Source organism: Aedoeadaptatus nemausensis, assembly GCF_903819165.1.
In the GTDB taxonomy this organism is placed as follows: Bacteria; Bacillota; Clostridia; order Tissierellales; family Peptoniphilaceae; genus Aedoeadaptatus; species Aedoeadaptatus nemausensis.
Window position 1 is genome coordinate 1 of sequence record NZ_CAIJCS010000028.1, and the last position, 57671, is coordinate 57671.

Below are 57671 nucleotides of genomic sequence, written 5' to 3' on the forward strand. Positions count from 1 at the left end.
GTGAGCCTGTTTTTCTTGCTTTTGGGGATTTTGATCTGGTTCGGGTTTTGGATGCTGTTGGGGTTTGTGATTGGGGTGAGGGTTGGGATCCGGTTTCGGATGCGTTTTCGGATTGGGATCCGGGTTCGGGTTGGGATCCGGATTCGGGTTGGGATTGGGACCTACCGGCGGGATTTCACAGACGTTTTTAGTACCGACTTTTATAATCTTCTTGACCGGATCTTTTATGGTCTTTTCTTCCCTGGAAACTTCTTTACTATTTTTTATAGTAATAGTAGCTTCTTTCTCCCCTAGTTCACCCTCTTGAACAACTTCAGTATTTCCGGCTTCCATTTCGGGGTCTTCTACAATTTCCACTTCATAGGGAGTATTATACTTAATTTTTAGTGTTCCTTCAGTCTTAGAACCATACTCTACGACCTTGTTTTTAGGCTCAACTCTTTCTTCGGTTACTTCAAGCTTACCCGTTTCCTTGTTGAAAGTAGTTGTGTATTTCACATATCCCTTAGAACCTTCTTCGGTGACCTTTGTTTCGCCTTCTTTAAGTTCCGGATTGTGTCTGTATTCAGTATCGTGACCTAATTCAACTTCTTTTACAACAGGTTTTACACCGACTCTAACGACCCTATCTTCTTTTTCTGTGATAGTTTTAGTAGTTTCTGTCGGATCGCCAACCGGCTTAGAGTCCTTAATCTTTTGGGTAATTGTAACTTCTTCCTTGCCCGGTTTTCCTTCATTTTCAATTTCTTGGAAGCCGGCTTCTAAAGTTTCATCATAGATTACCTTCGTTTCGTAAGGAATTTCTCTGTCGAAGGTCTTGGTTACTTCCCCATCAGTAGACTTTCTACCAATCTTGATTAGTCTTTCTTGAGGCTCTTTAGTTGTCTTGAATTCGCCTTCCTTGACTTCAACTACCTTGCCATCCTTTATAACAAGAGTATTTGTTCTTTCTTTTTCTCCTGGAGAACCTGGAGTAACAACTTTTTCTTCGCCCGGTTCTAGAGAGTCGTCATACTCATATCTAGTTTCAAAAGGTAATTCTTTCTTTTCGACAATTTCATGAGTTCCATCATTAGTTCCCTTACCTACCTGGATAAGAGCATCTTCTGCTTCTACAATTTTTTCTGTAGGCTCACCAACAACTTGTGAATCCTTGATAGTCCATGTAGTAGTTTTGCTTCCAACCTTACCAGGCTTTACAATTCTGTATTCACCTTTCTTAAGGTCTTCCACTTCTTCTACTTTGTATCCAAATGGTAGTTCTTCAGTGTGTTTTACTTCACCTTCGAATTCTTGGCTACCAACTTCGATGATTTCTTTCTTGGCTTCTTTGGTTACCACCGGGTCCGAAGTCTTTGTTACCTTAGAGTTCTCTATGGTAACTGTATATTCCTCTTCCCCAACTTCACCCTTTTGGATAACCTTGCTTTCGCCTTTTTTAAGATTCGGGTTCACCCTTACTTCCACATCAAAAGGAATCTTGTTGGTATAGGTGTGGGTGCCGTCAGTTGCTCCGGGGCCAACTTCAACAATTCTCTTAACCGGAGCTTTGGTTTGTGTTGGTGTACCTTCTTCTGACTTAGTAACTTTCCCATTTACAATGGTATGAGTCACTGTAGTTTCTTCTTCACCAAGTTCGCCTTTTTGTATTTCTTTTACTTCTCCAGGCTTTAATTCATTATTAACTCTGTATTCCGTTTCGAATTCAATAGCCTTGGTCTTCTTGGTTTCGAGAGTACCCGTATAGTCTTCTTCTCCAACTAGGATCACTGCCTTTTGGGCCTCTTTTGTAACTCTCGGATCGGATGTTTTGGTAACCTTGGAGTTTTCTATGGTAAGCGTTCTTTCTTGCTCTCCTACAACTCCTCTAAGTTCGTTGCCGTTTTCATCCGTAGCGTATTTCCATTCGCCCTTTTTGAGGGACGGATCTTTTCTAACTTCAACTTCAAAGGGAATTTCTTCCTTAACAATTTCAGTTCCGCTGCTCTTTCCACCGACTCTTACAACTCTGTTTTGACCTGTTTCTTCTGTTTCACTTGTTTCAAGCTTTCCGGTTTCTTGGTTGTAAGTTGTTGTAATGGTTACCTTGCCATTTACACCCGGCGTTACTTCTTCAGTTTTCCCGGCCTCAAGGTTTTCGTCGTAGACATATTCTGTATTAAACGGTTTTTCTACTACTTTTGTCGTCGGTTTAGTACCGATTTCAATAATTTCATTTCGAGCGGCTACTTCGTCCGTCTTGCTTGTAGTAGGATCACCATCCGCTTGGCCATTTTTTATGTTTTGCGAGTAGTTTAGGGTGTAGGTTCCATCCTTACCTTCTTGAACTCGCTTGGTTTGGCCTGCTTCAAGATCAGGATTGTATCTGTACTCTACCTTAAAGGGTGTTTCAACCTTTTCTGTGTGGGTGATGGTGCCTGTGTAGTCCTTTTGACCTACTTTGATGACAGCATTAACCGGGTCTTTTGTTTCGACCTTAGGTTCTCCAACAATTTGAGAATCCTTGATGGTCCAGGTGGTTGTCTTTTCTCCCGGAACACCTTCTGTGACGACTTTGTAATTATCTTTGGCGTCCGGATAGTTTTTGTAGAAGTCCGGATCGTATTGGATGTCGTATTCAAACGGAATCTTTTCTGTGTGAGTCTTTGTGCCATCGGTACCGGAAGCCACAAATTGAACTTCAGTTTGTTTCGTTCCGGCCTCGACGATATTGCCCTCTGAATCTTCGTCATAGTAATGGGCAGTTACCGGCACATTTAACAGGGCTCCGTCAATGGACTTGCCTACTGCGGCATTTGGTACTGTAGCAGTTACCTGACCTGTCTTTTCATTTATAGATACATTCCAAGTATTGCCCTTATCATCTGTATAGGTATCTGATTCAAGAGTGTATTTGCCCGGTCTTCTGTTGTATTTATCTTCTGTATTTAGGATGACATCTGAAGAAAGTTTATCTCCTGATTTACCTGCCTTGGCATTATATCGAGCAGTCATATTAGCCTTTTCTTCGATTACGAAGTAGGCATTTACTTCTTCTTTTATATCTTCGCCCGGTTTTTGTTCGTCTACATAGTGAGCCACGACCGGAACAGTCAGCTTTTCACCACCATCAAAGTCTTCAGGGTTTACCGGCCTAGCGGAAACCTTACCTGTTTTTTCATCAATTTTTACAGTCCACTTATTTCCCTTATCATCTTTAGCTATTTTATTGCCAGCCTCATCAGCTTCCAGAGTATCCGGAAGCGTATAGTGGTCCGGCGCTATTCTCTTGGTATCTTGTGCTACTGTGGCCTCTGATGTCTGTTCATTAACCGGGTAGTTGACTTGGGCGTCGTATTCCGGCTTGATATAGGTTGATTCTTGGACTACAAAGTGGAACCAGTGGACGTCCTTTGACCCGTTGGTATAGGTGTACTCGAGCGGAATTGCAATAAAGTCACCGGCCTTGGCTGATTTTGGCGGTGTTATGGTGAAGTTTGAAATGTCGTTAGGATTAACATCTACCTTCCATTGGTCTTCCGGTTTCTTGCCCTTATTTTCACGATTGATAAAGTCCATGATAAGCTTACCGGAAGCTTCTCCTCTGTCTTGGGCGCCATTCATTTCAGCAGCAGACTTGTCAGTTTCACCTGGGTTTTCCGGCTCTACTATTCCAACTTTAAAGGGCTCGCCCGGTTTTACTGCTGATGATGTCACCTTAGATGTGTCATCGCCATTGCCATCTTCAAACTTTTGGTCGTAATAGCGTGTATCATCGAGGTTAAGTTTAAAGCTGCCAATTAGGTTGTAGTGGTCGTAGCGGTCGATGCCTTGGTTAGCGACTTCTATATCTTCACCATTATGTTTAATAATTCTTGTACCTGCACCTGTTTCTGTGTAGGTTCCTGTTTCACCAAATTCGTCTGGTGTTTCTGCTATGGTTTTAAATTCTTCTGCTGTTCTTGGGCGGGCGAAGAATCTTACATCCAGATTTTGAAGGGCCTTAAAGTCAGGCGTATTGAAGATAGAATCTTCATTGATGACAGTCTTGCCGGATTCATCCTTCTTTAGGGCGCCTTCCGGCATCTTAATGTGGATATTTCCATTATCTCCAATATAGGCACTTGCTCCCGGAACAATTTTCCCGGTAATCGGGTTATAAACTTGGCCGACTAGTCTTTCTTTGGCATTTTCGTCCACATTGTCCACCTTGATACCAGTGTCTATGTCTTGGCCTTGGACAAAGAATTTCTTTTTAGGATCATAGTTATTTGTATTTAGCTTTAATTCTTCAAGCTTATCATTTTCATTTGGCCATGGGTTTACCTTGTAACCTAAGATGAAGCTATTTCCAAAAAACTTAACTCTAGGATTATCTGCTGTGTAATTATCTTTAAATCCAAGAGAAGTGAAGTCATTATCCTTATTATTAAGGTGCTTTAAGGTTTCTTCACTTGCTTCATAGTTAAGGTTCCTTTGCTTTCCAGCACCATCAATTATAGCGTTTTCGCCTGGCTTATAGGTTACATCAGGAGATTCAGGTGTTAACTTTTCACCCTGACCCATCATTGGTTTTTCGCCTTCATCAACAGGTATAAGACCGGAATCCGTAACATAAACCTTAGTATAGGTTCTTTGGCCGGTCTTCTTGTCTATGGTAATTTGGTAACCATATTCAGTCTTACTTGGCGAAGTTGCAGATGGGTTCTTAATATTGAATTCTAAACCATCTTTTGCTTCTCCTTGGTCAGTTATATCACTTTCTTGATTTACATTTCCCGGTTGTAAATTCGTTTCCCTATAACGTTCAGATCCATTGTAGTCTTTGATTTCTTTTTCATCTTCACCATAATTTGGGTCATCTGCTTTTTGAAGATTTTTATCTTCTTCAGTAGCAGTTTCCCCTGCTCCTTGAGCTTTCGGCGTTTTTTCTTCGCCAAATTCTAAGCCGGTTTCCGATGTGCTCAAAGGTTGAGCCGCTGCCGTTACGGTAGGTTTGGCCGCTTCGCGGGCAGCTTCTTCCGATGCAACGGTAGCTTCTGCAGCTTCCACGCCTGCTTCTTTAGCGATCGCTTCTTTAGTAACTGCTTCTGCGCTTCTTGCTTTTGCAGGTGCAGCTTCCACAGCTTCTTCTTCCGACGGAGCTTCGACGGCCTCTTCTGCCGGAGTTTCCGTTGCGACTTCTTCGGCATTTTGCGCTTCCTCATTTAAAGTTTCCTCATTTAAAGCTTCGTCGACTTGGGTCGTTTCAGCTTCTACGGCATCTTGTTTGTCTTCTTCCTCTTCGTCGAGGACGGCATTATCCGATGCCTGTTCTGTGGGAGCGGTATTTGTATTCGCTCCCGTGTCTTCTTGAGGCGCCACGATGGCCGCCGGTTGCTCTGCCACTTCTTGAGCAAAGGCGTTTTGGGGCGCCATAATTAAGCCCGTAGCCAGTACAGAGACTCCTACCACAGACTTAAGTAAGTTGTTTCTCTTTGTTATTGCTATTTCATTGGATATGGGAAGCGCGACGTTTTCATTCGCTATATTTCTCTCTTTACGATCTTTTACCAAATGAGCTCCTCCTTCAATATATGCAAAACCCAAGGGTTTCCTTGGGCTTCTCGTCGAATACCTGATGCTTGCTAAGCATATGTAAATAATAATATACCCTATAAAGGTACTTTTCAATTGAAACCCTGACATTTCACACAAATTTAATGTTTTTAATTGATCCATACTCGTTATCTTTCAATATTCATAATTTTACCCGTCTCCATTCGTGTATAATCGATTTAGGTTTTATGAAAGGAGATTGTCATGTCATTTGAAGAACGTGCATTGAAGGCTGTGGAGTTTAAGGAAAGCGGCCGGTTTAATTGCACTCAGGCGGTGTTAAAGGCTTTTGAGGATCGGATGGGCGTGGACATGGATTCGGCGCTTTTGCTCTCCACAGGTTTTGCCGCAGGCATGGGGGCTATGGAGGCTACTTGCGGCGCTCTTGTCGGCGCGGTCATGGTGGCCGGGGCTCTTACAAACGGGATCGCCACCCCTCGGGCGGCCGCTCAAATTTTAAGGGCTTTTGACCTTCGCTCCGGCGCTACTGTCTGCAAGGATTTAAAGGGGAAGGATACGGGGGTCGTGCTCTGTTCCTGTAGCGACTGCGTTAAAAACGCCGTCCTCGCCCTGGGCGATGTGTTGGATTAGTGTGTTTTTTAGGAGGTTTTTATGCTGTTTGTTCATTATCCCAAATGTTCTACCTGTAAAAAGGCAAAAGCTTTTTTAGACGATCGTGGCGTCGCATACGACGAGCGCCATATTGTAGAGGAAAATCCCACATTCGACGAGCTGAAAAAGTGGTACGAGATGAGCGATTATCCTCTGAAGCGTTTTTTTAACACGAGCGGCATGCGCTATCGGGAGATGGGTCTGAAAGATAAACTTGCCCATATGAGCGAGGAGGAGCAGCTGGAGCTTCTCTCTACCGACGGCATGCTCGTAAAGCGGCCCATCCTCGTCGACGGTGAGCGAGTGCGCGTCGGGTTTAAAGAGAAGGAATGGGAAGAAATGGTTTAAATCCTGCGGGCCCCTACACGTAAACTTGCCTTGCGCACCCGTAGGGGCGAGCCTGCTCGCCCGCCGTATGTGTGCGACGATAATAATCCAATTTAGAAAATATCTTCCGCGACACAGCCCAATAGGAATCGAAGCCCGTTAGGGCTTCGCACATTTAGAAACCGTTAGGGTGGAAAGGATTGGGGTTTCAGGGGAAAGGAAAGAGGGCGAATCGGAACGCCCTATTCCTTTCCCCTGAAAAAAGATTATTGGATGAATGCTTTCCTTTTTCAAGAAAAAATCTTCCGTAACAACCTATTATAATTTCCTTTAACGGAGAAAGATGCAAATCCGGACGCTCTATTCCTTTTCTCCGAAAAAGTTTATGAATGAATAATGTACCTATAAAAAAGAAAATCTTTCTAAACAAAAACTCCATTTTTGAAATAAAACTTTTTATATGAAACAAAAAAGATCGGCAACGACCCATCCTTCCCGGGAAAGAGCGGTCGCCCCGTCGAATCCCTTCGCGGGCGTCGCCGCCGACCACGCCCGAAACCCGCAAACCTCCCCATTTCTCCCGTGTCACTAAACTGTAATTTTACGATAACGGGGATTCGTGTATAATGGGCTTATCATAGAAGATACCGACACAAGACAGTCGGAGAAAAAATCTTCTCATGACATCGCAACGAAAACCTTACTTTACTTGAAGGCAATACGTTGCAATGGTATAATGTAGTAAGATTCACAGGAATATGCCTGGAAGAATCTGAAAAATCATAAGGAGGTCGTAAGACAAGATGAACAAGAAATTTCTTAGCCTTGTACTAGCACTAGTCATGGTACTCGGCACATTCGGAAATGTCTTTGCGGCTGCAGCTCCGGCTAAAGAAGAAGCTAAAAAGGAAGCTCCTAAGCTTACTTCTACCGAAGCAAAAACACAATGGTTGATCGACAACAAGATCGTCATTGGTAATGCAGACGCAGACGGCAAAGCAAACGGAAACATGGCCTTAACTGACCCGATCCGTAGAGACCACGTAGCAAAAATGCTTGTATTCGCACTTGGCGAACAAGACTTTGCTGCAAAACTTCAAGGCGTATACCGCCCCTTCCCCGATGTGGAACTTACAAGTATTGTAAACGGCTTTATTTCTGTAGCCGCTTCCAAAACTTCCGTTAACGGTGTTCCGATCATCGCTGGTTACAAAGACGGTACCTTCCGCCCCACCAGAGAAGTAACTTACGCAGAACTTGCTAAGATGCTCGTAGTTGCCATTGACAAAGACCTTACTCCTGCAAAAGTAAGCAACATGAAATGGCACCAAGACTGGATGAGACGTGCAGTTGAACTCGGCATCCTCGACGGCGTAAAAGTCGACAACCCCGACGCTAAGGCTGTTCGTAGAGATGCTTTCGCAATGATCTACAACGCATTCTTCCAACTTAAAGAAGTAAAAGCAGTTCCTGCTAACGAAATGCGCGGTGTCATCAGCGAACGTTCTAACGGCGAAAAACTCGTCTTAAACCAAGACAAAGCAAAAGTTGAATACAAAGTTAACGATCAAACCATCTTCGTTAACCAAAAAGGCGTCGCTCAAAAATGGTTAGCAAACCGCAACGAACAAAACAACTACTATGTAGGTTCTGTCGTTCGCGTACTTGCTGACAAAGACGGCGTTGCTACTCACGTTATTGAAATGGGTAACCCTGTAGTTGGTATTCAAAATAGAGCTACCGCTTGGGTAGACCTTGGTAACAAAACTTTGAATATGATTCAAAGTGCATGGAACCCCTCTGTTAAGGATGTCAAGCTTAACAAAGACAGCCTTGATGTTAAAAAAGTTAACTACGAAGTAAACAGCAAGACCGAATTCTACGTTGCTGATTACGACAACAACATTCTTACCAAAGTTGCTGACTACGCAACCGCTAAGAAATTAGTTGCTGACAAGAACAACATGACCTACAACGTATACCTTGCATACGAAAAACTTCCCGCTTCCGGCGTACGTGAAGCTAGAGTAGTCGTATTCAACAAGGCTAACGTTGAAGCTAACACTCGTCTTGTACGTGTAGCTAAAGCTGTTTCCAGCCCCGATTACTTGTTACAAGTAAACGCTCCGGGCGAACAAGAAACTGCTCTTGAACAATTCAGCACACGCAACAACGACAAGGTATGGCCCTACAACTACAACTACAACGCATATGACGTTGTTAAACTTGCTTACAACGGCAACAATGTAAAGGGCTCCCCTGTAAAAGTTATCGATTACCAAAAAGACAACATCTACAAGATCGTTGACTTCAAATTAATCGAAGGCGCTAACGAAAAATCTGTTGAACGTGCAAAAGCAAATGCTATCGTATTAGCTGACAGAGAAGGCTTCGAAGCAACCTACGACTTAGCTAAAGACTACGATAAGTTCTTCGGTTTCCAACTTACCAAGGGTGCACATGTACAAATCGCTACTCGCGGTGCAGCTAATAACATCATCGATGTTATCTCTGTAGTACAACACGATCTTCGTGGTCACATCCCCAACGGTGTAGACACCAAGATTATCAAGGGTGTTGTAGCTAACTTCTTACCTGCTAATAACAATAACGAACTTAACCGTGTTGAAATTATCGAAGAAGGTAATAAGAGACCGACAACATTCGTTACAACCCTTGATGATAAAGATTTTGCTAAGGGTAACTATGTTGAAGTTAGAGTTGGCGAAGTTAACAAAACCTATAACTATCGCGAAATTCTCGAAGTGAAAAAACTTCATGCAAGTGAAGCTGATAAAAAAGTAGCTGAAAAATTAGATAAAGTTGTATTGGATAAAGGTGTTGTCAAAGCTGACGATGCTAACAAAACAGCTTTAGAAGCAGTAATCGCAGAGTACAATGCGCAATTTGGCGAAGCACCTAAATCTGCAGATGTTAATAACATCAAGGCTTTAGTTAACTACTTCATTGCAAACTATAACAAAGCTCAAACTGATAAATCTAAACACTTAGAATTAATCAAATAAGCTTATCTAGCTACTAAAAACACGCGTGGAAACACGCGTGTTTTTTTGTACCTATTTATAAAATTCTATCTCAACCATAAGGGAGCCCGGCGAAAATCGGACTCCCTTTTATATCCTCCGGATCGTCAAAATCAATCCACCTGCCCCCACAGGGGCTCGCCCGCCAAACGATAGCGACGATGTATGCCCGTCACACGACAATCCATCCGCAAAAAACACATTACCAAACATTCAAATAACCTCGCACACCCCATTCGGGCGGGCGGCCGTAGAATCTACCCAATCAGCCGTCCTACGCTTGGCTTCTTGGAGATTCATGAATACTCACCGGGCACAGGTGAGACCTGCCACGCCCCTACAAAGAACATGGCGTAGATATCGTTCGTAGGGGCAGGCCCGTTAGACAAGAGCGACGATGTTTGCCCGACACACAACAATCCATTCGAAAAAACATACCATCAAACATTCCATTAACTTCGCACACCCCATTCGGGCGGGCGTCCGTCGAATCTACCCAATCAGCCGTCGCTACGCTCGGCTTCTTGGGGATTCTTGACATACCCACAGGGCACAGGTACCCACAGGGCACAGGTGAGACCTGCCACGCCCCTACAAAGAACATGGCGTGGGTATCGTTCGTAGGGGCAGGCCCGTCAAACGAGAGCGACGATAAAAAACCAATTTAGAGAATATCTTCCGCGACACAGCCCAACAGGAATCAAATGGCGTTAGCCATTTGGACATCTTGGAAGCGTTAGGGTGGAAGGGATTGGGGCCCGGGGAAAGGGAAGAGGGCGAATCGCAACGCCCTATTCCTTTCCCCGGAAAAGATTTCAAAAAGAATAATTTATTTTCATAAGAATGTATCTTCTGAACAAAGAATCTAGTACATGAATCAAACTAAAAAACTCCGAAAATATTTTTTTCTCCTTTCATAGGTAAAAAATCTCTCCCCATTCTATTACTTAAGTGAGAGGCGATGGTGGCGGACCGGTGGCCCGATCGTTTCTTACTATTTATTTTAAGGAGGATATGATGGCTCAAAGAAAATCGCTGAGAATGAAGTATGAAGGTGAAATGCAGAGCAATGGTAAAAAGGCTATTCGCACCCGCACCTATGGGGATATTGTTCCGGAGACGGATCAGGCGACTCTCAAAAAGGTGGTCGATGCGCTGGACGGTTTGTCGGCAAACCCCGCAGTGGTGGCGGAAGTGATCGAAGTTACGGAATTAGTGTAAGGAGGTAAGGGATGAAGAAGTATTTAAATATGGCCTTTGAAGATGAACTGGGCAAATCGTTCACTATGCGTGTCGACGATCCCGTAGATGACGTGAATGCCGATGCCGTAGACGGCGCCGCAAAGGTAATTGTAGAATCGGGCGCTTTTCGCGTGAAGGGTCATTTAAAGGAATTCGTGTCGGCAGACCTGTTGACGATCAACTCTCAGCGCATTGTGGATCACAGGGCATAATGGGCATGGACGAGATTTTGACCATGATCGCCAATACGGGTTTTCCCATCGTGGTGGCCAGTTATTTTATTCTCCGCATGGAGGAGAAGTTGGACAGGCTGAACGAGACGATTGGAGATCTGGCATCGATTATTGAAGGTCATTGCAAGTAGAGGAGGGGCACCTTTTCCGGTGCCTTTTTCTTCTATCTTTATTGAACATATGTTCGTATTTTGTTATAATATACCCACATAAGGGAAAGGGGGAGACGGTATGGAACCGGAATTAATTCGGCGGGCGAAGGCTCGCGACGGCGAGGCTATGGCGACGATCGCTACGGAGCTGGAGGGAATGATCAAGAGTACGGTGCAGAGGATTCAGCCTTTCAGCCACGATCGGGAGAATTTATTCGGCGAGGGTTTTCTGATTTTAATGGAATGTATCGATGATTTCGACGAGGATCGAGGCGTGCCTTTTCCGTTTTATTTTCGGAAGCGGTTTCGTTATTTTTTAATGGACGATTTAAAGCGCACGCTGCGTTATGATTTCCGGCCCATAGACGATGGGGAGGATTTCCCCTCGGATGACGATGTGGCGGAGGAGGCTCTCGGCGAGGAGCGTGCCCGGGAGCTCGCCGCCATGCTCGGCACCCTGAGTCCCAAGGAGGAGCAGGTGATTCGCTTGTTTTATTACGGTTCTCTTTCCCTTTCCGAAATTGCGGGTTTTATGGGGCTGTCTTATCAGACGGTGGCCAATACGAAGTCGAGGGCTTTAAAGAAGTTAAGGGGTGTTTATGAAGCTGGACAAACGATTGATTCATTTTAACAAGTCATCCAGGCAGGGCACGAGGATCCGCTATATTGTAATCCACGATACGGGCAATAGGAGCCCGGGGGCCGATGCCTTGGCCCATTTCCGCTATTTCGGCGGGGGCAATCGCCGGGCGAGTGCCCATTATTTTATCGACGACAAGGGTGTGGTGCAGATTATTGAAGACGCCGAATCGGCGTGGCATTGCGGCGACGGCAAGGGTCGCTACGGGATTACCAACTCCAATTCCATCGGCATCGAGCTCTGTATTAATGCAGGGAATGATCGCCGGGCCACTCTCGGTTATGCTCGGGAGCTTATTCGGGAGCTCATGGCGTTTTATAGGATTCCCAAATCTCACGTGGTGCGCCATTACGATGCGTCGCGGAAGATTTGCCCCGGCTCTATGTCGGCCAATCATTGGGGCGAATGGTGGGGTTTTTGGGAAAGTTTATAGTGATTCTCTCCCCGAAAGAAGACAGGTGCATGCCTGTCTTTTTTTGTTGGGGTTTTTGCTTTTTTCTGACTCCCGCGGTTTTGCTATAATGGTTGTTACTTAGTATCTTGAAGGAGGGTGCGTGATGAAGATCGGCGTAAGCGCCTGTTTACTCGGCGTGAACTGCAAGTATAGTGGGGGAAATAATTTTTCGGCGAAGCTGGAGGAGTATCTCGAGGGCCACGAGGTGGTGCCCCTTTGCCCGGAGGTCATGGGCGGCCTTCCTACGCCTCGTGTTCCGGCGGAACTGGTGGAAGGTGAGGTTATGAATCGGGAGGGCCGCTCCGTAGACGAGGCCTTTCGAAAGGGTGCGGAGATCGCCCTTCGGCGGGTGCTCGAGGAGGGAGCGGAGCTCGTGATTTTGCAGTCCCGGAGTCCTTCCTGCGGCGTGAAGGAAGTGTACGACGGCTCCTTTTCCGGCAAGCTGATTCCCGGGAAGGGGATCTTCGCCGCTCGGCTCGATGAGGCGGGGATTTCCGCCATTGATGTAGAGGATGTTGACGAGTTTACGCTGAAAGGGGGAAGGTGATGAGAATTTTTTTAATTCTTTCCCCCAGCAAGGAAATGGATTGGTCGCCGGGAACCGGGCGCGTGGCTTTGGATCCCGTGGCGGAAATGATTTTAGCCGAGCTCCGCAAAATGGACGTAGAATCTTTGGCGAAGTTTTTTGCCATTAAGGAGGATCTCGCGGAAAAGCTCGCCCTCTCTTACGAGCATATGGAGGAGCCCACGGCAAAGGCCGCCAAGGATACTTACCGGGGGATCGCCTTTCGCCAAATGGATCCGGAGGTTTTCGGGAGCGACTTCGCCCGGGAGCATCTCGTGATTTTGTCCGCCCTCTACGGGCCCGTGGCCCCGGATTTTATGATGCAGCCCTATCGCCTGGATTTTACGAAGTCTTTAAAGATCGAGGGGCAATCTCTTAAATCGCTACAGAGGAAGCATTATTCGGATTTCTTTGCCGGGTGCCGGGTCTTCGATTTGGCTTCAGGAGAGTTTTCTTCCCTTATCGACAAAAAGAAAGTGGGCCGATGGGTCTCCATAGATTTCTACATCGGGAAGAAGAAGGCTCCTTCCGCCACGGCAAAAAAGCTGCGGGGTATGCTCGCGAGTCACGTTCTCTCGGCGGAATCTTTCGTGCGGGAAGTGTTCGAATCTTTCTCGGGAGAGGACTTTTCTTTCAGCCCCGAGAGCGACGAAGAGCATTTTATTTACAGAAAAAATTAGAGCGGACGACGCTCTTTTTTTATTGGGAGAATTGACTTCTTTTCTATATAGTCGTATACTTTTAGAAAAGTGACACAGTGTCATTTTGTGAAAAGGAGGTCGTCGTGCCCAAGAGTACTTTTTTTGGTTTGAAAGATGAAAAGCGGGAGCGTATCGAAAAGGCGCTGGTGTCTGAATTTGAAAATTGCAGTGTGAGCGATGCCAAGGTGAAGCATGTGGTGGAGCGTCTCGGGATTTCTCGCGGCAGTTTTTATCAGTATTTCCACAATATGGAGGACGCGTATTTTTATATTTTGGATTTAAAATTGCGCTTTATGCACGAGGGTTTTTTCGATTTGTATCGGGCCGATCCCGAGGATATGGAGGGCGCCTTCGAAAAGTACGGCGTTTTTTTAAGGGAAGCCCTCTACAAGCCGGAGCATTATCTTTTGTTCCGCAATCGCTACATGGCGTGGAATTCCAATCTGGAGCTGGCGTGGCGGAAGTACCACGCCGGGGAGAAAACCGACGCTCTCTATAGGGACGGGCGTTTTGTCCTCATAGGGGATCTGGTTCACGGGCTTATGCAGCGGGTGTTTATGAACGAGCTCTCTCCCGATGAATTTTCCCGAGCATACGCCGAGATGGTGCGCTTTATTTTGGGAGGAATGAAGAATGTTTAAGATTGTAGAGGTTTATTTCGACCTCGTGTATTTGTTGTTGATGATGGGATTCGGTTTGGCTCTCCTCTTGGAAAAGGGGAAGCGGGCGAAGCTTCTCGCCGCCATGGCGATTCTCTTGGATCTTGGCGACGCTTGCCATTTGCTGCCGCGGGTGTACGGCCATCTCTCTCCGGGCGGACTCGCCGGCAATCAGATGTATCTTTCCTACGGGCAGATGATCACGAGCCTCACGATGTCGGTCTTTTATTTGCTTTATTTTTATTACTACCGGGTCGCCGGCGGCAAGGCCACCAAGGAGCGGCAGTGGCTGATTTACGGCTTGCTCGCCCTTCGGGTGGTTCTCGTCTTGCTCCCTGGGAATAACTGGGGCGGCGAAAGTCCCTATGCCATGGGGCTGATTCGAAACATTCCCTTTCTCATTATGGGGCTCGCCCTCGTGGCGTGGACTTACGGCGACGGGAAGATCCCGGGATTTAAGCGAGCGAGTTATTTAATCGCCGCGAGTTTTTTCTTTTACGCCCTCGTGGTGATCGTTTCGCCCTTTATTCCCGCCTTCGGCGCCTTTATGTTGCCGAAGACCGTCTGCTATATTCTCCTCGTAGACTGTCTTTACGAAAAAGAAGCGGGAAAAATAAATGAGAGAAAAATCGGGAAGGGCGCCGTGGTTTGCTTGGAGCTCGGGCTTTTACTCGGCGCCCTCTACCGCGAATTTACGCGGATCAACGGCTTTACGGAGCGGACGACTTTATCCCTCGCCCATCCCCATATGCTCCTTCTCGGGGCGGTATTTTCCTTCGCTTTGTTCTTATATCTCCGTGTGGAAAAACAGGACGGGCGAAATCTCCACAGGAACTATCGGTTCTATCTTTTGACCATCTATTACTTCATCGCTTCCCTCGTCATTCGAGGAATTTACACTTTGGCCTCGGGAGGCGCGGCCCTTTACCCGGACGCCGCCCTTTCCGGTATGGCGGGGCTCGGCCATATTGCCCTTACGGTCTCTATGATCGCTCTCACTTTAAAGGCGAGAAAAGAGCCGGAAGCTATGGAACAGACGGCGTAATGAAAGACGGCAAAGAGCCGTCTTTTTTTATGGAAAGATATGGGCGGAATGGGTACACTATAGTTAGATATAATTGAAAGAAGGTTATGATGGAAAAAATTTCGATTCAATCCACATACGGCGAGCGGTTTCAATATTGTTGGGGCTGCGGGCCGAAAAATGAAGAAGGTTTACATTTAAAATCTTATCCCTCAGAGGACAGGGAGTCCTGTATCGCCACTGTCGTGCCCGATGACATGTACACCGGCGGCGTGCCCCATAATTTATTCGGCGGCATGATCGCCACCCTATTTGATTGCCACGGCACGGCGTCGGCGGCGTGGTTTGCCCACCGTGAAAAGGGGCTGGAGCTTAGGTCAGATACGGTGATCGGCCGCTTTATTACCGCTCATCTCGAGGTGGATTTTAAGAAGCCGGTGCCCATGGGAGAAGAGATCAAGCTTACGGCGCGCGCCGAGGAAATCGGCGAGCGGAAGGTGATCGTCGCCATGGAAATGGAAGCGGCAGAAGAAATTCGCGCCGCGGCGAAGATGGTGGCGGTGGCGGTAAAAGATACTATGTAGTGTAGAAAGGTGATGGATATTAAAAATAAACTGATCACAGTGATTCAGATTTTTCTCGTGATCTGTATTTTGTTTTCCGGCTATAAGATCGGGTCTTATTATTTGGCGGGACATAAATTTAATAAAGAGCACGAGGAACTGAGAGCGAGTTTAAGCGAGAAAAAGCCCGCGGCAAATAAAAGCGAAGAGAATCCGGACGCCTCACAAGGGGAAGAACCCGCCGAGAATGAGAACGGCAGGGAAAGTTCACAAGAAAAAGCAAGCGCCCCTGCCGAAGGTAAAGGCGACGGAAAAAAGCAAGAGGAAGCCCCGGAGCCCAATTTCGTGGCGCAGCTGAAGGCGAAGTACCCGGACATGGTAGGCTGGATTACCATCGAGGGAACCGATGTGGATTTTCCCGTGGTCCAGGGGAAGGACAACGAGTTTTATCTGAACCACACCTATAAAGGGGAATACCATCCTTTCGGCGAGGTCTTTATGGATAAAGACGACAAGCCGGATTATTCCGATCAAAACACAGTGCTCTACGGCCACAATGTGCGCTCGGGCCACGTGTTCCACGATTTGGAGCAATATAAGGAGCAGGCGTTCCGCGATGCCCATCCCTATATTGATATCGACACGGTGGACGGGAAAAAGACTTACGAAATCGTCGCCGTGTATACGGCTTCGGCATATGATCCCTATCGGAAGCCCAATTATTCCCAGGAGGAATGGGAAAAATTCAGAGCGTGGGTAAAGGGGAAGAACCGCATAAAGGAAAGCCTCCCCGACAGAGACGCACGTATCCTCACCCTCTCCACCTGTTCCGATGAAGAGGATCGCCTGGTGGTCCACGCCGTATTGAAAGATTGAAAAAGGAGACATTATGAAGACACTCGTTATAGTAGATGCACAAAATGATTTTATTTCCGGATCCCTGGCCTGCCAAGGAAGCGAAGAGGCCATAAAAAATATCGTAAGCTATATTGAATGTGAGCCGGATATGGACGTGGTATACACGGCGGATTGGCACAGCAAGACAAACGGAAGCTTTAAAGAAAACGGGGGCATCTGGCCGGTTCACTGTGTGGAAGATACGGAAGGCGCCGCGCTTTATGAGGGGTTTTACGAACTCAAGAGAGAGGACGCGCGCCCCAATGAGGGCAATGTCTTTAAAAAAGGGAAGCGGGACGATGTGGAGGAATACTCCGCTTGCCGCGGCGTGAACGACAAAGGAGATGTGCTGGAAGAAGCGATTAAAGGCGATATTTTAGTGGCGGGCTTTGCAAGCGAATATTGCGTGCGGGAAACGTTACTGGGTCTTGCCGAAAAAGGGCACTCAGTAACCCTCTACCTTCCCGGCGTTGCCTATGTGGACAAAAAAGACCACGAGAAAAACATAGAAGATTTGGAAGCAAAAGGCTTTCAGCTCATTAAAGAATAATCAAAAAGGTCTTGGTTACGCCAAGGCTTTTTTTGTGCCGTTCATCAATATAAAACGACCGTTTAGAGCAAAAGAGAAGGCAAATATTTTTGTTTTTTGCAAAAGGTTTTATCTAGCAAAGATAAACCTTTCATTCAATAATTATTTTTAGGGGAAAGGAATAGGCCGTTGCGATTCGGCCTCTTTCCTTTCCCCTAAAACCCCAATCCTTTCCACCCTAACGCTTCCAATATGTCCAAATGGCTAACGCCATTTGATTGGTATTGGGCTTCGTCGCAGAGGATATTCACTTAATAGGTTGTTTATTGTCGCTCATGTCTGACGAGTGAGCAGCCGTCGACTCTATCCAATCAGTCATCGCTTCGCTCGGCTTCTTGGAGATTCTTGACATACCCGTAGGGCACAGGTACCCACAGGGCACAGGTACCCATAGGGCACAGGTAAGACCTACCACGTAATCAAAGATTTCTGGCTAAGGCTTCAGGCTCGCACCTACGGTTGCGAATGGCAGGATCCACACACCTAAATTTTTATATCGATAAACGACGATATTTCCCCAATACATAATCGCCGTATTGGGTGAGACCCAATGTAGGGGCGGGCTTGCCCGCCCGAACGGGGTGAGCGAAGATGATGGAACGATCAGTAAGCGGGGAAATTATGAGGATCGAGATTCAAATCGACGCCGTGAACGAAAAATTAAGGAGTCTCGAAGGCTAAGCCTTTCTTTCGTCCGGAAAAAACGGTAGGATAGAGGAAAGGAGGTTCTTATGAAAACCCACGAATTATTAAACGAATTAAAATCAAAAGAATGGGTGAATTTAACCCACGAACTTACGAAGGATATGGCCATATACCAAGCCTTTAATCCCCTGGGCGAGCGCGTGCTCACCACCTTGGAAGAGACGGGATCGGACAATCGGGAATACACTTTGGGCACCTCCCACGGAACCCACGTAGATGCGCCGGCCCATTTTATGGCGGGAGGCAGAATTTTATCGGAGATTCCTTTAAAGGAACGCTATCTTCCCCTTTACGTCCTTCATCTGGAAAAAGAGGTGGAGGCGGACAACGGCTACGCCGTGAGCGTGGAGGATATTAAGAAATTCGAGGAAACCTACGGCGAAATCCCCGAGGGCGCCTTCGTCGCCTTTTCCTCCGGCTGGTACCACCGTATCTATTCGCAGGAAGACTTCACCAATACCGACGAAAAAGGCGTGGAAATTACGCCGGGTTGGTCCGTAGAGGCGTTGAAGTATTTAAGCGAGGATCGAAAGATTACCGCCATCGGCCACGAAACATTGAACACCGATTCGGGACCGGAAGCGGCAGAGGCCGGGGACCTTGTGGCCCAGCGCTACTGGCTCAATCAAAACAAATTCCAGGTTGAAGTTATGGCGAATCTGGATAAAGTGCCCGCTACAGGCGCCGTCATTATGATCAACACCCTGCATATAAAAGACGCCGTGGCCTTCCCCGCGGAAGTTATCGCCGTGTTCGATAAGTAAAAAATTTGAGAGAAAACCCTGCCATCCGAATTCGGATAGCGGGGTTTTTGAGTGCCAATAAAAGAATTCTCATGGCCATAAAATATGGGTATAATGGAGATAGGTATTGTGATAAAGGGCTGACTCTTCAAAAATAGCTTATACAGATATCAAAGTAGAAAGGAGACGACGATGAACATTAAAGAAACGATCCGTAAGAAGGCAGTGAAAGCATATTCAGAGAACGACTATGTAAAGGAAAGAGTCGAAAAAGAGCTGGACTATTTTGAAAAAGGCGAGAGATTCGGAGAAATAGAAAGTCTTTTAAAAATTAAAGAAAAAGTAGACGATCAAAATGTTTATGTATTTCCGACGGGGATGTTATCTCTGTATCTTTTAGATTTAGACTTCATCAACCCCTTGCCTGCCCATTACTATGATCCGGAGAAAAAACAAATTCTATTCGATAACTCCGCTCTCTATGGTGTAGATTTACCGGAAAGGGAAGGGCTTGAAAGAGACGGTTTTAATATATCTGAAGAATACTCGTTGAATTTAAAGAAGCCCATACACTTTGAACTGTACTTATATGAAAAATATAGTGATGACATTAAAGAATTACTAAAAAATAGCTTCGATATAGCGATTAAATCTGAAGAAGCCGAAAGGGACGGGTATAAGGAGAAAATTACGTACGGAGCGACCGGAATTATATTTGATGATTCTTATGTAGATGGTTTTTTCGGCAAAAACCTGTGCCGAGATATTGATAGTGTAGATTTTTCAAGATACTTATTTGAAGGTTCTGCAAAGGATCTATTGGAGAATGAACTAAAAAGCGAAAGACCGAAGACTTTTAAAGAAATGGAAGAACTCTTGGCGTTATCAAAACTTTCGGCAAGGGAATGGGTCGATAAATTGACGCAATTTAAAGACTCAAAACTCCCTAAAACAAGAGAAGACATATTTGAATATCTGAGAAATGAAGGGCATTCTGCCGAGGATGCAGCTGAAATTACTCGCCAAATTTCAATAGGAAAAAATCCGGATGTTAGAACTTCAGATGAAGGGATAAAAGAATATTTTGAACAGCTTCAATATGTATGGACCAAAGGAGCTGTAGTATCCTTTTTTCTAAGGGATTATTTTGCCAAACGGTGATTTAGGATGAAAGAGATTTCTATTTGGAGATTGCAGACGAAGACAGATAATGAAATCAAAGATTACTCGGTCTCAGATTACTGTATCGATAATGGTCTTTTAGCCCTAGGGTGGAGTTTAAGGGATAGTCATTTAGGAGAGAAGGCCCACTCGGAAGAGATAATAAAGTCGAGATCTCTTATAGGTGAAGGAAACGAAGAAGAAAATTATGATAAATATGAACGTTTTGTAAAAGAAAATGATATTTACAAAAGCTATTCCAATATCACTCGTTTAAAAAATGATGTTAAGCCCTATGATCTGGTGTGGATGAGGAAAAACGGAATCTATTGGCTGGGGCTTGTGGGAGAAAATAGCAAATATTGCTATAATTCATCGGAACAAGCATTAAATATGGACGCTTCAAACCAAAGAACGGATATCAAATGGTTTGAGGTCGGAGGAGAAGCCGATGTGCCGGGCACCGTTACGACGTGTTTCATACAAGGTCATACTTTGCAGAGAATTAATCAGGAGGGTGTATTGGAATTTTCAACACACCTTATCAATACTTTGAGTGGGGAAGCTATTTACGAAGCGAAGAAAATGGAGAAAATTCCGGAATCCTTATTTAATCTTTTGTCCCCAAATGATTGTGAGGATGTTCTCTGCATGTGGTTATCTAAAAAATACGGATATATAGCCGTTCCCTCGACCTGCAAGCTATCGACCCAACTTTATGAATGTGTGTTGCTCAACCCGAAGGAAGATGAGAATAAAGAAGTGTACGTACAAGTAAAAAAAGGGAATGATAATCTGAAATATTCAGACTATCAGCACCTGGACGGAGAAGTATGGTTATTTACGACAGAAGGACAGGTTATAGGAGAGAAACAAGAAGGCATAAATGCAGTCGACCCCATTGAAATTTATGATTTCGTCATGAGCGGCGATAACGACAACTACTTGCCAAGCAAAATAATAAAGTGGAGAGAAGTGTTGGAGCTTTATTAAGACGCTGTGGCCTTCCCCGCGGAAGTGATCGCCGTGTTTGATAAGTAAAAATTTATGGAAAAACCCCGCTGTCCCGGATGGGATACGGGGTTTTTTGTGTGGAAGGCAGTATGTTGCGGTGTAATAGGATGATTTTTTATTTGGGGGAAACTCTCGCACACCGGAGACGGGCGGGCAGGCCCGCCCCTACATAGGGCTTCAACTGATGTAATGGTCTTTGTTTCGGGCAATGAACTTTCCATATTGCAATATAATAAAACCGAAAAAGACCATCCCTACGCATCCGTAGGGGCAGGCCCGCAATACGCGATCGACGATGTTTGCCCGACACGCAATAATTGTTTCGCAGAAAATTTCTACCAATCATCCCATTAACTTTGCAAACCCCGTTCGGACGGGCAGGCCCGCCCCTACATTTGGCTTCAACCGATGTAATGGTTTTTGTTTCGGGACGATCTCTAAGACGATCTTGAAAATCTATGAATGTTATTTAGAAATGGAAAGGGATGATGTCTTAATTTTATCTCCATCATCAACCAAAAGGTGCCTTCAAGATTATGATGGATGTTTTTTCTCAGCCTTTGAAGTGAGCAATCTTTGAGAATAATTTCGAAGAGCATATAATAGAACTATGAATAAAATCGGGAGGTAAAATTTGTTAACGAAAAAAAGGAAAGCTGTTTTATTATGCATCTTCGCCATGATGTTATGGGGCACCGCCATACCGCTTATTAAATCCACTTATGTGGAGCTTGCCATCGGCCAAGAGGACACGGGACTGAAGATTTTACTTGCGGGGATCCGTTTTTTTCTGGCGGGGCTCATGACGTTCACTTATTTTAAAGTAAGCAACAATGGTCATCGAATCGATTATAAAAAAATAAACCTGAAATTTATCGTGATACTGGCTCTAATTCAAACGTCTTTGCAATATATTTTTTATTACATCGGCCTTTCCCACGTCGCCGGTGTAAAATCGTCGATTATTCAATCGACCAATGCCTTTATCGTCGTCTTGATTTCGGCGGTTTTACTTCCCGACGAAAAGGTCAATCCGAATATTATTTTGGCGCTTATATTGGGAACCCACGGCATCTTTATTACGAACTATACGGGTGAAAGTCTTTCGGGAAGCCTCCGCTTCTCCGGCGAAGGGTTTATTCTGCTTGCCACTTTCTTTAATGCTTTGGCTTCTGTCATGCTTAGAAAATACGGCAAGGGCGAAAACCCATTTATCGTCACATCCTTTCAGTTCATCCTTGGCTCTTTGGTGCTCATTGCTTTAGGAATCGCCTTAACCGGCGGCTTCCTTGCCCTGACCCCCAAGGGAATGGTCATGATTTTATACGGATCCTTTATATCGGCCTGCGCTTTTTCCATATGGACATGGGTTCTTCAACAGTACAGCGCCAATGAATTCGGCGTCTACAAATTGTTTATTCCGATTTTCGGTTCCCTTTTTTCGGTTCTGGCCTTGGGCGAGGCTTTTACCGTCAATATGGCGGCGGGGCTCGCTCTGGTCTTGCTCGGCTCCTTAATTTTAAATAAAAAACAATTGCCCTTTGGGAACTAGAGAATAATAAAGAATTACCGACGTGGCCGTAGTGCTGACGTCGGTTTTTTATATGGAGTTTCGGTAAATTTTGATGAAGCGGGATTTTATGATAAACTATTTAAATTATGTTACATGATGAATAAAGGAGTATAAATGAATAAAAAAACAATAAGTATTATTTTCGCCTACGTCGGCGTTCTCACCGGCGCCGGTCTGGCAAGCGGGCAGGAGCTCATGCAGTACTTTCTGTCCTTCGGCCTTCCGGGGCTTTACGGCATCGCCGCGGTGGGCCTCTTGCACATAGTGGTCGGCGGCATCATCCTGCAACTCGGAAGCCACTTCGTCGCCCAAAGCCACATCGATGTGCTGGATGAGGTGACCCCCGCCGTCGTGACGAAATTAATGGATTACGCCCTGATCATCAATTGCTTTTTAATGGGCTTTGTTATGATCGCAGGGGCCGGATCGAATCTGGAGCAACAATTCGGCTTAGCACCCTGGATGGGCTCTTTATTATGTACGGCGCTGATCGTCGTCGTGGGTATGTTGGATTTTGAGAAAGTGGCCAAAATCATAGGAGGCTTTACGCCCTTGGTCCTGGTCTTTACATTGATCGGTGCGGCCTACACCATGGTAAATGTGAGTCCGGAGATGGCGTTTTTGGATAGTTTGGGCAAGACCCTGACCCCGGCGCTTCCCAATCTTTCCTTATCCACCATTAATTACTTCGGCCTTTGCATGATCAGCGGCATTTCCATGGCCTTTGTCTTAGGGGGCAGTAAAACCGACCCGGCCGAAGCGCGCATCGGTGGCATGATAGGCGGCGCCCTCGTGGCCGTCCTGACGGGACTCGTCGGCGTGACGCTGTTTCTCACCTTGGGAATTTCGAAAGACGCGGATATTCCCATGCAAACTGTGTTAGACAATGTGCATCCCGCCCTGGGTCTCGCCATGTCCATCATTATCTTCGGTATGATCTTCAACACGGGCATGTCCCTATTTTATTCCGCCGCACGACGTCTATCCGCCACGGAAGGTACTTTTAAGCGGAATCTGATTATCTTTACCTTGGTGGGCTTCGGCCTTTCTTTCTTGGGATTTAAAAAATTAATGGCCATACTCTATCCGATTTTAGGGTATTTGGGCCTGATCCTGATCCTTATTTTAATCGCCGCCTGGATTCGGGAACGGAGTGAAATCAAATTAGAAATTAGAAAGAGAAAGACCATGACACGTTTGACGCGAAAGAAAATGGATGACGATAAAGAGTTCACCAAGAAAGACGATGAAAAATTGGATAAACTCGCCGAGGTCTCGATCATAGAGGACAAAAAAATAAAAAAAGCCGTATCGGAGGAAGTGGCCGAGGAACTGGAAGAGGAAAATGATGAGAGCGAGGAATCCCTCTAAGATATCTGAGCGGATCGCTGAAGCTCGGCATCATATGGTCTATTTGGCGATGAAGAACAAAGAACCGATCATAGTCATGGTCGCGGCATGTTATTCGATCGCCATTTCAAGCACTTACAAATTGTAGGTGCTTTTTTTGTCCTCGCAAACCGAACTTCTTGCAAGCGGAAGGGGTGCGGTAAAAACAAAGTGCAATCGTAACATTATTTGTTGATTTTCCGCCATGCTCATTAAGTTGTCCTGAACAAAAAGTGGATAAAGGCATAAATTGAAGATAAAATGGAAATAAAGTACGGGATTTGTGAGAAGGCGGCTTTGACTTAGCCCGAATCGAAGAATTTAAGAAAAAGGATAGAGTAAAGAAGTTCACTGTGGATCGGTTGTAAATAGAAGGTGGTATCATGGGTCACATTATCGAGTTTCCCGATATTAAGGAGCTAAAGGAAAAGATCCGAAAACTCAGAGAGGAGCTGGAGGATCTTCTCCCGGAAAAGGAGCATTTAGTAGGCGTGGTCTGCGAGAATATACAAAGGGATTATACTCTCGTATTCGGCAGTTTGGAGTATAAGCTCTATGAAGCTTATTGCGAGTATCTTCGTCTGCGCAGAAAAAGGGATTTGATTCAGGCGAAAAAGAACCGCGGGGAAAAGCCTGACATGGAGGTTATCGCATCTCGCCTGGACGAGGAGTTCCGCGATTACAAGAGGCGATTGGATGAGCAGATGGAGGAGATCAATCGAGCGATCGAGAAGTCGAGAATGAAACTATTGCCCGAGGCGGAGCAGAAGGAGCTTAAGACGCTCTATAAGGCCATCGTGAAGAAGTTGCATCCCGACTTGAATCCTTCTATTACGGAGAAGGAGAAGGATTTCTTTTATAACGCCACCCAATCCTATAAGCTGGGTGATCTCATTACCCTGCGGATTATTTACGATATTGCCGTAAAAGGAGAGGAAGATGAGGAGCTTTCTCTTTCAAACGACTCTTTGGCGAAAGAGGCGGAGCGATTGGAAAAGACGGTGGCGGGGATTCGAGAGGAGATCGAGAGGGTTAAATCGAATCCGCCCTATTCTCTGAGAATTTATTTGGAAGACGAGAGGAAGAAGGTGGAGCGGCTGAATACTTTAAGGCAGGAAATTCGAAGCTTTCAGCTCGCCATACGCACTCAGGAAGAAGCGATTAGAGACATGACGGAGGATGTGCTATGAGTGATTTGATTAAGGCGGATCAGGGGGCGCTGATTCATTACCTTGCGAACAACGGCGGCGGACTCACCCTCCCCACGCCTTTCGAGCAGGATATTTATCTCTTCGATACTTATGTGGCGGGCACAACTCATATTGAAGGAATCGAGGACATGGCCGATTCCCTGAAAGAGGAGGATCGCCTGGTGTTTTACCGAGAGCCGGACAATCCTTACGATCCTCAGGCGATTCGCATCGAAACCTTGGAGGGGAAGAAAATCGGCTACGTTCCTAAGCAGGATAATGTGATTTTTTCCCGGCTTATGGACGCGGGGAAGGTGCTCTTCGCCAAGATTATGGAAAAAGAAATGAAGGGTGAGTGGCTTAAGATCACGATTAAAATTTTCCTCCACGAAAGTTAACGCATCGAGTTTTAAGACTATGAAATGCAAAAAAAGACCTCCAAAGGTCGGCGTCAGATCCGATCTCGGAGGTCTTTTGTGATTTTTTAGAAGCGATCTTTATTGATTTCCCGCACTTTGAAACATGCCACGTATTGGCCGGGCAAGACTTCTTCCATTACGGGATCTTTTCCTCGGCAGCTGTCGTCGCCGTAAGGGCAGCGATCCACGAAGCGACAGCCGGGCTTCATGTTGATGGGACTCGGCACGTCGCCTTCCAGTTCGATTTGCACGCGCTTGCGTTGTTCCTCGGGATCGGCAATGGGAATGGCCGAAAGGAGTGCCTTCGTGTAGGGGTGGAGGGGATTGCTGTAAAAGTCTTCCGTGGTTCCTACTTCCATGAGTTTTCCAAGGTACATAACCGCCACGCGGTCGGAAATGTAGCGCACCATGGAAAGGTCGTGGGCGATAAAGAGGAGGGTGAGCCCCAGCTCTTTTTGCACGTCCTTCAAGAGATTGACCACTTGGGCCTGAATGGACACGTCCAGGGCGGAAATGGGCTCGTCGCAAATAATGAATTTAGGCTTTAAGGCCAGGGAACGGGCGATGCCGATTCTCTGTCTTTGGCCGCCGGAGAATTCGTGGGGGAACCTTAAGCTGTGTTCGGCGCTTAAGCCGACCAGTTCGAGCAGCTCGATGACCCGTTCTCTCCGCTCTTTGCGATTGCCGATTCCGTAAATGACGAGAGGTTCGGAGACGATTTCTTCCACGGTCATCCGCGGATCCAGGGAAGCGTAGGGGTCTTGAAAGATCATCTGCATTTCTTTGCGAAGTTCTTTCATTTCCTTTTGGTCCAAGGAATAAATATTCCGGCCTTCGAAGATCGCCTCGCCGGCGGTGGGTTCGTAAAGTCTTAAGATAGTACGGCCGGCGGTAGATTTGCCGCAGCCGCTCTCGCCTACGAGCCCGAAGGTTTCGCCCTTGAAGATCTCGAAGTTTAATCCGTCGACCGCTTGAAGGGATCCGCCTTGTACATTAAAGTGTTTGGACAGATTTTTTATTTGTAGAATGGGTTCACTCATTTGTCAACTCCTTCGCTTTCGGATAGGAGGGGTGGTACTTCCAGCAGCGGCAGAAGTGGCCGTCGCCATGTTTAAAGAACTCGGGCATTTGATCTTCGCAGATGCGCATGGCTTCCGAGCAGCGATCGTAAAAGCCGCACCCTTCCGGCGGTTTGTATAAATCCGGAGGCGTCCCCTCGATGGCGTGGAGAGTTTCCTCCTTGTCCATGGTCAGCTGGGGAACGGCGCCCAAGAGGCGCACCGTATAGGGGTGTTTCGGCGCGGTGAAGATCTCATCTACCGTACCCTTTTCGATGACCTGTCCCGCATACATGACGATCACATCGTCGGCCATGTCGGCGACGACGCCCAGGTCGTGGGTGATCATAATGATGGAGGCGTCCATATCGTCTTTCAGCTTCTTCATAAGCTTTAAGATCTGAGCCTGTACCGTTACGTCTAAGGCGGTAGTAGGTTCGTCGGCGATGAGGAGCTGGGGACGGGATGCCATGGCGATGGCGATCATAACCCGCTGGCGCATACCGCCTGAAAATTCGTGGGGATATTGGTTCACCCGCTTTTCGGGATTGGGAACCGATACCTTTCTCAGCATGTCGATGGCGAGTTGCTCGCCCTCTTCCTTCGAAATGTCCCGGTGACGCTTGACGCCTTCAATAATTTGCGCCCCCACTTTCATCGTGGGGTTCAAGCTCGTCATGGGATCTTGGAAGACCATGGAAATTTGATTGCCGCGAATGGCGGTCATTTCCTTTTCGGTCTTGGTGAGGAGATCCTCGCCGTTAAAGAGCACTTTCCCGGCCTTGTAAAGAGCGGGAGGTTGGGGCAAGAGGCGCATGACGGCATTGGCGGTAACGCTCTTGCCGCATCCGCTTTCCCCGACGATGGCGAGGGTCTTTCCCTTTTCTACGGAGAAGGAAACATTGCGCACCGCCTCCACCTCTCCGAAGAAAGTTTCGAAGGATACGGATAATTCTTGTATTTCCAAAATATTATTTGTCACGGTGCACCTACTTTCTAAGTCTCGGATCCAGCGCATCTCTCAAACCGTCGCCGAGCACGTTAAATGAGAACATGATAAGGGAGATCATAAGTGCCGGGAAGAAGATTTGGTAGAACAAGCCGATACCCATGACCGCAAGGCCGTCGTTTGAAAGCACGCCTAAGGAAGGTTGGGGCGGTTGAAGACCTAAACTCATAAAGGAGAGGGTCGCTTCCGAGAAGATGGCGCGAGGCACGGTAAGGGTAATATTGACGAGAATGGGCCCGAGGGTATTGGGGATAATATGTTTTTTAAGGATATAGCTCTTATCTGCCCCGAGGGAGCGGGCGGCGGTAACATATTCGTTTTCCCGAAGCTGCAAAACCTGTCCGCGGACCATAATGGCCATGGGGACCCAGCCCGTAATACTCATGGCGAGGACCAGGGTAAAGAGGCTGGCGCCCTGATCGTTGGATAACATAACCGAAATCAGGATCACGATGAGCAAATAGGGAATGGCGTAAACTACTTCCGCAATACGCATCATAATATTATCTACCCGGGAAGAAGCCATGCCGGCGATGCCGCCGTAGGTAACGCCTACGACAAAGTCCATAGCCGCAGCTAAAATACCGATTAAAAGAGAGTAGCGAATCCCGTAGCAGACCCGGGTAAATAAATCCCGGCCAAGTTCGTCGGTACCGAAGAGATTAATGCCGTTCGGCTCCATATTTTGGCGGGCGTAATCCTGAGTAGAGTAATCGAAGCCCACGATGGTAGGGCCGACGAAAGCCATTATGAGAAGCAGAATAATGGTAATGAGGCCCACCATGGCCAGTTTGTTTTGGCGAAGGCGACGAAACACGTCGGACCAGTAGCCGATGACCGGGCGGGTGATTCGCTCCGTATTGTCGTCTTTGACGGCCGGTTCAAACAGGGCGGGATCGATGGTATTTAAAAGTTCATTTTTCATCGTTTACCTCCCGTCAGTTGAATTCTCGGGTCGATGACGACGTATAAAATGTCGACGACTAAAAGCAGAACGATCAGTACGACGGAATAAAAGATCGTCGTACCCATAATCAGAGTGTAATCCCGGTTGGTAACCGAGGTAATAAGGAAGTTACCGAGCCCCGGAATACCGAAGATCTTTTCGATAACGAAGGAACCTGTAAGAAGGCCCGAAAGAGTCGTACCCAAAGTGGAGACTACGGGCAAAATAGCATTACGAATGGCGTGGCCCATAATAACCTTAAACTTGGAAAGGCCCTTGGAGCGGGCGGTGCGAATATAGTCCTGCCCTAAAACCTCGAGCATGGAAGAGCGCATAAGCCGCGCGCTGGAGGCGATGGGCATAAGCGCTAAGGAGAGGGAGGGCAAAATCGAGTGTTGGAATGTGCCCCAACCGCTGATGGGAAGCCACGCCACCTGCTTCGCCACAAACTGCACGAGGAGGGTGGCGAAGATAAAACTCGGCACCGAAATCCCGATGATCGCAATGATCATAGTAATGTAATCGGGCCACTTATTCTGATACAAGGCCGCAATACTTCCCAGGGCCGGGCCTAAAATAATGGAGATCACAAAAGCCTGCAAGCCCAGCTGCGCCGATACGGGAGCGCCGCGCTTGATCATTTGATTGACGGTTTCGGCTTGAGATTTCATAGACTTACCGAAGTCGCCTTTTGCAATATTCTTTAAGTAGATAACATATTGCTCGCCGAGAGGCTTATCCAAACCATATTGGGCACGCAAATTTTGATACACCTGCTCGGGCATTTTACCTTCTTTTGCAAAGGGGTCGCCCGGGACGGAGTGCATGATCAAAAATGTTACTGTGATGATAACCCATATGGTGGCAATTGCCATGAGCAATCGTTTCAACACAAACTTTTTCATCTTGTGTCCTTTCCGTTTAACATAAAACAAAGCCGAGATACACAATAGAGAGAACCGGCATTCGGTTCTCTCTATTTATTATCCCGGTCATTCAATTGATTTTGGGTTTATTTTCCTGCCTCAATATCAGCATAGATAAATCTCGGGTAAGCGAGAAGCGGTTTATAAACGCCGGTGACATTGGATTTTTCCAAACGAGGTTGGGTGTAGAAATAAATGGGGATGATGGGTTTTTCTTCCATCAAGATCTTTTCAGCGGCCTTCATACTGTCCATACGAACCTTTTGATCCGGGGAAGCGGCTGCCTTTTTAAGCAGTTCGTCGTATTCCTTGTTGGACCACTTGGAGTCGTTTTGGGGATTGTCGGTCATGTAAAGATCGAGCATGGTCATGGGGTCTTTGTAGTCGCCTACCCAACCGGCGCGGGCGATTTCAAAGTTTCCTGCTTTACGATTGTCGAGTAAAACTTGGAATTCCATGTTTTCCAGATTAATTTCAATGCCGAGGTTTTGTTTCCACATTTCTTGAACGGCTTGAGCGATCTTCTTGTGTGCTTCGTCCGTATTGTAAGAAAGAGTGAAGCCCTTTAAGTCTTCGGCGGTCATGCCTTCTTCCTTAAGACCTTCAGCAAGAAGTTCTTTTGCCTTTGCAACATCTTCCGCTACGAGATTACCGTTTGCTTCGCGGAAATCTTTATCAGTATCGTCGTTTAATCCCAGGGGAACCATACCTTCTGCGGGGATTTGGCCACCTTGAGCGATGTTTTCAACGATGGTCTTGCGGTCGAGGGCGAGAGAAAGCGCCTCGCGGACTTTTGCGTTGCTAAAGGGTTTTTTAGTGGTGTTGAATTCGAAGTAGTAGGTGCCGATGTCTTTGCCCATTTTCAGTTCGGGATCGTCAGCTTGAAGAGCCTTCGCCGTAACTGCGGGAGCCGGTTGAACGAGAACGTCGTATTCGCCGCCTTCATATTTTTGGTAAGCGGTGTTGTCGTCTTCCAAAATATCGAAGTAAAGACCGTCGAGTTTTACCTTGTCGGCTTCAAAGTAATTGTCGTTTTTAACCATCTTAATGTTTTCCTTGTGGTTCCATTCCGTAATCTTGAAGGGACCATTGGAAACAAATTCCGTACCTTGGGGATCTTTTGCCCAGTCGGGATTTTCACTGACTACCTTTTCGTTGACGGGAAGAAGCGTATAGAACGCGGTGATGTCGAGGAAGTAGGGAGTCGGAGCTTTAAGTTGAACTTCGAGGGTCTTGTCGTCGAGAGCCTTAATGCCTACATCGTCGATGGAGCCTTCGCCGTTAAAGTACTCTTCAGCACCCTTAACATAAGTGGTGATTTGGAAAGAATATTCCGAAGCGAGCTCGGGATCGATAACGCGTTTCCACGCATATTCGAAATCCTTTGCGGTAAGAGGATCGCCGTTAGACCATTTCAAACCGTCACGTAATTTAAAGGTGTAGGTCATGCCGTCGTCGGAGACCTCGTAAGATTCGGCTTGGCCGGGAACGAGTTCGTCGTTTTCATCGTAGCGCATCAAACCTTCAAAGGCTTGATAGATGACGAAAGATTCGTGCGTGCCCTTTGCGATAGCAGGGTCTAAACTGCCGGGTTCCGTTTTATTATTGGTGCGTAAAATCTTTTCGCCACCGGATTCGGAACTTGCGGTTTGTTCTCCACCATTGCCGTTGTTAGCGGAATTCTTGGCGCCGCCGCCACAAGCTGCGAGCAACATTACACATGCGATTAAGACTGATGTCAGTCTTACCTTCCTATTTTTCATGTTCTCCTCCTTTGTGATAAGTCAATAGTAGACATAAGATCCCAGATCTTTATGTACTAACACGATTATAATATAACGCTTTACTTTAGTAAACTAAAATTTACGATATTGTCGTATTTTATTTTAATTTGTAAAAAAAGAGACAAAGAAAAAGAGATAAGACATAAATACACGGGTAGCTAAATTCTTAAATCTTGTACATTTTTTTTGCTATAATCTTGTTGATGTTTCAAATGAAAAAAGAAAGAATCATCTCTTGAAGTATTAAATCTGAACAAAACGATATTTCGTTTCGAGGGGAATTCTAAGAGTGTAGTGCTAGTCGGTAGATTTTCAACATTATCGGTCAATATGCACGAAAAGAAGAAGTCCTTCTATAATTCGTGACTCGAATCGGCTTAATTACAGCAGTCTACATAGAGAATAGTATAAAAATTCAAATAGATCTTTGGAGAAATCTTCAAAGAAGAAACTGGAACTCTTTCGAGAGATTAAGAAATATAAAAGAGAATTGGAGGATATGTAATGGAGAAGTTAGATATGCAGACCAAGAACTTGGCAGATGAAAAATTCGAAGCTTTAAAGGCCCTATTCCCCAATGCCGTTACGGAGGCCAAAAATGAATCGGGGGGGGGTGATACGCGCTATCGATAAGGATATATTGATGCAGGAAATCGCCACGGAAGTAGTAGAAGGGCGAGACGAACGCTATCAATTTACATGGCCCAATAAGCGAGAGGCTATTTTAGTCGCCAATGCGCCTCTTTCAAAAACATTGCGCCCGGCGAGGGAAGAGAGCGTCAACTTCGACGAGACGGAAAATCTCTATATCGAAGGGGACAATCTGGAAGTGCTCAAGCTTCTGCAGGAAACTTATCTCGGCAAAATAAAAATGATCTACATCGACCCGCCTTATAATACGGGAAACAACCTAATTTACAAAAATGATTTTTCAACATTCCATAATGAATATACGCCAAGCAGTGGTCAAAATGACGAGGAAGGTAATCAATTAGTACAAAACTTGGAAACGAATGGTAGATTTCATACTGATTGGCTTAATATGATCTATCCTAGATTGCTTTTATCCAGAAATTTGCTAAGTGTTGAGGGCTATATTGCAGTAGCAATTGATGATAATGAACTTTATAATTTAAAAAAAATAATGGATGAAATCTTCGGTGAACGTAACTATATCGGAACAATAGTTACTCGATCCAATCCCCAAGGTAGAAATAAAAATAATATTGATCCTGTTCATGAATACCACTTATTATACTCGAAAGATATAAGTAGCTTAAGTTTGTTAAAAATAGAAAATCATAGTATTGGGAAAAATGAATTCAGAAATCTAATGAGGAGTGGAACCAACTCTAGAAAGCATGAGCGTCCGTATAGGTTTTATCCAATATTAGAAAAGGATGGGAAAATAGAAGTAATAGAAAAAAGCGAATATACTAAAATTTATTCCAAAACTAAGGGTTTCGATTATGAGCATTTAAAGCAGCTAGAAATTAAATATGAGAACCTAGGTTATCGGTTTATTCTACCAATTGCAAAAAATGGTGAAGAAAAAGTATGGCAGAGAGTATATGAGAGAGTAGCTGAAGAATGTAATAGCTACGTTTTTGAAAAAGGACAGGTAAAAATACCGGTTGATACGGAAAGAACTCCTATCTCTCTCTGGAATGAAGATCGATATAGTAATGTCTCTAATGGGACAAATAGACTAAAAGCGATATTCGATGGGAATTCTTATTTTGACTTTTCTAAAAGCCTTTATACAATAATGGATCTAGTGTCACTAAATACTAATAAAGATGATATAATTCTAGATTTCTTCTCAGGATCAGGGACCTCGGCAGAATCTATATTGCGTATAAATTTAAAAGACGGGGAAACTAGACGTTTCATTATGGTCCAATTGCCGGAAGCCACCGACGAAAAATCCGAGGCCTACAAGGCGGGTTATAAAACTATTTGCGATATCGGCAAGGAGCGGATCCGCCGGGCAGGGCAAAAGATTTTGGAGGAAAATAAAGATAAGGAAAATATAAAAGATTTAGATATCGGCTTCAGAGTGCTAAAAACCGATTCCTCCAATATGAAGGATGTCTACTACGCACCGGATATGACGGAACAGGGCTTTTTGGATTCTTTGGAAAATAATATTAAAGAGGATCGCTCCCCGGAAGATCTCCTCTTCCAGGTGATGTTGGATTTGGGGATTCCCCTTTCCGCCGGGATTCAAGTGGAAACCATGGGCGGAAAGAATGTCTTCGTCGTGGAAGAGGGCTTTTTAATCGCCTGTTTCGACGGGGATATGGGAGAAGATGTGGTAAAGGCCATTGCCGAAAAGCAGCCTTATTACGCCGTCTTCAGAGATGCTTCCATGGCGGGGGACAGTGTGGCCACTAATTTCGATCAAATCTTTGAAAGCATCAGCTCCGAAACGGTCAGAAGGGTGCTCTAATATGAAGTTTAATTTTAGAATTCAAGATTACCAAACCCAGGCGGTGAAGGCCGTAGTGGATTGTTTTCGCGGCCAGCCCTATATTGACGGCATCCGCTACCGCCGAGATTTAGGATCCTTCGATCAGTCGAAAGACGGCTATCAAACAGCTATAAAGATGGATTCTTCAGACTCTTCAAAGGCGGTGGACGATCCCTTAGACGATACGGGCTTTAAAAATGAGCGGCTCCATGTAGACTCCCATGAGCTCTTAAATAATGTGAAGCAGGTGCAGCAATATAACAATCTTATGATATCCGACGGTCTGATCGGGGATATTGGCGCCTGTTCTTTGGACATTGAAATGGAAACGGGCACGGGCAAAACCTATGTCTACATTAAAACTATGTACGAGCTCTATAAAACCTACGGTTGGTCGAAATTTATCGTAGTGGTGCCTTCTATCGCCATTCGGGAAGGTGTAAAGAAATTTTTTGAAATGACGAAGGATCATTTTATGGAGCAGTATGGCAAGCGGATTCGCTTTTTCGTCTACGACAGCAAGAATTTAAATCAGCTGGATTCTTTTTCAAGCGACGCCGGAATTAATGTCATGATCATTAATATGCAGGCCTTTAATACGTCTTTAAAAGAGGGGGCGAAGAATAAAGATGCTCGGATTATTTACAGCGAGCGGGATGAATTTAGTTCCAGAAAGCCCATCGACGTCATTAAGGCGAATAATCCTATTTTGATTTTAGACGAGCCGCAAAAAATGGGAGGAAAGGCCACTCAGGCGGCTCTGAAAAATTTCAATCCTCTCTTTACTTTAAATTATTCGGCGACCCACGCTCGGCAACATAATTTAGTCTATGCCCTGGATGCAGTGGACGCCTACAACGAAAAGCTCGTTAAAAAGATCGAGGTGAAGGGCTTTCAAATTAAGAATTTAAGGGGAACGGACCGCTATCTTTATTTAGACGATATTATTCTCTCTCCCAAGGAGCCGCCCAAGGCCAGGATCGAATTTGAAGTCGCCCGTAAAAACGGCATTAAGCGGGAAGTGCGGATTCTTTCCGTAGACGATAATCTTTTCGAGCTTTCCCGGGAGATGGAGCAATACCGCGGCTTTCGCATTGCGGAGATTAACCCTATCGACGCCACGGTATCTTTTGTAAACGGCGAGGTTATTCAAAAGGGCGATGTGGCAGGCGACGCTTCCGAGAGGGATATACGAAGAATTCAAATTCGGGAGACGATAAAATCTCACTTTGAAAAAGAAGAGGAACTTTTTAATAAGGGGATTAAAACTTTATCTCTCTTTTTTATCGACGAAGTGTCCAAGTATCGCCAATACGGCGATGACGGCGAGGAGTTATTGGGAGAATACGGAGAGGTCTTCGAAAGGGAATATAATGCGGTTTTAAATGAATATATTAATTTATTCGACACGCCTTATCAGCGTTATTTAAAGAGTATTCACGTAGAGGACACCCACAAGGGTTATTTCTCCATCGATAAAAAAGGACGGGTGACGAACAGTAAAATAAAGCGCGGTTCCGATGCTTCGGACGATATTTCCGCCTATGATTTAATTCTGAAGAATAAGGAAAGACTTTTAAGTTTCGACGAGCCCACGCGCTTTATTTTTTCTCACTCGGCTCTTCGGGAAGGTTGGGATAATCCCAATGTGTTCCAGATCTGCACGCTGAAGCAGGGAACTTCTACGACCATGAAGCGGCAGGAAGTAGGCCGTGGATTACGTCTTTGTGTGGATCAAAACGGTTTTCGCATGGATAAAAAGGCGCTGGGCGATTCCGATGTGCATAAATTAAATAAGCTGACGGTTATCGCCAGCGAAAGTTATAAGGAGTTCGTCGGGGATCTACAGAAGGAGCTGAAAGCCAATTTGTACGATCGTCCTCGGTCGGCTTCTGCGGATTATTTCGAAGGCAAAACCATTCTCGTGGACGGCGAGCAGCGCAAGGTTTCCGAGCGCGAGGCGAGGATGATCTATCAGTATCTGGTGAGAAATAATTATGTCTCCGACGATGGCGACGACAAGGTAACCGAGCAGTATCATGTGGATTTGGAAAATAACTGCCTCATGCCCTTGCCGGAGGCATTGGCTCCCATGGGAGAGGGCATCCACAAATTAATTCAAAGTGTATTTAACGAGGATGCCTTGAAGGATATGATCGGCGACGGACACGAGACCAAGGTTTTAGACAACGACTTCAACGATAATTTCTATAAGAAGGAATTTCAAACTCTGTGGTCTTATATTAACCACAAGTATGCCTATACGGTCTCTTTCGACAGCGAGGAATTAATTAAAAAGGCGATTCGCGCCATCGACGACGAGCTTTTTGTGTCCCAATTGCAATACACGCTTTCGGTTTCGGAACAAAAAGACAAGCTTTCCGGCGCCTCGGTAAATGCCGGGGAGGTGTTTTATTCCGCCAAGTCCACGACCGAAAACTTGGAGTATGTGGGGACGAGCCAAATTAAGTATGATTTAGTGGGCAAGATTTCCGAGTCTACTGTTTTAACGCGGAAGACGGTGGTGCGGATTTTAAAGGGAATACAGCCCTATAAGTTTGCCATGTATAAGCAGAATCCCGAGGAATTTATCGGCAAAGTGTCTCGTTTGATTAAAGAGCAGAAAGCTTCTATGATCGTCGAGCACATCTCCTATGATCGCATCGAGGGAGAATACGACACGGCTATTTTCACTGCGGAAAAGAACGCAAGTATCGACAGGGCATTTAAGGCGGAGAAGCATATTCAGCCCTATGTCTTTACCGACGGTTCGGCGGAGAAATCGGTAGAGCGTCGCTTTGCAGAAGATTTAGACGGAGCGGAGGAGGTTTGCGTCTATGCCAAACTTCCTAAGGGTTTCTCTATTCCGACGCCTGTGGGAAATTACAGTCCCGACTGGGCCATCGCCTTTAACAGGGGCACGGTAAAGCATATTTTCTTTATTGCAGAGACCAAGGGTACCATGGAAAGTCTGCAGCTTCGCCCCATTGAAAAGGCGAAAATATCTTGTGCCAGGAAGTTGTTTAACGAGCTTTCCACGGAAGATGTGGTCTATCATGATGTGGACAGCTATCAAAGCTTATTGAACATTATGCCGACGATAAGAAAAGGTAATTAGTAGAAGGGCTTTTGGGGTTTGAAATCCCGAAAGCCTTTAGCTATAAGTAGGGTAATTTGTTTGGGTTTAAGTTATGGAGGGGATTTTTTGGGGAAGATGGATTCTATTCGCATGGATAATCAGCAGTTTATCAAGGGCAGATGGGCGACAAGGGCGGAGGATTTAATCGGGGAGAATCATGTTTTTCTCAATACCGCCACTCCCGGAACTTTGGAGATTAATAAGGGGAGAGCTACTTTAGATTTAAACGGAAAACTACGCAGTGGTAAAGACGGTCTTTTTAATGATTTCGATAAAATTTACGGGTACTCAAATTCGGGACTATTTATAGTTTTGGAAAAATGCTACATAACAAAGGGCAGCTTAAGTGCTCCAGGTTATGTAGTTGAAAAGTATTTAGTAAATAGAGCATTTATATTAAATAAGCCTTTAGAGTTTACGAGCTCGGTCAACGAAAAAATCGAGGCTACGGGAATTAAGTTTAGTATCGATTATTTTAGAGACTGGTTCAACATTGACCTGCCTACTCTAGAGGATATAAATTATCCTGAGGATTTTTCTGTAAATTATAGTAACCACTATTTCAGTACGAATGAATTTGATTTTTTAGAAGGAAAATATAGTCTTAAAATCGAAAGAAAGATAGATTTAAAAGACAGTAGAGAGAATGAATTTAATGTAGAGTTCAATCCTTTTATAACCATTAATACAAAAGGTTACCGCACAGAGACTGTTGAAGATCTTTTGCATATTGCAAATTGGACTTCTAAAATGAATGATTTTTTAATACAGACCTATGGAAGCTACGAATACATTGAGTTTTGTCTCGAAGATGAGGTAAACCACAGTTGGAAAGAAAGCTTAGAAAACGACATGGTCCTTTTCCATGGACCACTCTATTCGGGCAGACTGGTTTTTTCTCAATTATCCGAGAGAAAATCAAATCTTAGGGCAGACGACCTTCGATTGAATAATATTAAGGACATTTACGGCGACTTAATTCGTGCATGGTTTGAGAATTGGGATAAGTTAAAATACATTGTGGATCTGTATTACCAAAACAGAATTCACTCCCTCGATATCGAAACAAAAGTAGTCAATAAAATTAAGATTTTAGAAACATATTACGATCACTTTTGGAGCGAGGAAGAAAACACCCAAAATGAGGTCGATCCCGATTTGGAGAATGCCATACAAAAAACTGTGCAATGGGTGAAGGAGCAAGATTTCAAGGATGAAATGAAGAAGAAACTTACTAAAAAGATAAACGCGAAATGGGGTAATAAAATATCTCTGGCTCAGAAATTAAAGAGATTATTGGAAAATCTGCCAGAGGATTTAAAGAATATGTTCTCTGAGGAAGACCCTAACTGGCGAGAAGATAATAAGTTTATTGAAGACTATGCTATAAAATTAAAGAACACGAGAAATTATCACACCCACGGCTCCAACGAGGCCGAAATTCGTCTAAAATCTATAGAAAAACTATCAATAGCGAGCGATATTTTAGATGCGGTAATTTATTATTTAATTCTCGGAACCATGGGATTAGAAGATGAACAAATTTTAGATCTTCCATTTCTAGAGGAGAAATTATAAAGAGCTAAATATCAAAAATAGAGATGGTTATAAGAGAGTCCCTCAAAAAATTTTAAAATCTCCGCCATTTGGGAATATATCACTCGTCAATGGATGTTCTCTCTAGAAAACGGGAACGGAGTGTATTATGTTTCGAGTAAAAAATAAAAATCTGCTTCTGATTGCGGGGGTGGTGTGGTTGATGGCGGGCTTTAATGTGGCTCGCCTCGGCATTATTTCATATAGCCATGTGGAGAATAGGTGGTATTTATATTTGCTTTCTCTCCTTATTTTTGCCTTGTTCGGCAGAATGTTTTTCAATATGACAGAGAAGCATACGGAGAGGGTTTTAGCTTATGAAGAGTCCATGCCTTTTTGGTATTTTTTCGATAAAAAATCCTATCTCATTATGTTCTTTATGATGAGCATGGGCATCGGCTTTCGGGCAGCGGGAATCTTTCCCGAAACTTTTATCGCCTTTTTCTACACGGGCCTCGGTTGCGCGCTGGCTCTATCCGGCATTCTCTTTTTACGACATTTCTTTTTGTTCGGGAAAGAGAAAGGGGCGCTCTAAGGGCTCAGTTTTTTCCCGGAATGAATTATTTTAAAAAACTTTATTAGACCACCGGATCCCCATTGGATATAATGAAGAAAAAGGAGGAATACTATGCCATTTGTTCATGTAGAACTTGTAGAAGGTCGCTCCGATGAAGCGAAAGCTGAAATCGCAAAGGAAATCATCGAATCCGTACACAAACATGCGGGTGCTCCCAAGGAACACATTCACGTGGTTTTCCAAGATATGAAGCGCACCGATTATTTCAACGAACAATAATTCCAAAAGAAAATGCCCCTCGCGCGAGGGGCATTTTTGCGTCTATTTGCTTTCTTCTTCAAGGACGATGGCCATTAAATCTTCCATGGTATTGTCCACGATGCCGGCGCATTTGCATTTGCGCTCGGGATCGTCGTTATCGTAGCCGTGGGTTAAGGCGCGGCAGCAGGTGGCGCCGTTTTTTTCTCTAAAGGAATCGTGCATTTTTTTGCTCAGTTCGAAGCAGCGATTGATCTTCGGGTCGCCTTTTTCCGTGCGGCCATAGAGATAGCCGATGCACATGGTGGCGCCGGCGAGGGCACCGCAGATGCAGCCCCCTCCGCCGAGCCCCCAGGGAAAGCCCGAGCTCATGGCGATGGCTTCGTCGGGAATATCCAGCTCCAAGCTTTTTCTAAAGGTATCGATGACCGTTTCCGAACAGGCGTAGCCCGAATGGAAGGCCTCGTCGGCATATGCTTTTACTTTTTCCATGTCCACATTGGTGTTCATGTCTTTCACCTCTTTGTCGCTTCCTAAATTTCGGTTTTCTTATCTTTATTTTATCACGGATCGCAAGTTTTTAAAGGGGACGGCTTTTTATCATGACATTGTATGAAAGCTTCACTATAATAGGGGTGTAGGTATAGGGAAGTCGCTCGCGGCGCACGGTCTCGCCACTGTGATAATCGAGCTCGCCATTCACTGCAAGGGAAGGATGGCGGCGCGTGGGTTTACCCGAAGATTGGAAGTCAGGATACCTGCCTACGGTTCGCTATCTTCACGATGTATGGAGGTTTATAATGAAAAAACAATTAAGCACGCTGCTCGTTCTTTGTCTCCTCTTGCTTTCGGCATGCTCGCCGCAAAACGCAAAGGAAGAAGGGAAGGACGCAAATTCAAATCAAGTGACGGAAACTCAGGAAGCGGGCTATCCCGTAACGGTTACTACTGTCGACAGCGACGGCAATCCCGTGGAGCAAACTTTCGACAAGGCTCCGGAACGGGTGGTGGCGGTGTATCAATCGGCCATCGAGAATATGCTCGCCCTCGGTCTCGGGGATAAACTGGTCCTCGCCGGTCAATTGGACATCGATGTGAAAGACGAATGGAAAGAAGAATTCAGTAAGGTGGAGTATTTAAAAGACGCACCCTCGAAGGAAGCGGTGCTCGCCGCCGAGCCGGACTTTATAATTTCCTGGGCTTCTTATTTTAAAGATAAGACTCTCGGCGATGTAAAGGAATGGCAGGACAAGGGCATCCATACCTTTATTCTTAAAAACAGCGGCGCCGTTAAAGTGGATTCTTTAGACAATGAATACGACGATCTTTTAACTTTAGGTAAGATTTTTAATAAAGAAAAAGAAGCGCAAGCTATTGTAGATTCTATGAAATCCCGCTTGGCGGAAGCCCACGAACGCCAGGCGAAGAAAATCGAAGAAGGGGAAGAGCCTCTGAAGGTGGCCATTCTCGAAATGGAAGACGAAGGGGTGTTCCGCAATTACGGTAAGGATACCGTAGGGGGTCAAATCGCCGAACAGGCCGGCGCGGAACTGGCCATGGAGGGCGATCGCTTCGGCGCGGAAGAGCTGGTAGCGAAAGATCCCGACGTGATCTTCGTCGTCTACTACGGGGAAGAGAAGATTCGAGACGAAGAGCTCGAAAAGTTTAAGGCGCTCCCGGCATTAAAGGCGCTTTCCGCCGTAACGAAGGATAATGTCTATCCCATCAGCCTTTCGGAAGTTTACGCATCGGGCGTTCGCACCGCCGACGGCATCGACACTATGATTCAAGGGATCGAGTCGGCGCGATGAAACGCCGCACCGTCGTCATCGCAGTTCTGGCTGCGGGCCTCGTCCTTTCCGCTTATTTCGGCCTAACCCTGGGCTATGCGTCCATTTCAAAGGGAGATATTTTAGATGCCTTAGGTTCTTTATTCGGCAGGCCCGTTCATGTATCCCCGGCGACACAGGCGATTATTTTAGATATTCGCCTGCCTCGGGTGCTTCTCGCTCTTTTGACGGGGGTGGCCCTCGCCGTGTCGGGGCTCGTGATGCAGGCGGTTGTGGGAAATCCGGTGGCGGATCCCTACATTTTGGGGATTTCCTCCGGAGCGTCTCTCGGCGCCACTCTCGCCATCGTGCTCGGCGTGTTTTCCGCCTTCGGAAGTATCGGCGTGGGTATTTCCGCCTTTTGCTTCGCCTTGGCCACATCGTTTTTCGTGCTCTTTCTTTCGAAAATCGGCGGCCGCGCCACGAGCGAGCGGCTGATTTTGTCGGGCATGGCCATTTCCACGGCGGCCTCGAGCCTTTCTACGCTTCTCGTCTACACGGCGAAGAATCGCGACGCCATTCGAGAGGTGAGCTTTTGGCTTATGGGTTCCCTTGCAGGAGCCAAGCTTTCGGACATCGCCCTCCTGGGGCCGGTGATTTTGCTCTTGGTATTGTTTCTCGCCACACAGAGCCGCCATTTAAATCTTCTTCTTTTGGGAGATGAAGCCGCCCACAGTTTAGGCGTCGATCTGGCTCTTCTTCGCACGGTCTATACGGTGGTGGTCTCCGTGCTAGTGGGCCTCGTGGTCTACACATCGGGCACCATCGGTTTTGTGGGCCTGATCGTTCCCCATATGGCGCGCTTTCTCGTGGGAGGGAATCACAAGCATCTCCTTCCCGTGGTGGTGCTCTTAGGGGGGATGCTCTTAATGTGGGCCGATGTAGTGGCCCGAAACGCCATTCCCGGGGGCGAACTTCCCACAGGTGTGGTGGTTTCCGTCGTCGGCGCTCCTTTCTTCGTCTACCTCATCGTTCAGCGTGGGCGAAAGGGGGCGTGGTCATGATTTCGGTGGAAAATTTAAAGGTTTCCATAGGCAAGAAAAAGATTTTAAAAAATATAGGTTTTACTGCGAAGGACGGAGAATTTGTGGCCCTTATCGGGCCCAACGGTTCGGGGAAGAGCACCCTTTTAAGATCTGTCGCCGGCATGATTCCCTACGAGGGGAGTATTTCCCTCGACGGAAAAGAGATCACCCACATGAAGCGGAGAGATTACGCCAAGCGAATGGCCATGGTGAGCCAGTTTAACGACGGCGCTTTCGAGCTTACGGTCATGGACATGGTGCTGATGGGCAGATCCCCCTATCATTCCTTTTGGGAGAGCGAAGGGGAGGAGGATAGGGCTCTCGCGGAAAAAGCCCTCGAGAAAGTGGGGCTTTGGGATTTTCGGCATCGCCCTCTCGGCGAACTTTCGGGAGGGGAGCGGCAGCGGGCGGTCCTCGCCCGGGCCTTCGTGCAGGAAACGGACCATATGCTCTTAGATGAGGCCACCAATCACCTGGATGTTTATTACCAAATGAGCATCCTCTCCCTGGTAAAATCATCGGGGGCTACGGTTATCGCCGCTCTACACGATATCAATCACGCCCTTCGCTTTGCCGATGCCATCGTCGCTCTAAAAGAGGGCGAGGTTTTATTTCATAAAACTCCCAAAACTGTCGACGAAAAAGATCTCTTCGACCTTTACGGAACCGAAGCTTTTATCGGCGAGGTAAAAGGAGAGCGCGTCGTGCGTTATTGAAGCATCCTTCGGGATGCTTTTTTAATCTATGCAAATGTTTCTATGATTTTCCTGCAGTTTTCAAAAATAAATTTTAGAAATTTATAGATCATAAGATGATGAAGGAATAGGGTAAACGTCGCATATTCTCCACGATCTCCACTATCTTTTTCGCCACATTATGCAAGCGGATTACTTAGATAGCACACTAAAGCAAATGGCTATTTTGCAAGCAATTTCACGGCTCCTCGGTTTACTTTGTTCTATGAAAGCTATATAATATTTCAGTAAGAAAGTATCTTGAATCGAAAGGAGTCTATGGTGCGACAACAAGTTGAACAGCTGCTTTCCCTTATGAAGGAAAGAGACATCGATGTTTATATCGTGCCGTCTGAAGATTTTCATCAAAGCGAATATGTGGGCGAATATTTTAAAGCCCGCGGATATATCTCCGGCTTTACAGGAAGTGCCGGTACCGTCGTAGCGACGGCCGATGAAGTATGTCTTTGGACCGACGGACGTTATTTCCTACAAGCGACGGATCAATTAAAAGATACGGGCATTCGCTTGCAAAAAATGGGCGAACCCGGCGTGCCTACGATTTTGGAATATGTTAAAGAACATCTTCCCAAAGGCGGTACATTAGGTTTCGACGGCCGTACGATTTCCGTATCCGACGGTGCGGACTATGAAGCTGTCGTAGAGGAAAAGGAAGGTACCATTACTTATAATATGGACCTCGTCGGCGATTTCTGGGAAGATCGCCCGCCTCTTTCCGAAAAGAAAGCCTTTAAGCTTTCCGAAGACATTACCGGCGAAAGTGCCGAATCGAAACTCGCGCGTATTCGCAAGGTTATGGAAGAAAAGGGAACGGACACCCACATCGTCGCATCCTTAGACGACGTCTGCTGGATTTTAAATATCCGCGGCGACGACATTTTATTCTCACCCATCGTCTTGAGCTACGCCGTGATTACCATGGACGACATGGTGATTTTCATCGACGAAGCAAAACTCGACGACGACATGAAGAAAGAATTTAAAGAGCTGAACATCTCCATTCGTCCTTACAACGCTATTTACGAATATGTGAAGGATTTAAAGGATCGCTCCATTTTAATCGATCCTTCCAAGATGAACTACGCGCTCTATGAAAATATTCCCGCTGAAAATCACGTAGTGGAAGCGGCCAATCCTTCTATCATCATGAAAGCCATGAAGAACGAAACCGAACTTAAGAACATGGCCATCGCCCACGTTAAAGACGGCGTCGCCTGGACTAAGTTTATGTATTGGCTGAAGAAAAACATCGGCAAAGAAGAAATCACCGAAATCGGCGCCAGCGATAAACTGGAAGACTTCCGCAAAGAGCAAGAAGGTTATATGTGGCCCTCTTTCGCGCCCATCAGCGGCTACGGAAAACACGCCGCCATCGTGCACTACTCCGCCGATGAAGAGAGCGACATTCCCTTGGAAGCGAAAGGCCTCTACCTTTCCGATACGGGTTCGAACTTTGCAGAAGGTTCCACCGACATTACCCGTACCATCGCCCTCGGCGAACTGACCGACGAAGAGATCTACCATTTTACCCTCGTATTAAAGAGCCATTTAGGTCTCGCCCTGGTGAAATTCCTCCACGGAGCTCACGGCTATTCCTTAGACTACGCCGCAAGAAAGCCCTTCTGGGATCATCACTTAGATTTTAAACACGGTACCGGCCACGGCATCGGCCAACTTTTAAATATTCACGAAGGACCCACGGGCTTCCGCTATAAAATCAATATAGCGAAAAATGAACACCATCAAATCGAACCGGGCATGATTATTACCAATGAACCGGGAATCTATATCGCTGAAAAACACGGCATTCGCTTGGAAAACTGCATGGTCGTCGTAAAAGACGATACCAACGAATACGGCACTTGGATGCATCTGGAGCCCATTACGCTGGTTCCCTTCGATCTCGATGCAGTGGATGTATCTCTGCTTACAAGCGAAGAAATAGCCTATTTAAACGGCTACAATGAATTAGTTTTCAAGACCATTTCGCCCTATTTAGAGGATGAAGAGGTAGAATGGCTGAAAAAATATACAAAACAACTTTAGGAGGAAAACATGAACACTAAAACCAAGATGCCCTTCGGTTTTTATGTCGTTTCCATCGGTTTCTCATTAGAACGTTTTGCATTCTATTCTGCAAAATGGTTGATGACGGTAATGGTTGCAGCTGCTATCGTCAACGGAGGCCTTGGAATGACAGATGCCGATGCGGCCAAAATGAGCGCAAACCTCGTCGCCTGGACTTATGTCGCGCCTGTAGCCGGCTCGATTATCTCCGACCGCTTTATCGGTGCAAGATACTTGATCCCCGTCGGGATGGTCCTTATGGGAGCGGGCTATTTAATCGGTTGGCAAGCTACTACTCCGGCAATGATCAATATAATGATCGCCGTCGTCTCCATCGGTACCGGTTTATTTAAGCCTCAATCCAATGCTATTACCGGCCGTCTGTTCGACGATCCGAAAGTACTGGACTCCGCATATTCCTTGCAATATTCTTTCGTTAATATCGGTTCCTTTATCGGGACGACCATTATCGGTATTTTGGCTATCAGCAAAGGCTATTCCTTCTGCTTCTTAGTTTGCGGCATCATTATGTTCATCAACGCCATTTGGTTTATCTTCGGCTGGAGATACCTCGGCGATGCAGGTAAAAAACCCTTTAAAGTCGACGAACGTAAAGCCCTCGACGAAGAAGCTGAGGCAAAAGAAGAAAAACGTCCTCTTACCGACACTGAACTGAAACGTGTAGGCGCCATCGTTCTCGTATCGGCATTCTCCACCATTTTCTGGCTCTTCTGGTACTTGGCATACATGCCCGTTTACTTCCACTGGGCAGGCGACAACCCGGCAGCCAACTGGATGATCGGCGGATTCGAAGTACCCACCGCATGGTTCGACTCGTTGAACGCACTATGCTGCATTACCATGGGTCCCCTTCTCGGTGCTTTCTGGGCTAAGCGTGCAAGAAGCCCCAAAGGCGACTTCAACATGTTCCAAAAAACATCCTTCGGTATGTTGCTCTTAGGTCTCGCTTATATTATTTTCGCCGTGGCCGACATTGCAAGAGGCAACAACCTCGCCAACCTCGGTTGGATCGTGGCCTTCGGCATTACCTTATCCTTAGGTGAAATGGTATTCTCTCCCCTTGGAAACTCCTTTATTTCCAAGTTTGCTCCGGCAAGACTCTTATCGGTAATGATGAGTGTCTGGACACTTGCCGTATTCGCATCGGCTAAGACCTACGGCTATCTCTATGAATTCACCTTGAAGTTCCCCTTCGCCAAAACTTATTTTGTTATTGCGGCCATCGCCATTGTGTGCGGTCTCATCCTCTTCGCCGTAAGCCCGAAATTAAACAATTTAGTAGTGGAACACGAAGACTAAATAGCTATTGTTTGGTTACTGAAAGGAGCCTAACATGAATCAAGAACGTCTTAATCGTATACTACAAGGCATGAAAGACCGCGGCGTCGACGAAATGATCATTTCCGACCCCATCGCAATTTACTATTTGCTCGGCAGAAAGATCGTTCCCGGCGAACGCATGCTCGTACTCTACATCAATATCGACGGAACGACCAAGCTCGTAATTAACGAATTGTTCCCCCAAGACGGCGATGTAGGTGTCGATCTCGTTTGGTACAATGACATCGACGACGGCGTAAAAATTCTTTCCGATCATATGACCGAAGGAAAAGTCATCGGTATCGATAAGAACTGGGCAAGCCACTTCCTTCTTCGCCTTCAAGAACTTCATCCCGAACTCAAATACGTCAACGGCTCCGAAATCGTCGACGACGTACGCCAAATTAAGGATGAGGAAGAAAAACAGCTGATGCGCGATTCGTCCAAAATCTGCGACGAAGTAATGAAAGAGCTCATTCCCTGGGTCGTTAAAGGCCTTACGGAAAACGAACTCGGCGACAAAGTAAAAGAACTTTTCGCTAAACACGGCGTTACGGAAATGTCCTTCGATCCCATTACCGCATACGGCCGCGGCGGCGCCGACCCGCACCACGTTACCGACGATTCCAAGGGTAAGCGAGGCGATTCCGTCGTCCTCGATATCGGCGGATTCTACAAAGGTTACGCTTCGGATATGACCCGTACGGTCTTTATCGGCGAAGTCAGCGAAAAAGCTCGCGAAGTTTACGAAATCGTAAAAGAAGCGAACCTTCGCGGTATTGCCGCTGCAAAACCGGGCAATCGCATGTGCGATGTGGACCTGGCTTGCCGCGACTATATCGAATCCAAAGGCTACGGCGAATACTTTACGCACCGTACCGGCCACTCTATCGGCTTGGAAGACCACGAAGTCGGCGACGTTTCCTCTGTAAACGAAGCCATCATTCGTCCGGGTCAATGTTTCTCCGTCGAACCGGGTATCTATTTATTAGATGAAGGTATCGGCGTGCGCGTAGAAGACCTCGTCATCATCACTGAAGACGGATGCGAAGTCTTAAACTCTGTTACGAAAGACCTCATTGTCGTAGAGGAGGAATAAAATGGTAGCCGTTCGAGAAGGTCGTATGCCCTTTAAGGGATTCGAAACCTATTACAGAATTACCAATCCCGACGGGAAAAAAGCCCCCCTCGTTCTCCTTCACGGAGGACCGGGGAGTACCCACAATTATTTCGAAGGATTTGATAAACTGGCGGAATCCATCGATCGCCCCATTATAATGTACGATCAAATCGGCTGTGGCCTTTCGGCGACACCCGGTCACACGGAACTTTATAATGCCGAGGTTTGGATGGAAGAGCTCGATGCCTTGAGAGACCATCTCGGACTCGAAAAAGTGCATCTACTAGGTCAGTCCTGGGGCGGGATGCTCGCCATTTCCTACATGATGGAAAAAGATCCTGAAGGTGTACAATCCATCGTGTTGTCGTCCACTCTTCACTCCGCAAAATATTGGAGAGAAGAACAATGGCGCAGAATCTACCGCTTTATGTCGAAAGAAGATCAGGAGACATTTAAAAAAGCGGAAGCCAGCGACGATTACGACGATCCCGCTTATTTAGAAGCTTTGGATCGCTTTATGGACCTCTATTGCGGCCCGACCATCGACGAACAATCACCGGAATATTTGACGCGCAAAAAAGAAAATAGTGGCGAAGTCTATGTAACGGGCTGGGGCGCCAACGAATTCGGTCCTACGGGTACACTGGCAGGATACGATTACGTCGGTAAACTTTCGAAGATTACCGTACCCGCCCTGGTCATTAACGGCCAAATGGATCTTTCCAGCTGCTTTATTTCTAAAGGCATGGCCGACGAGCTTCCCAACAGCCGTTGGGAACTGTTCCGCTATTCACGCCATATGTGCTTTGTAGAGGAAGAAGAAAAATACTTCGACTTAATGCGTGAATGGCTCGGCGACAAAGAATAAAATAAAGAAAGACCTCTTGCAAAAGAGGTCTTTTTTGATGCTTATAAAACATTCGCGTTTAAAGTATCTGCAGCATATGGAGGAGTCCGATCCCGATAGGGTAGGTTACGATGGCGAAGAGGAAGGATGTGGTAATGATCTTCGAGGCCAGTTCGTAGTCGCCGCCCATTTCCCTCGTGTAAATGAAGCAGTTAATAGCGCAGGGCGTGGCCCAAAAGACGTAGGCGATGCCCAGTTCTACGGCGCTCAATCCCATGATCATACCCAAGGGGATGAGGACGAGGGGAGTCAAAATCGTGCGTATGGTCGCAGAGGTGAGCACGAGCCCCATATCTTTTTTCACTGATTCGAAACTTAAACTTGCGCCGATAAGGAGGAGGGAAAGGGGCGTACAAAGGGAGGCGAGCAGGCCGATGCCTTTATCGAGGCCCGCATAGACGGGAATCTCCAGGATATTAAACAGGACGCCGATAAAAATGGCGATGATCATGGGGTTTTTCAGGATCTTCAACAGGATTTTTCCCGGATGAAGCCTTTTATCTTCCGATTCCGAATAGAGGGTGAGGATCACGATGGCGAGAATATTGTAAAGGGTCAGGCCGAAGACGGTAATGACGATCATATGCTCCGGCGAGGGGGTGCCGTAAAGTGATTCTAAAATGGGGTAGCCTACGTAGACGAAATTGGAGCGAAAGCTGCAATGAACAAAGGCGGAAAGTTTTTTTCTGTCGCGAATAAAGGGCCGGGCGGCGATCCACGTGGCGAAGAAGACGAGGCAGATCCCGAGTAATATGTAGGCCACGTAAGTTGTGGGCAGTGATTGGATTTGGGCGCTTCGAATGTCGGAGAAGAGTTTCAGCGGGAGCGCCACGTAAAAAACGATCCAGGTAGAGGTGCTCACAAAGTGTTCGTCTAAATAGCCCTTATGTTTGGCTAAAAAGCCGGCGAGAATCACGAAGAAAATGGGAAAAATAATATTGAGTCCGAGTAAAAAATGTGTCATAATGCCCTCCACTTCGATTATAGTTCAATGATAAACCCTTGTAAATTTTAGAGGAGCATTCTATGATTTAATTAAATCAGGAAAAGGAGGATAGGATGGGCACGGGCGGTTGGATTTGTTTTTTACGGCGACACTTTTATTTATTCTCGGAATTTTGTTTTTAATCATCAAAGGTCCGGCGGCGAAATGGTTGGCGGGTATGCAGTACCTCCCGATAAAAGAACGTAAAGAATATGATCTCGATCGGCTCGCAAAGGATACGGGGAAGCAGTTTTTTTCGTGGGCGGGTCTATTATGGATCGGAGCTTTTCTTTCCTATGTTTTAAATGATAAGCTCGCCATGGCGGCATTCGGTTTATGGATTCTATTGTTTATTAAAAATACGCACATCGATCCTCGAAAGGATATTGAACAATATAAGCGCAATTAAAAAGCACGGACTTAGTCTCCGTGCTTTTCTGTTTGTTTCTTCAGTTTTTCTAAAAGTGCGTTGAATGCGTCTCGATCTTCTTCTTTGACGGCCTCTTTCGGAATATAGACGCCGTTTCGCTTGCCGATTTGAAGGATATAGAGGTTTTTCGTTTCCGCTACGCGGATCACGTGGCGATACTCTACGGAAAGATGAGCTTTTCCCTGATGGAGTTCCACATCATCGTCTAAGAATCGGAGCATGACCTTATCCTCATCGTCTGTGAGCTTTTTCTCCTGAGTCATTAGATCGCGCACACTTAGGGGCACGGTAAAGAGGGCCACTGCCAGGCTCATAAGTCCCGCCGCCATCATGGTGCCCGCTTTAAAATTGTCGCCATCTTTGAAAAATACGATGGCCATGACGAGGCCCGCCACGCCGACGATATAGCCCCAACGAATGAGCCTCCGAAGAATGTAGCGTATAAATTCCTTCATGTACTCTCTTGTATTGGTATAAAAAACGGTGAGTTTCATATTTTCCTCTCTTTTTCTTTGGATTAACTTTATTATATCGAAATCTGTTTTCTCATGGCAGTGAAAGATTCATAGGCTTTAACTCCCGTGGAGTTTTACTTCTCGAATGAAAATATGTCGTCTTATATTAAATATATTGTCTTATTTGTGAGAGGAAACGATAAAATTTATGATTTAATACTGTATTCTTTAAATGATTCTATTGTGAGATTTTTTCATCGTTGTATAATAAACATACGAAGTTAGATAAACCTTTGATTTTCAAAGGGACCTGGCTTTGAATTTTATAGGAGGTAAGTTTATGACTACATTTCTAATCGGCCTTGCGATTTTAATCGTAGGCGGCTTTTTTTACGGTCGTTTTGCCGAAAAAGTGTTCCAACCGGACGATAGGGAAACGCCCGCCATTAAAAATCAAGACGGCGTCGACTACGTTCCCATGGACAAAAAGAAAAACGCGCTGATCGAGCTTTTAAACATTGCGGGAACCGGCCCGATTTTAGGCCCCATTCAAGGGATTTTATTCGGTCCTTTAGCTTTTATTATGATTCCCATCGGCTGCGTACTCGGCGGTGCTATCCACGACTATATGAGCGGTATGATTTCTCTTCGCTCGGAAGGTGCTCAAATGCCGGCGCTTATTAAGCGTAATCTCGGCGGCAAGGTATACTCGGTCTACAACATTTTCGTTATTATTCTTATGATTCTAGTAGGCGCCGTGTTTATCTACACCCCGGGGGACTTAATCGTCGCCAATGTATTGCACCAAGAAGCGATCGCATCCAATCCCGTGGTTTGGATCGTATACGCTTGTATTTTCGCTTACTATATTTTAGCTACACTTTTCCCCATCGATAAGATTATCGGAAGAGTGTACCCGATCTTCGGCGGCATTTTACTTCTTTCCGCCATCGGTATTTTCTTCGGTCTGTTCATCCACGGTTACCAACTGGACAACTTGACCATGCAAAATCTTGCAGGCGTTCATCCGGAAGGCACGCCCATTCTCCCCGTATTCTTCGTTACCGTCGCATGCGGTATCGTATCGGGTTTCCACTCTACGCAAGCTACTTTGATCGGTCGCTCCGTCAAGCACGAACGTGAAGGCCGCTTCGTATTCTACGATATGATGATCTTAGAAGGCTTTATCGCCATGATCTGGGCAGCTGCCGCTATGGGTATTTACAATAAGGGCATCGACGCCGGCCTCATCGGCAAGCCCGCCGTTATCGGCTTGGTTGCCAACGATATGCTCGGTACGATCGGCGGTTTAATCGCCGTCATCGGCATTATCGTACTTCCCATCACCTCCGGTGACACGGCTTTACGTTCCGCCCGCCTTATGATCGCCGATCACTTAAACATTTCTCAAAAAACCATGAAGAGCCGCTTAACACTGTCTCTCGGTATTTTTGCAGGTGTTCTCGTGATCCTGATCTTTGCGAAAATGAGCCCCAACGGCTTCAATGTCCTCTGGCAATATTTCGCATGGGCAAACCAAACCATTGCGGTCTTCGCCTTCGCCATGATTTCCATTTACTTGCAACGTCACGGCAGACAATTCCTGGTATCCTTACTTCCGGGTATGTTCTACATTTACGTTATTATGGCGTATATTTTAGGCGCAAAGATCGGCTTTAACTTGCCTTATATGGCATCCAATATCTTAGGCGTCGTCGCCGCTTTAATTTACGGCTATGTCGTATTTAAAGAAGGCAGCAAACAACAAGATTTGGCAAGTGTATAAATTAAAGAGCATGGGAACATGCTCTTTTTTTATTGGCAAGAAGATGGGATCTGTTTAATTTTCGTCTCTTTCGGTAATCTATAAAATAATGGAATTAGAAAAGAGGAAATAATGGAATTTAAAACGATTTTAAACACGCGCAAATCCGTTCGCTCTTATACCGGCGAAAAGATTTCGGAAGAAACTCTACATGCCATTCTCGAAGCCGGGCAAGCTTCTCCCGTAGGCATGGCCTATTACGACAAGGTGCATCTTACGGTAGTAGAAGATGAGGACATTTTAAAAGAGGTGGAGTCGGGAGCGCAAGCTCTCTACAAAGCGGAAGGTCAGCCCTTTTTACACGGCGCGCCCACCTATATCATCGTATCGGCGGCCGGAGAGGGCAATCTGCATTTCTCAAACGCCGCTATTGTCGCCCACCAAATGAGCCTCGCCGCCGTGGATTTAGGCGTGGGGACCTGCCACATCTGGGGCGCCACCATGGCCCTTCAAGAAAACGAAGAGCTTAAGAAAAAGCTCGCCATTCCCGAGGGATTCATTACCTGCTGCGGCATTATTTTAGGCGTGAGCGACGAAGAATACACGGAGCGAGACGATTTAAGCGGCCGCATTTCTGTGAACAGAATCTAAGAAGAGTCCACCTGAGGGTGGGCTTTTTGCTACTTAAAGGAAAGAAGGAACAAATGGGAGAGAAGATAAAGAATAAAAATTGGACCGGCGCTTTTTTATTTATTACTCTCATGGGAATTGTAAGCTTATTTTCCGACATGACCCACGAAGGGGCGCGGAGTATTCTCGGGGAATTTTTAAGTTTAACGGGGGCGAGCGCCGCCGCCATCGGTTTTGTGTCGGGTCTGGGCGAGCTTTTAGGCTATGGCCTGCGCATCGTCTCCGGACGTTTGGCGGATAAAACCAAGCGCTACTGGACTTTTATCACCTTAGGTTATGCCGTTCAGGTATTGGCCATTCCCGCCCTGGCCCTGACGGGAGAGAAGGGATGGGTCTTCGCCTGCAGTCTCGTCGTCTTGGAGCGTGTAGGAAAGGCCATTAAAAAGCCCGCAAAAAACACGCTGGTTTCCTTTGCCTCTTCCGAGATCGGAGAGGGGAAAGGCTTCGCCTATCAGGAATTTCTCGATCAACTGGGCGCTTTTTTAGGACCTGTAATGCTCTTTTTTATCGGCCTGATTCGGGGAAGCGGCGATGTGTTCGAGACTTATCGCCTGTCCTTTTTATTCCTGGGCATTCCCGCCCTCATCATCATCTCTCTCGTTCTCTTCGCCAAGGCGAAATACCCTCATCCGGAAATTTTCGAAAAACAAAAAGAAGAGACCGAGAGCTTTAAGACGGGTCCGGATTTTGTTCTTTACGTCGTGGCAATCTCACTCTTCGCCTTCGGCTTTATCGACTTTACACTGGTAACCCTTCACGGCGCCGACAGCCATTTCTTTTCTCCCGAGCGCCTCAGCTTACTGTACGCCCTGGCTATGATCGTCGATGCCTTTGCGGCCCTCGTCTTCGGCTATCTGTACGATAAGGTGGGCATTAAAAGCTTAATGATTTCCAGCTTTATAAGCGCATTTTTCGCCCCCTTTATCTTTATGGCGAAGACCCCCGGCGCTATGATCTTCGGCATCGTCCTCTGGGGCATCGGCATGGGCGCCCAGGAAAGCGTGATGAAAGCGGCGGTAAGCGGCTTTGTGCCGAAAGCTCTCCGCTCTACCGGCTTCGGCATCTTCGAAACGGCTTTCGGGATCGCGTGGTTTTTAGGCTCATGGTCTCTGGGATATTTATACGATCACAATATAGGCGCCATGATTGCCCTTTCCGTCATCTGTCAATTGGCCGCCATCGCCTTTTACGCTCTCTCACAAAAAAAGCGCCCCTGAAAGGGCGCAAGGTTTAGGAATTAGCTTCCCACAGAATATGTTCGCCGTGGGAGATGTGGTTTTTACAGTGTTTGCAATTGCCACAGCCTCCGCTGCATGTCGGCGTGTGTTTACGGCGTTTAACATAGCCTAAACGCTCGTAATGATGTAATTCGTCTTCCACCCATTGTACGCTTTGGTCTAAGCGTTGGGCGAGTGCTTCGGCGGTGTGATCGCCGTGTATTTTAATACATTCCAAAACTGACATAAAAATCCTTTCATTGTTCCTAACACCTTTTGGTATCGCCTCTATGCGGAGAAGCGAACAATGATTAAGATTCCCTCAGCATTTCCCGCCAACCGGCGGCGTAAAAACGCTGCAAGGCTTCGATATGGGCCACGGCATCGTCGATAGGTTCGTCGTGGGCGATGATTTCAAAAATCCCCGTGAACATGGAGGTAATGATCATATGAATAAACATATCGTCGATGGAATGGGTGAGCTTGCCGCTGCGAACCAGCTCCTCGATTAAATCGATGGCCGATACGGTTTCGATGGCGATCAGCCGCTCCACATAATGAGCGTACTTCGTCCCTTCGGCGCAGCTCGCGATCAGTTTAAAGACGTCGTAATGTTCGTAAATATAGGCGACGAGTTTTTTCATGTGATCGGTGGTGCGATAGGGGAGATCGGATAGAACGGCGCCCTCGTCGTCGCAAGGCACATTGCTTTCGGCATAAGCCTCGAATAAATCCAGAAGTTCCTGCGCCGGCTCCTCTACGATGGCATCGAAGAGCGCCTCCTTGCTGGCGTAATAGCGGTAGAGGGCGCCTGTGGTAACGTCCACGGCGGCGGCGATTCCTCGAACCGAAGTCTTGCGGTAGCCTTTATGTAAGAAATCCTTTTTGGCCTGCTCCAAAATCGCCTGAGCCAATGCATCGTTTGACGGTCTCATCCTTATCTCTCCCTTCTATTGATATATATTATCACCTAAGGGGAGAATATTCAATCGCTTTATAAATGTTTCATTTTGTCTGAAAAGAGAAAGGAGGATCCATGGCCTTACAATATAACGACATCGGGGACATCCCCTCCGCACCCGGCGTCTACTTATTTTATTCCGAAGGGAAAGTTGTTTATGTAGGGAAAAGTAAGCATTTAAAGGAGCGGGTTCGTTCTTATTTCGGAAAAGTTCACGAGCGTGAAAAACTTTATCAGATGATGCGCTATATAGATGATCTTCGCTATATTGTGACGGACAGCCATTTGGAGGCTCGCCTGCTCGAGTACGAACTTATTAGAAAGCACACGCCGATTTACAACAGTCGCCATACTCGTGGCAAGAGCAAAACCTATCTTCGTATCGACGTGAAGAATTTACTCACTTTGGGAGAATCGGGTTTCGGACCTCTTTTGAATACCAAAGGTTTAAAGCTTTTTATTAAATCCATGAAGAGCCTATACCCTATTCGGCGAAGGGGAGGGGAATTTATTTTCAAAAAGAAGATCATGGCGCCGAAACTTACAGAAGCTGAGCGAAAAGACACGGCGAGGGCTCTCGATTCCATTCTTTACGATCGGAAAAGTTACGCTGCTTTTTCCGACGCCCTTTCGGAGAAAATGGCAAAAGCTGCCGGTGCATTGGCTTTTGAAGAGGCACATTTTTATAAACAGTTGCTGGAAAGCTTGGAGCATCATATCGGGCGAACGGAAAGAGAAAATGCTTTTTATGAAAAGCCCTATGTCTTTTTAACAGAAAAGAAAGATCGCTTTATTCTAACCTGCGGCGGGCGCATCCTAATAAAAGATAGTATCGAAAAATTACCGCAGTACGAGGGCTACGATTATTCAAACGTAACAATGAATCCCGATTTGGAATACGCAAAGATCATTTACAGCGAGGCGAAGAGCGAAGGTTTTATAGGCGAAAAACATAGTGCCGAAACCTCGCTGTAAAACAAGTGGAGGTAACCGCACTTTCCAAAATCTCCTTCTTTTGCTAAAATAGTTAAAAACAGGGAATGAAGTTCTCCCTTGGGCAACCTAAACCGCAAAAGCTGATGACTTCTACGATTTTATCGCAGAAAGCATCGGCTTTTTGCGTGTAAGGAGGTTTTATGTTACTTTCTCTCGCTCTTTTACTTTTAATGGGCCTCGGTATGAAGTCCCTCGTGGAAAAAATGGGCTTGCCGGGGATTATCGGCATTTTCGCTACCGGAGTGTTGCTCGGGCCGAGTTGTTTCAATCTGCTGGACGATCATCTTCTCGCGATTTCCGGCGAGCTCCGGCAAATGGCGCTCATTATTATTTTGCTGAAGGCAGGCCTTTCTTTGGATCTCTCCGATTTAAAGAAGGTGGGGCGGCCGGCGATCTTTGTGTCTTTCGTGCCGGCAAGTTTTGAAATTATAGGTTACACGCTCCTCGCTCCCATGCTCCTCGGGATTTCCAGAGTAGACGCCGCTCTTATGGGCACCGTACTCGCCGCCGTTTCCCCGGCGGTAGTGGTGCCTAGAATGGCGAAGATGATGGAAGAGGGCGTAGGTACGGAACGATCCGTACCCCAGCTCATTATGGCGGGGGCTTCCTGCGACGATATTTTCGTCATCGTCCTCTTTACATCCTTTCTCGGAATGGTAAAGGGAGGGGATCTGAAGTTGGCGAGCCTTATGAACGTGCCTCTATCGGTTATTTGCGGCATGATCCTAGGAGAAATCGTAGGTTATGTCCTTTATCGCTTTTTCGAATCCGCCTTTGTACGTGAACGCCATGTGCGCAACAGTGTCAAGGTGCTCGTGATGCTCGCCGTAAGCTTTCTCCTCGTGGCCGGGGAAGAGCTCTTAAAGGGGAAGGTTCCCGTGTCCGGCCTCATCGCCGTGGTGGCCATGGCCGTGGTGATTCACGAAAAGATGCCCGAAAATGTATCCTCCCGACTTTCGGAAAAATTCGGTAAGCTTTGGATCGGCGCGGAGATCTTCCTCTTCGTCCTCGTCGGCGCCGCCGTGGACATTCACTACACCATGGAGGCCGGGGGAGCGGCGGTGGCGTTAATTTTTATGGCGCTTATATTTAGAAGTTTCGGCGTGGCCTTATCCCTTGCGGGAACCCATTTAAATTTAAAGGAGCGACTCTTCTGTATCTTCGCCTATCTTCCGAAGGCTACAGTGCAGGCGGCCATCGGTTCCGTTCCCCTACAGGCGGGTCTCTCCTCGGGGAATATGATTTTATCCGTGGCGGTGCTTTCCATTTTAACCACCGCGCCTATAGGTGCTCTTTTAATCGATCGCACGCAAAAGAGTTTACTTTCTTCAAAATAAGAGCACAAAAAAAAGGATGTCTTTGTGACATCCTTTTTGCTTTATAAGCCGAGTAATGAAATTAAGACGGGCATGACCACCGACGCGATAATGGCGTGGAGCCCGATGGTAAGGCCGGACATAGCCCCTTCCACTTCGCCCAACTTAATGGCGTAGCTCGTGCCCACGGCGTGTGCCGCCGTGCCGATACCCAGTCCTTTTGAAACCGGGTTTTTAATTTTGGCAAGCTTGATACAGTAGGGGGCGATGACCGCGCCGACGATGCCCGTTAAAATAACGAACATAACGGTAATGGAGACGATCCAACCCATTTTGCCGGAAATTTCCATGGCGATGGCCGTGGTGACGGACTTCGGAATGGACGCCAAAAGTACCTCTTGGGGAATGGTCAGCACATTGCCTAAAAAGACGACGCAGAGCACGACGAAGACACAGCCGATGGTAACCGATGCTAAAACGGGCACCAGATATTTAATCAGTGTGTCTTTTTGTTTGTAAAGGCTCACGCCGATGACGATGGTTTCCACAGGAGAAATCACCATTTGAATGACCGAGCCTCCGTTTTGGTAATTTTCCAGGGGAATATCGAACACCTTTAAAAATAAAATAATG

The 57671-nt window shown here is 46.3% G+C and carries 52 protein-coding genes, 1 pseudogene and 2 riboswitches (1 of these 55 running past the window's edge); of the genes and pseudogenes, 41 read left to right on the top strand and 12 right to left on the bottom strand.

Going from position 1 to position 57671, the window contains the following annotated elements:
• On the bottom strand, positions 1-5397 hold a 5397-nt coding region (locus tag PEPTYR26121_RS08010), incomplete at its 3' end, for a G5 domain-containing protein (RefSeq protein WP_180500958.1).
• A gap of 384 nt (positions 5398-5781) precedes the next feature.
• Here PEPTYR26121_RS08010 and PEPTYR26121_RS08015 point away from each other — a divergent pair.
• From PEPTYR26121_RS08015 to PEPTYR26121_RS08120, 22 genes are all read left to right on the top strand, one after another.
• Positions 5782-6168: a C-GCAxxG-C-C family protein gene (locus PEPTYR26121_RS08015; protein ID WP_180500846.1), complete on the top strand. Its 387-nt coding sequence runs from the start codon at positions 5782-5784 to the stop codon at positions 6166-6168.
• Positions 6169-6189: 21 nt separating this feature from the next.
• Positions 6190-6537 (top strand): arsenate reductase family protein, encoded by a 348-nt coding sequence (locus tag PEPTYR26121_RS08020; protein WP_180500848.1) that lies wholly within the window; start codon positions 6190-6192, stop codon positions 6535-6537.
• Between the two features lie 782 nt (positions 6538-7319).
• Positions 7320-9542, top strand: a complete 2223-nt coding sequence (locus tag PEPTYR26121_RS08025; RefSeq protein ID WP_180500849.1) for an S-layer homology domain-containing protein — start codon at positions 7320-7322, stop codon at positions 9540-9542.
• A gap of 1035 nt (positions 9543-10577) precedes the next feature.
• Positions 10578-10781 (top strand): DUF1659 domain-containing protein, encoded by a 204-nt coding sequence (locus PEPTYR26121_RS08030; protein WP_180500851.1) that lies wholly within the window; start codon positions 10578-10580, stop codon positions 10779-10781.
• A gap of 11 nt (positions 10782-10792) precedes the next feature.
• The gene (locus PEPTYR26121_RS08035) at positions 10793-11014 is read left to right on the top strand and encodes a DUF2922 domain-containing protein (RefSeq protein ID WP_180500853.1); all 222 of its coding nucleotides are present in this window, start codon (positions 10793-10795) and stop codon (positions 11012-11014) included.
• A gap of 5 nt (positions 11015-11019) precedes the next feature.
• The gene (locus PEPTYR26121_RS08040; protein WP_180500855.1) at positions 11020-11166 is read left to right on the top strand and encodes a YvrJ family protein; all 147 of its coding nucleotides are present in this window, start codon (positions 11020-11022) and stop codon (positions 11164-11166) included.
• Between the two features lie 100 nt (positions 11167-11266).
• Positions 11267-11818 carry a sigma-70 family RNA polymerase sigma factor gene (locus tag PEPTYR26121_RS08045; RefSeq protein ID WP_180500856.1) on the top strand — a complete coding sequence of 184 codons (552 nt, stop codon included), beginning with the start codon at positions 11267-11269 and terminating at the stop codon, positions 11816-11818.
• Positions 11787-12260, top strand: coding sequence for a peptidoglycan recognition protein family protein (locus PEPTYR26121_RS08050; protein WP_180500858.1), 474 nt, complete (start codon positions 11787-11789; stop codon positions 12258-12260). Before PEPTYR26121_RS08045 ends, PEPTYR26121_RS08050 begins: the two co-directional genes overlap by 32 nt.
• A 124-nt stretch (positions 12261-12384) precedes the next feature.
• Positions 12385-12828, top strand: coding sequence for a 2-thiouracil desulfurase family protein (locus PEPTYR26121_RS08055; RefSeq protein WP_180500860.1), 444 nt, complete (start codon positions 12385-12387; stop codon positions 12826-12828).
• Positions 12828-13526, top strand: coding sequence for a YaaA family protein (locus PEPTYR26121_RS08060; RefSeq protein ID WP_180500861.1), 699 nt, complete (start codon positions 12828-12830; stop codon positions 13524-13526). The genes PEPTYR26121_RS08055 and PEPTYR26121_RS08060 overlap by 1 nt, the downstream gene beginning before the upstream one ends.
• 104 nt (positions 13527-13630) lie before the next feature.
• Entirely contained in the window at positions 13631-14188 is a 558-nt protein-coding gene (locus tag PEPTYR26121_RS08065) for a TetR/AcrR family transcriptional regulator (protein ID WP_180500863.1), read from the top strand.
• Entirely contained in the window at positions 14181-15251 is a 1071-nt protein-coding gene (locus PEPTYR26121_RS08070) for a DUF2871 family protein (RefSeq protein ID WP_180500865.1), read from the top strand. The genes PEPTYR26121_RS08065 and PEPTYR26121_RS08070 overlap by 8 nt, the downstream gene beginning before the upstream one ends.
• An 86-nt stretch (positions 15252-15337) precedes the next feature.
• Positions 15338-15814 carry a PaaI family thioesterase gene (locus PEPTYR26121_RS08075; RefSeq protein WP_180500867.1) on the top strand — a complete coding sequence of 159 codons (477 nt, stop codon included), beginning with the start codon at positions 15338-15340 and terminating at the stop codon, positions 15812-15814.
• 12 nt (positions 15815-15826) lie between these two features.
• Positions 15827-16669, top strand: coding sequence for a class B sortase (srtB, locus tag PEPTYR26121_RS08080; protein ID WP_180500869.1), 843 nt, complete (start codon positions 15827-15829; stop codon positions 16667-16669).
• 13 nt (positions 16670-16682) lie between these two features.
• Entirely contained in the window at positions 16683-17240 is a 558-nt protein-coding gene (locus PEPTYR26121_RS08085) for an isochorismatase family protein (RefSeq protein ID WP_218956346.1), read from the top strand.
• A gap of 770 nt (positions 17241-18010) precedes the next feature.
• Positions 18011-18748 (top strand): cyclase family protein, encoded by a 738-nt coding sequence (locus PEPTYR26121_RS08090; RefSeq protein WP_180500871.1) that lies wholly within the window; start codon positions 18011-18013, stop codon positions 18746-18748.
• 171 nt (positions 18749-18919) lie between these two features.
• Positions 18920-19888, top strand: coding sequence for a hypothetical protein (locus tag PEPTYR26121_RS08095; RefSeq protein WP_180500873.1), 969 nt, complete (start codon positions 18920-18922; stop codon positions 19886-19888).
• Positions 19889-19894: 6 nt separating this feature from the next.
• Positions 19895-20881 (top strand): hypothetical protein, encoded by a 987-nt coding sequence (locus tag PEPTYR26121_RS08100; protein ID WP_180500874.1) that lies wholly within the window; start codon positions 19895-19897, stop codon positions 20879-20881.
• 655 nt (positions 20882-21536) lie between these two features.
• Positions 21537-22454, top strand: a complete 918-nt coding sequence (locus PEPTYR26121_RS08105; protein WP_180500876.1) for a DMT family transporter — start codon at positions 21537-21539, stop codon at positions 22452-22454.
• Between the two features lie 135 nt (positions 22455-22589).
• Positions 22590-23846, top strand: a complete 1257-nt coding sequence (locus tag PEPTYR26121_RS08110) for a YkvI family membrane protein (protein ID WP_180500878.1) — start codon at positions 22590-22592, stop codon at positions 23844-23846.
• A gap of 401 nt (positions 23847-24247) precedes the next feature.
• Positions 24248-25054, top strand: coding sequence for a molecular chaperone DnaJ (locus PEPTYR26121_RS08115; RefSeq protein WP_180500880.1), 807 nt, complete (start codon positions 24248-24250; stop codon positions 25052-25054).
• Positions 25051-25452: an HIRAN domain-containing protein gene (locus PEPTYR26121_RS08120; RefSeq protein WP_180500881.1), complete on the top strand. Its 402-nt coding sequence runs from the start codon at positions 25051-25053 to the stop codon at positions 25450-25452. The genes PEPTYR26121_RS08115 and PEPTYR26121_RS08120 overlap by 4 nt, the downstream gene beginning before the upstream one ends.
• Before the next feature lie 86 nt (positions 25453-25538).
• Here the strand turns inward: PEPTYR26121_RS08120 and PEPTYR26121_RS08125 are convergent, their stop codons facing one another.
• From PEPTYR26121_RS08125 to PEPTYR26121_RS08145, 5 genes are all read right to left on the bottom strand, one after another.
• Entirely contained in the window at positions 25539-26513 is a 975-nt protein-coding gene (locus tag PEPTYR26121_RS08125) for an ABC transporter ATP-binding protein (protein ID WP_180500883.1), read from the bottom strand.
• On the bottom strand, positions 26506-27513 hold the full coding sequence (locus tag PEPTYR26121_RS08130) for an ABC transporter ATP-binding protein (RefSeq protein ID WP_246285929.1): 1008 nt from the start codon (positions 27511-27513) through the stop codon (positions 26506-26508). Before PEPTYR26121_RS08130 ends, PEPTYR26121_RS08125 begins: the two co-directional genes overlap by 8 nt.
• A 7-nt stretch (positions 27514-27520) precedes the next feature.
• The gene (locus PEPTYR26121_RS08135; protein WP_180500887.1) at positions 27521-28465 is read right to left on the bottom strand and encodes an ABC transporter permease; all 945 of its coding nucleotides are present in this window, start codon (positions 28463-28465) and stop codon (positions 27521-27523) included.
• The gene (locus tag PEPTYR26121_RS08140) at positions 28462-29391 is read right to left on the bottom strand and encodes an ABC transporter permease (RefSeq protein ID WP_180500888.1); all 930 of its coding nucleotides are present in this window, start codon (positions 29389-29391) and stop codon (positions 28462-28464) included. The genes PEPTYR26121_RS08135 and PEPTYR26121_RS08140 overlap by 4 nt, the downstream gene beginning before the upstream one ends.
• Positions 29392-29498: 107 nt before the next feature.
• Entirely contained in the window at positions 29499-31175 is a 1677-nt protein-coding gene (locus PEPTYR26121_RS08145) for a peptide ABC transporter substrate-binding protein (protein WP_180500890.1), read from the bottom strand.
• Positions 31176-31700: 525 nt separating this feature from the next.
• Here PEPTYR26121_RS08145 and PEPTYR26121_RS09230 point away from each other — a divergent pair.
• From PEPTYR26121_RS09230 to PEPTYR26121_RS08170, 6 genes and pseudogenes are all read left to right on the top strand, one after another.
• Positions 31701-31829: a hypothetical protein gene (locus PEPTYR26121_RS09230; RefSeq protein ID WP_281359999.1), complete on the top strand. Its 129-nt coding sequence runs from the start codon at positions 31701-31703 to the stop codon at positions 31827-31829.
• 10 nt (positions 31830-31839) lie between these two features.
• Complete coding sequence (locus PEPTYR26121_RS08150; RefSeq protein ID WP_218956347.1) at positions 31840-33648, top strand: site-specific DNA-methyltransferase; 1809 nt, start codon at positions 31840-31842, stop codon at positions 33646-33648.
• Between the two features lies 1 nt (position 33649).
• On the top strand, positions 33650-36787 hold the full coding sequence (locus PEPTYR26121_RS08155) for a type III restriction-modification system endonuclease (RefSeq protein ID WP_180500892.1): 3138 nt from the start codon (positions 33650-33652) through the stop codon (positions 36785-36787).
• Positions 36788-36805: 18 nt separating this feature from the next.
• A complete protein-coding gene (locus PEPTYR26121_RS08160; RefSeq protein ID WP_180500894.1) occupies positions 36806-38386 on the top strand; it encodes a HEPN domain-containing protein in 1581 nt (526 codons plus the stop codon).
• Positions 38387-38513: 127 nt separating this feature from the next.
• Positions 38514-38939 (top strand): hypothetical protein, encoded by a 426-nt coding sequence (locus tag PEPTYR26121_RS08165; RefSeq protein ID WP_180500895.1) that lies wholly within the window; start codon positions 38514-38516, stop codon positions 38937-38939.
• 90 nt (positions 38940-39029) lie between these two features.
• Positions 39030-39200: pseudogene (locus PEPTYR26121_RS08170) on the top strand (2-hydroxymuconate tautomerase); the annotation flags it as partial.
• A gap of 42 nt (positions 39201-39242) precedes the next feature.
• On the opposite strand, the gene PEPTYR26121_RS08175 reads toward PEPTYR26121_RS08170, so the two are convergent.
• Positions 39243-39689 carry a C-GCAxxG-C-C family (seleno)protein gene (locus PEPTYR26121_RS08175; protein WP_180500898.1) on the bottom strand — a complete coding sequence of 149 codons (447 nt, stop codon included), beginning with the start codon at positions 39687-39689 and terminating at the stop codon, positions 39243-39245.
• 112 nt (positions 39690-39801) lie between these two features.
• Positions 39802-39959: riboswitch (cobalamin riboswitch) on the top strand.
• Between the two features lie 20 nt (positions 39960-39979).
• Between PEPTYR26121_RS08175 and PEPTYR26121_RS08180 the strand changes: the two genes are divergently transcribed.
• The 7 genes from PEPTYR26121_RS08180 to pepI all read left to right on the top strand — a co-directional run bounded on the left by PEPTYR26121_RS08180 (position 39980) and on the right by pepI (position 48184).
• Entirely contained in the window at positions 39980-40990 is a 1011-nt protein-coding gene (locus tag PEPTYR26121_RS08180) for an ABC transporter substrate-binding protein (RefSeq protein WP_180500900.1), read from the top strand.
• Positions 40987-42012: a FecCD family ABC transporter permease gene (locus tag PEPTYR26121_RS08185; protein WP_180500901.1), complete on the top strand. Its 1026-nt coding sequence runs from the start codon at positions 40987-40989 to the stop codon at positions 42010-42012. The genes PEPTYR26121_RS08180 and PEPTYR26121_RS08185 overlap by 4 nt, the downstream gene beginning before the upstream one ends.
• Positions 42009-42749 (top strand): ABC transporter ATP-binding protein, encoded by a 741-nt coding sequence (locus PEPTYR26121_RS08190; protein ID WP_180500903.1) that lies wholly within the window; start codon positions 42009-42011, stop codon positions 42747-42749. The genes PEPTYR26121_RS08185 and PEPTYR26121_RS08190 overlap by 4 nt, the downstream gene beginning before the upstream one ends.
• 300 nt (positions 42750-43049) lie before the next feature.
• Positions 43050-44834 carry an aminopeptidase P family protein gene (locus PEPTYR26121_RS08195; protein WP_218956348.1) on the top strand — a complete coding sequence of 595 codons (1785 nt, stop codon included), beginning with the start codon at positions 43050-43052 and terminating at the stop codon, positions 44832-44834.
• A 9-nt stretch (positions 44835-44843) separates the two neighbouring features.
• Positions 44844-46175: a peptide MFS transporter gene (locus tag PEPTYR26121_RS08200; RefSeq protein WP_180500906.1), complete on the top strand. Its 1332-nt coding sequence runs from the start codon at positions 44844-44846 to the stop codon at positions 46173-46175.
• Positions 46176-46209: 34 nt separating this feature from the next.
• Positions 46210-47295, top strand: coding sequence for a M24 family metallopeptidase (locus PEPTYR26121_RS08205; protein ID WP_180500908.1), 1086 nt, complete (start codon positions 46210-46212; stop codon positions 47293-47295).
• A gap of 1 nt (position 47296) precedes the next feature.
• Positions 47297-48184: a proline iminopeptidase gene (gene pepI / locus PEPTYR26121_RS08210; protein WP_180500910.1), complete on the top strand. Its 888-nt coding sequence runs from the start codon at positions 47297-47299 to the stop codon at positions 48182-48184.
• A 58-nt stretch (positions 48185-48242) separates the two neighbouring features.
• Here the strand turns inward: pepI and PEPTYR26121_RS08215 are convergent, their stop codons facing one another.
• On the bottom strand, positions 48243-49187 hold the full coding sequence (locus PEPTYR26121_RS08215; protein WP_180500912.1) for an AEC family transporter: 945 nt from the start codon (positions 49185-49187) through the stop codon (positions 48243-48245).
• A gap of 109 nt (positions 49188-49296) precedes the next feature.
• Here PEPTYR26121_RS08215 and PEPTYR26121_RS08220 point away from each other — a divergent pair, with 109 nt between their 5' ends.
• On the top strand, positions 49297-49617 hold the full coding sequence (locus PEPTYR26121_RS08220) for a DUF3784 domain-containing protein (RefSeq protein ID WP_180500914.1): 321 nt from the start codon (positions 49297-49299) through the stop codon (positions 49615-49617).
• An 11-nt stretch (positions 49618-49628) separates the two neighbouring features.
• On the opposite strand, the gene PEPTYR26121_RS08225 is transcribed toward PEPTYR26121_RS08220, so the two are convergent.
• Positions 49629-50132, bottom strand: a complete 504-nt coding sequence (locus PEPTYR26121_RS08225; protein WP_180500915.1) for a YcxB family protein — start codon at positions 50130-50132, stop codon at positions 49629-49631.
• Between the two features lie 301 nt (positions 50133-50433).
• Here PEPTYR26121_RS08225 and PEPTYR26121_RS08230 point away from each other — a divergent pair, with 301 nt between their 5' ends.
• From PEPTYR26121_RS08230 to PEPTYR26121_RS08240, 3 genes are all read left to right on the top strand, one after another.
• Positions 50434-51879, top strand: coding sequence for a carbon starvation CstA family protein (locus PEPTYR26121_RS08230; RefSeq protein ID WP_180500917.1), 1446 nt, complete (start codon positions 50434-50436; stop codon positions 51877-51879).
• Positions 51880-51990: 111 nt separating this feature from the next.
• Entirely contained in the window at positions 51991-52509 is a 519-nt protein-coding gene (locus PEPTYR26121_RS08235) for a nitroreductase family protein (RefSeq protein WP_180500919.1), read from the top strand.
• A gap of 53 nt (positions 52510-52562) precedes the next feature.
• Complete coding sequence (locus PEPTYR26121_RS08240) at positions 52563-53765, top strand: MFS transporter (RefSeq protein ID WP_180500920.1); 1203 nt, start codon at positions 52563-52565, stop codon at positions 53763-53765.
• A gap of 13 nt (positions 53766-53778) precedes the next feature.
• On the opposite strand, the gene PEPTYR26121_RS08245 is transcribed toward PEPTYR26121_RS08240, so the two are convergent.
• Entirely contained in the window at positions 53779-54012 is a 234-nt protein-coding gene (locus tag PEPTYR26121_RS08245) for a FeoC-like transcriptional regulator (protein ID WP_180500922.1), read from the bottom strand.
• Positions 54013-54076: 64 nt separating this feature from the next.
• Positions 54077-54700: a TetR/AcrR family transcriptional regulator gene (locus tag PEPTYR26121_RS08250; RefSeq protein WP_180500923.1), complete on the bottom strand. Its 624-nt coding sequence runs from the start codon at positions 54698-54700 to the stop codon at positions 54077-54079.
• Between the two features lie 101 nt (positions 54701-54801).
• On the opposite strand from PEPTYR26121_RS08250, the gene PEPTYR26121_RS08255 reads away from it, so the two are divergent.
• Both PEPTYR26121_RS08255 and PEPTYR26121_RS08260 read left to right on the top strand, forming a co-directional pair.
• The gene (locus tag PEPTYR26121_RS08255; protein WP_180500925.1) at positions 54802-55701 is read left to right on the top strand and encodes a GIY-YIG nuclease family protein; all 900 of its coding nucleotides are present in this window, start codon (positions 54802-54804) and stop codon (positions 55699-55701) included.
• A gap of 52 nt (positions 55702-55753) precedes the next feature.
• Positions 55754-55822: riboswitch (Fluoride riboswitch) on the top strand.
• A 40-nt stretch (positions 55823-55862) separates the two neighbouring features.
• Positions 55863-57059 carry a cation:proton antiporter gene (locus PEPTYR26121_RS08260; RefSeq protein WP_180500927.1) on the top strand — a complete coding sequence of 399 codons (1197 nt, stop codon included), beginning with the start codon at positions 55863-55865 and terminating at the stop codon, positions 57057-57059.
• A gap of 41 nt (positions 57060-57100) precedes the next feature.
• On the opposite strand, the gene PEPTYR26121_RS08265 is transcribed toward PEPTYR26121_RS08260, so the two are convergent.
• A protein-coding gene (locus PEPTYR26121_RS08265) for an LrgB family protein (protein WP_180500929.1) crosses the window boundary here: on the bottom strand, positions 57101-57671 show its 3' portion. Its footprint extends 131 nt past the window's final position; 571 of the gene's 702 nt are visible here — the last part of the coding sequence; its start codon lies off the right edge, out of view — the gene reads right to left on this strand; its stop codon occupies positions 57101-57103.

Excerpts from the sequence above, each read along its gene's own strand:
- PEPTYR26121_RS08230 (WP_180500917.1), top strand. The coding sequence starts at position 50,434 with ATGACTACATTTCTAATCGGCCTTGCGATTTTAATCGTAGGCGGCTTT.
- PEPTYR26121_RS08180 (WP_180500900.1), top strand. The coding sequence starts at position 39,980 with ATGAAAAAACAATTAAGCACGCTGCTCGTTCTTTGTCTCCTCTTGCTT.
- PEPTYR26121_RS08035 (WP_180500853.1), top strand. The coding sequence starts at position 10,793 with ATGAAGAAGTATTTAAATATGGCCTTTGAAGATGAACTGGGCAAATCG.
- PEPTYR26121_RS08030 (WP_180500851.1), top strand. The coding sequence starts at position 10,578 with ATGGCTCAAAGAAAATCGCTGAGAATGAAGTATGAAGGTGAAATGCAG.
- pepI (WP_180500910.1), top strand. The coding sequence starts at position 47,297 with ATGGTAGCCGTTCGAGAAGGTCGTATGCCCTTTAAGGGATTCGAAACC.
- PEPTYR26121_RS08120 (WP_180500881.1), top strand. The coding sequence starts at position 25,051 with ATGAGTGATTTGATTAAGGCGGATCAGGGGGCGCTGATTCATTACCTT.
- PEPTYR26121_RS08140 (WP_180500888.1), bottom strand. The coding sequence starts at position 29,391 with ATGAAAAAGTTTGTGTTGAAACGATTGCTCATGGCAATTGCCACCATA.
- PEPTYR26121_RS08205 (WP_180500908.1), top strand. The coding sequence starts at position 46,210 with ATGAATCAAGAACGTCTTAATCGTATACTACAAGGCATGAAAGACCGC.
- PEPTYR26121_RS08185 (WP_180500901.1), top strand. The coding sequence starts at position 40,987 with ATGAAACGCCGCACCGTCGTCATCGCAGTTCTGGCTGCGGGCCTCGTC.
- PEPTYR26121_RS08250 (WP_180500923.1), bottom strand. The coding sequence starts at position 54,700 with ATGAGACCGTCAAACGATGCATTGGCTCAGGCGATTTTGGAGCAGGCC.
- PEPTYR26121_RS08175 (WP_180500898.1), bottom strand. The coding sequence starts at position 39,689 with ATGAACACCAATGTGGACATGGAAAAAGTAAAAGCATATGCCGACGAG.
- PEPTYR26121_RS08145 (WP_180500890.1), bottom strand. The coding sequence starts at position 31,175 with ATGAAAAATAGGAAGGTAAGACTGACATCAGTCTTAATCGCATGTGTA.
- PEPTYR26121_RS08090 (WP_180500871.1), top strand. The coding sequence starts at position 18,011 with ATGAAAACCCACGAATTATTAAACGAATTAAAATCAAAAGAATGGGTG.
- srtB (WP_180500869.1), top strand. The coding sequence starts at position 15,827 with ATGGATATTAAAAATAAACTGATCACAGTGATTCAGATTTTTCTCGTG.
- PEPTYR26121_RS08255 (WP_180500925.1), top strand. The coding sequence starts at position 54,802 with ATGGCCTTACAATATAACGACATCGGGGACATCCCCTCCGCACCCGGC.
- PEPTYR26121_RS08125 (WP_180500883.1), bottom strand. The coding sequence starts at position 26,513 with ATGAGTGAACCCATTCTACAAATAAAAAATCTGTCCAAACACTTTAAT.
- PEPTYR26121_RS08020 (WP_180500848.1), top strand. The coding sequence starts at position 6,190 with ATGCTGTTTGTTCATTATCCCAAATGTTCTACCTGTAAAAAGGCAAAA.
- PEPTYR26121_RS08085 (WP_218956346.1), top strand. The coding sequence starts at position 16,683 with ATGAAGACACTCGTTATAGTAGATGCACAAAATGATTTTATTTCCGGA.
- PEPTYR26121_RS08260 (WP_180500927.1), top strand. The coding sequence starts at position 55,863 with ATGTTACTTTCTCTCGCTCTTTTACTTTTAATGGGCCTCGGTATGAAG.
- PEPTYR26121_RS08045 (WP_180500856.1), top strand. The coding sequence starts at position 11,267 with ATGGAACCGGAATTAATTCGGCGGGCGAAGGCTCGCGACGGCGAGGCT.
- PEPTYR26121_RS08155 (WP_180500892.1), top strand. The coding sequence starts at position 33,650 with ATGAAGTTTAATTTTAGAATTCAAGATTACCAAACCCAGGCGGTGAAG.
- PEPTYR26121_RS08095 (WP_180500873.1), top strand. The coding sequence starts at position 18,920 with ATGAACATTAAAGAAACGATCCGTAAGAAGGCAGTGAAAGCATATTCA.
- PEPTYR26121_RS08190 (WP_180500903.1), top strand. The coding sequence starts at position 42,009 with ATGATTTCGGTGGAAAATTTAAAGGTTTCCATAGGCAAGAAAAAGATT.
- PEPTYR26121_RS08060 (WP_180500861.1), top strand. The coding sequence starts at position 12,828 with ATGAGAATTTTTTTAATTCTTTCCCCCAGCAAGGAAATGGATTGGTCG.
- PEPTYR26121_RS08165 (WP_180500895.1), top strand. The coding sequence starts at position 38,514 with ATGTTTCGAGTAAAAAATAAAAATCTGCTTCTGATTGCGGGGGTGGTG.
- PEPTYR26121_RS08115 (WP_180500880.1), top strand. The coding sequence starts at position 24,248 with ATGGGTCACATTATCGAGTTTCCCGATATTAAGGAGCTAAAGGAAAAG.
- PEPTYR26121_RS08075 (WP_180500867.1), top strand. The coding sequence starts at position 15,338 with ATGATGGAAAAAATTTCGATTCAATCCACATACGGCGAGCGGTTTCAA.
- PEPTYR26121_RS08200 (WP_180500906.1), top strand. The coding sequence starts at position 44,844 with ATGAACACTAAAACCAAGATGCCCTTCGGTTTTTATGTCGTTTCCATC.
- PEPTYR26121_RS08235 (WP_180500919.1), top strand. The coding sequence starts at position 51,991 with ATGGAATTTAAAACGATTTTAAACACGCGCAAATCCGTTCGCTCTTAT.
- PEPTYR26121_RS08135 (WP_180500887.1), bottom strand. The coding sequence starts at position 28,465 with ATGAAAAATGAACTTTTAAATACCATCGATCCCGCCCTGTTTGAACCG.
- PEPTYR26121_RS08225 (WP_180500915.1), bottom strand. The coding sequence starts at position 50,132 with ATGAAACTCACCGTTTTTTATACCAATACAAGAGAGTACATGAAGGAA.
- PEPTYR26121_RS08110 (WP_180500878.1), top strand. The coding sequence starts at position 22,590 with ATGAATAAAAAAACAATAAGTATTATTTTCGCCTACGTCGGCGTTCTC.
- PEPTYR26121_RS08025 (WP_180500849.1), top strand. The coding sequence starts at position 7,320 with ATGAACAAGAAATTTCTTAGCCTTGTACTAGCACTAGTCATGGTACTC.
- PEPTYR26121_RS08070 (WP_180500865.1), top strand. The coding sequence starts at position 14,181 with ATGTTTAAGATTGTAGAGGTTTATTTCGACCTCGTGTATTTGTTGTTG.
- PEPTYR26121_RS08050 (WP_180500858.1), top strand. The coding sequence starts at position 11,787 with ATGAAGCTGGACAAACGATTGATTCATTTTAACAAGTCATCCAGGCAG.
- PEPTYR26121_RS08245 (WP_180500922.1), bottom strand. The coding sequence starts at position 54,012 with ATGTCAGTTTTGGAATGTATTAAAATACACGGCGATCACACCGCCGAA.
- PEPTYR26121_RS08015 (WP_180500846.1), top strand. The coding sequence starts at position 5,782 with ATGTCATTTGAAGAACGTGCATTGAAGGCTGTGGAGTTTAAGGAAAGC.
- PEPTYR26121_RS08040 (WP_180500855.1), top strand. The coding sequence starts at position 11,020 with ATGGACGAGATTTTGACCATGATCGCCAATACGGGTTTTCCCATCGTG.
- PEPTYR26121_RS09230 (WP_281359999.1), top strand. The coding sequence starts at position 31,701 with ATGGAGAAGTTAGATATGCAGACCAAGAACTTGGCAGATGAAAAATTC.
- PEPTYR26121_RS08150 (WP_218956347.1), top strand. The coding sequence starts at position 31,840 with ATGCAGGAAATCGCCACGGAAGTAGTAGAAGGGCGAGACGAACGCTAT.
- PEPTYR26121_RS08240 (WP_180500920.1), top strand. The coding sequence starts at position 52,563 with ATGGGAGAGAAGATAAAGAATAAAAATTGGACCGGCGCTTTTTTATTT.
- PEPTYR26121_RS08055 (WP_180500860.1), top strand. The coding sequence starts at position 12,385 with ATGAAGATCGGCGTAAGCGCCTGTTTACTCGGCGTGAACTGCAAGTAT.
- PEPTYR26121_RS08100 (WP_180500874.1), top strand. The coding sequence starts at position 19,895 with ATGAAAGAGATTTCTATTTGGAGATTGCAGACGAAGACAGATAATGAA.
- PEPTYR26121_RS08215 (WP_180500912.1), bottom strand. The coding sequence starts at position 49,187 with ATGACACATTTTTTACTCGGACTCAATATTATTTTTCCCATTTTCTTC.